Source organism: Emticicia sp. W12TSBA100-4 (assembly GCF_040253585.1).
Lineage (GTDB): Bacteria > Bacteroidota > Bacteroidia > Cytophagales > Spirosomataceae > Emticicia.
Genome location: NZ_JBELAU010000004.1, coordinates 1 through 57671, shown reverse-complemented (window position 1 = coordinate 57671; position 57671 = coordinate 1). Strand labels below are relative to the sequence as shown.

At 38.0% G+C, this 57671-nt stretch carries 43 protein-coding genes and 1 tRNA gene (1 of these 44 running past the window's edge); 20 read left to right on the top strand and 24 right to left on the bottom strand.

What is annotated here, in order from left to right; all coding sequences use genetic code 11:
• A protein-coding gene (locus ABR854_RS06045) for a Gfo/Idh/MocA family protein (RefSeq protein ID WP_350264475.1) crosses the window boundary here: on the top strand, positions 1-516 show its final stretch. The gene continues 600 nt to the left of window position 1, outside the view; 516 of the gene's 1116 nt are visible here — the last part of the coding sequence; its start codon lies off the left edge, out of view; its stop codon occupies positions 514-516.
• A 154-nt stretch (positions 517-670) separates the two neighbouring features.
• The gene (locus ABR854_RS06040; RefSeq protein ID WP_350264474.1) at positions 671-4357 is read left to right on the top strand and encodes a PVC-type heme-binding CxxCH protein; all 3687 of its coding nucleotides are present in this window, start codon (positions 671-673) and stop codon (positions 4355-4357) included.
• 92 nt (positions 4358-4449) lie between these two features.
• On the opposite strand, the gene ABR854_RS06035 is transcribed toward ABR854_RS06040, so the two are convergent.
• Positions 4450-7593: a S41 family peptidase gene (locus tag ABR854_RS06035; RefSeq protein ID WP_350264472.1), complete on the bottom strand. Its 3144-nt coding sequence runs from the start codon at positions 7591-7593 to the stop codon at positions 4450-4452.
• A 425-nt stretch (positions 7594-8018) separates the two neighbouring features.
• On the opposite strand from ABR854_RS06035, the gene ABR854_RS06030 reads away from it, so the two are divergent.
• The 8 genes from ABR854_RS06030 to ABR854_RS05995 all read left to right on the top strand — a co-directional run bounded on the left by ABR854_RS06030 (position 8019) and on the right by ABR854_RS05995 (position 19977).
• Entirely contained in the window at positions 8019-9914 is a 1896-nt protein-coding gene (locus tag ABR854_RS06030; protein WP_350264471.1) for a pectinesterase family protein, read from the top strand.
• A 70-nt stretch (positions 9915-9984) separates the two neighbouring features.
• Positions 9985-10329, top strand: coding sequence for a cupin domain-containing protein (locus tag ABR854_RS06025; protein ID WP_350264470.1), 345 nt, complete (start codon positions 9985-9987; stop codon positions 10327-10329).
• A gap of 41 nt (positions 10330-10370) precedes the next feature.
• Positions 10371-11537 carry an alpha/beta hydrolase family protein gene (locus ABR854_RS06020; protein ID WP_350264469.1) on the top strand — a complete coding sequence of 389 codons (1167 nt, stop codon included), beginning with the start codon at positions 10371-10373 and terminating at the stop codon, positions 11535-11537.
• Between the two features lie 105 nt (positions 11538-11642).
• Positions 11643-12443 (top strand): 2-oxo acid dehydrogenase subunit E2, encoded by an 801-nt coding sequence (locus ABR854_RS06015; RefSeq protein WP_350264468.1) that lies wholly within the window; start codon positions 11643-11645, stop codon positions 12441-12443.
• Between the two features lie 62 nt (positions 12444-12505).
• Positions 12506-13615, top strand: coding sequence for a tetratricopeptide repeat protein (locus ABR854_RS06010; RefSeq protein ID WP_350264467.1), 1110 nt, complete (start codon positions 12506-12508; stop codon positions 13613-13615).
• Between the two features lie 504 nt (positions 13616-14119).
• Positions 14120-17140, top strand: coding sequence for a SusC/RagA family TonB-linked outer membrane protein (locus tag ABR854_RS06005; protein ID WP_350264466.1), 3021 nt, complete (start codon positions 14120-14122; stop codon positions 17138-17140).
• A 19-nt stretch (positions 17141-17159) separates the two neighbouring features.
• Positions 17160-18842 (top strand): RagB/SusD family nutrient uptake outer membrane protein, encoded by a 1683-nt coding sequence (locus tag ABR854_RS06000; RefSeq protein ID WP_350264465.1) that lies wholly within the window; start codon positions 17160-17162, stop codon positions 18840-18842.
• Positions 18843-19098: 256 nt separating this feature from the next.
• On the top strand, positions 19099-19977 hold the full coding sequence (locus tag ABR854_RS05995) for an inositol oxygenase family protein (RefSeq protein WP_350264464.1): 879 nt from the start codon (positions 19099-19101) through the stop codon (positions 19975-19977).
• 72 nt (positions 19978-20049) lie between these two features.
• Here the strand turns inward: ABR854_RS05995 and porN are convergent, their stop codons facing one another.
• The 8 genes from porN to sucD form a co-directional block, all read right to left on the bottom strand.
• Positions 20050-20928: a type IX secretion system ring subunit PorN/GldN gene (gene porN, locus ABR854_RS05990; protein ID WP_350264463.1), complete on the bottom strand. Its 879-nt coding sequence runs from the start codon at positions 20926-20928 to the stop codon at positions 20050-20052.
• Positions 20929-20950: 22 nt separating this feature from the next.
• A complete protein-coding gene (gene porM, locus ABR854_RS05985; RefSeq protein ID WP_350264462.1) occupies positions 20951-22537 on the bottom strand; it encodes a type IX secretion system motor protein PorM/GldM in 1587 nt (528 codons plus the stop codon).
• 116 nt (positions 22538-22653) lie between these two features.
• On the bottom strand, positions 22654-23469 hold the full coding sequence (gene porL, locus ABR854_RS05980) for a type IX secretion system motor protein PorL/GldL (protein WP_350264461.1): 816 nt from the start codon (positions 23467-23469) through the stop codon (positions 22654-22656).
• Positions 23470-23622: 153 nt separating this feature from the next.
• Positions 23623-24717: a T9SS ring complex lipoprotein PorK/GldK gene (gene porK, locus ABR854_RS05975; RefSeq protein ID WP_350264460.1), complete on the bottom strand. Its 1095-nt coding sequence runs from the start codon at positions 24715-24717 to the stop codon at positions 23623-23625.
• A 381-nt stretch (positions 24718-25098) separates the two neighbouring features.
• On the bottom strand, positions 25099-26040 hold the full coding sequence (locus tag ABR854_RS05970) for a PorP/SprF family type IX secretion system membrane protein (RefSeq protein WP_350264459.1): 942 nt from the start codon (positions 26038-26040) through the stop codon (positions 25099-25101).
• Between the two features lie 179 nt (positions 26041-26219).
• Positions 26220-27005, bottom strand: coding sequence for a uroporphyrinogen-III synthase (locus tag ABR854_RS05965; protein ID WP_064198047.1), 786 nt, complete (start codon positions 27003-27005; stop codon positions 26220-26222).
• Between the two features lie 70 nt (positions 27006-27075).
• The gene (locus ABR854_RS05960; RefSeq protein ID WP_156511061.1) at positions 27076-28206 is read right to left on the bottom strand and encodes a DUF4271 domain-containing protein; all 1131 of its coding nucleotides are present in this window, start codon (positions 28204-28206) and stop codon (positions 27076-27078) included.
• Between the two features lie 190 nt (positions 28207-28396).
• Positions 28397-29272, bottom strand: a complete 876-nt coding sequence (sucD, locus tag ABR854_RS05955; protein ID WP_350264458.1) for a succinate--CoA ligase subunit alpha — start codon at positions 29270-29272, stop codon at positions 28397-28399.
• Positions 29273-29691: 419 nt separating this feature from the next.
• On the opposite strand from sucD, the gene ABR854_RS05950 reads away from it, so the two are divergent.
• Complete coding sequence (locus ABR854_RS05950) at positions 29692-31716, top strand: LruC domain-containing protein (RefSeq protein ID WP_350264457.1); 2025 nt, start codon at positions 29692-29694, stop codon at positions 31714-31716.
• Between the two features lie 177 nt (positions 31717-31893).
• Here the strand turns inward: ABR854_RS05950 and ABR854_RS05945 are convergent, their stop codons facing one another.
• A complete protein-coding gene (locus ABR854_RS05945; RefSeq protein ID WP_350264456.1) occupies positions 31894-33033 on the bottom strand; it encodes an endo-1,4-beta-xylanase in 1140 nt (379 codons plus the stop codon).
• 107 nt (positions 33034-33140) lie between these two features.
• On the opposite strand from ABR854_RS05945, the gene ABR854_RS05940 reads away from it, so the two are divergent.
• A complete protein-coding gene (locus ABR854_RS05940; RefSeq protein WP_350264455.1) occupies positions 33141-33374 on the top strand; it encodes a hypothetical protein in 234 nt (77 codons plus the stop codon).
• A gap of 117 nt (positions 33375-33491) precedes the next feature.
• On the opposite strand, the gene ABR854_RS05935 is transcribed toward ABR854_RS05940, so the two are convergent.
• From ABR854_RS05935 to ABR854_RS05915, 5 genes are all read right to left on the bottom strand, one after another.
• Entirely contained in the window at positions 33492-33884 is a 393-nt protein-coding gene (locus ABR854_RS05935; protein WP_350264454.1) for a hypothetical protein, read from the bottom strand.
• Between the two features lie 112 nt (positions 33885-33996).
• Entirely contained in the window at positions 33997-37428 is a 3432-nt protein-coding gene (locus ABR854_RS05930; RefSeq protein WP_350264453.1) for an efflux RND transporter permease subunit, read from the bottom strand.
• Between the two features lie 207 nt (positions 37429-37635).
• Positions 37636-38766, bottom strand: a complete 1131-nt coding sequence (locus tag ABR854_RS05925) for an efflux RND transporter periplasmic adaptor subunit (RefSeq protein ID WP_350264452.1) — start codon at positions 38764-38766, stop codon at positions 37636-37638.
• A 77-nt stretch (positions 38767-38843) separates the two neighbouring features.
• Positions 38844-40226: a TolC family protein gene (locus ABR854_RS05920; protein ID WP_350264451.1), complete on the bottom strand. Its 1383-nt coding sequence runs from the start codon at positions 40224-40226 to the stop codon at positions 38844-38846.
• A gap of 64 nt (positions 40227-40290) precedes the next feature.
• Positions 40291-40902: a TetR/AcrR family transcriptional regulator gene (locus ABR854_RS05915; protein ID WP_350264450.1), complete on the bottom strand. Its 612-nt coding sequence runs from the start codon at positions 40900-40902 to the stop codon at positions 40291-40293.
• A gap of 506 nt (positions 40903-41408) precedes the next feature.
• Between ABR854_RS05915 and ABR854_RS05910 the strand changes: the two genes are divergently transcribed.
• Both ABR854_RS05910 and ABR854_RS05905 read left to right on the top strand, forming a co-directional pair.
• Positions 41409-42458, top strand: a complete 1050-nt coding sequence (locus ABR854_RS05910) for a quinone-dependent dihydroorotate dehydrogenase (protein WP_350264449.1) — start codon at positions 41409-41411, stop codon at positions 42456-42458.
• A gap of 170 nt (positions 42459-42628) precedes the next feature.
• On the top strand, positions 42629-43159 hold the full coding sequence (locus ABR854_RS05905) for a YceI family protein (protein ID WP_350264448.1): 531 nt from the start codon (positions 42629-42631) through the stop codon (positions 43157-43159).
• A gap of 92 nt (positions 43160-43251) precedes the next feature.
• Here the strand turns inward: ABR854_RS05905 and ABR854_RS05900 are convergent, their stop codons facing one another.
• Positions 43252-44040, bottom strand: a complete 789-nt coding sequence (locus ABR854_RS05900) for an SDR family oxidoreductase (protein WP_350264447.1) — start codon at positions 44038-44040, stop codon at positions 43252-43254.
• Positions 44041-44157: 117 nt separating this feature from the next.
• Between ABR854_RS05900 and ABR854_RS05895 the strand changes: the two genes are divergently transcribed.
• Positions 44158-45078 carry a glycosyltransferase family 2 protein gene (locus ABR854_RS05895; protein WP_350264446.1) on the top strand — a complete coding sequence of 307 codons (921 nt, stop codon included), beginning with the start codon at positions 44158-44160 and terminating at the stop codon, positions 45076-45078.
• Positions 45078-45776 carry a GNAT family N-acetyltransferase gene (locus ABR854_RS05890; protein ID WP_350264445.1) on the top strand — a complete coding sequence of 233 codons (699 nt, stop codon included), beginning with the start codon at positions 45078-45080 and terminating at the stop codon, positions 45774-45776. The genes ABR854_RS05895 and ABR854_RS05890 overlap by 1 nt, the downstream gene beginning before the upstream one ends.
• Before the next feature lie 48 nt (positions 45777-45824).
• Here the strand turns inward: ABR854_RS05890 and nusG are convergent, their stop codons facing one another.
• From nusG to ABR854_RS05855, 7 genes are all read right to left on the bottom strand, one after another.
• The gene (nusG, locus tag ABR854_RS05885; RefSeq protein ID WP_350264444.1) at positions 45825-46382 is read right to left on the bottom strand and encodes a transcription termination/antitermination protein NusG; all 558 of its coding nucleotides are present in this window, start codon (positions 46380-46382) and stop codon (positions 45825-45827) included.
• A 23-nt stretch (positions 46383-46405) separates the two neighbouring features.
• The gene (gene secE / locus ABR854_RS05880; protein ID WP_188765738.1) at positions 46406-46588 is read right to left on the bottom strand and encodes a preprotein translocase subunit SecE; all 183 of its coding nucleotides are present in this window, start codon (positions 46586-46588) and stop codon (positions 46406-46408) included.
• Between the two features lie 22 nt (positions 46589-46610).
• Positions 46611-46681 (bottom strand) — tRNA-Trp (locus tag ABR854_RS05875).
• 203 nt (positions 46682-46884) lie between these two features.
• Entirely contained in the window at positions 46885-48207 is a 1323-nt protein-coding gene (tyrS, locus tag ABR854_RS05870) for a tyrosine--tRNA ligase (RefSeq protein ID WP_350264443.1), read from the bottom strand.
• 251 nt (positions 48208-48458) lie between these two features.
• A complete protein-coding gene (locus tag ABR854_RS05865) occupies positions 48459-49118 on the bottom strand; it encodes a porin family protein (protein WP_350264442.1) in 660 nt (219 codons plus the stop codon).
• A gap of 145 nt (positions 49119-49263) precedes the next feature.
• Complete coding sequence (locus ABR854_RS05860) at positions 49264-50475, bottom strand: S-adenosylmethionine:tRNA ribosyltransferase-isomerase (protein WP_350264441.1); 1212 nt, start codon at positions 50473-50475, stop codon at positions 49264-49266.
• A gap of 43 nt (positions 50476-50518) precedes the next feature.
• Positions 50519-51022, bottom strand: a complete 504-nt coding sequence (locus ABR854_RS05855; protein ID WP_350264440.1) for a hypothetical protein — start codon at positions 51020-51022, stop codon at positions 50519-50521.
• Positions 51023-51199: 177 nt separating this feature from the next.
• Between ABR854_RS05855 and ABR854_RS05850 the strand changes: the two genes are divergently transcribed.
• From ABR854_RS05850 to ABR854_RS05840, 3 genes are all read left to right on the top strand, one after another.
• Entirely contained in the window at positions 51200-52213 is a 1014-nt protein-coding gene (locus ABR854_RS05850; RefSeq protein WP_350264439.1) for a hypothetical protein, read from the top strand.
• A complete protein-coding gene (locus ABR854_RS05845; protein ID WP_350264438.1) occupies positions 52176-54647 on the top strand; it encodes a hypothetical protein in 2472 nt (823 codons plus the stop codon). The genes ABR854_RS05850 and ABR854_RS05845 overlap by 38 nt, the downstream gene beginning before the upstream one ends.
• Positions 54648-54738: 91 nt before the next feature.
• Positions 54739-55290, top strand: a complete 552-nt coding sequence (locus ABR854_RS05840) for a cob(I)yrinic acid a,c-diamide adenosyltransferase (RefSeq protein WP_350264437.1) — start codon at positions 54739-54741, stop codon at positions 55288-55290.
• Positions 55291-55428: 138 nt separating this feature from the next.
• On the opposite strand, the gene ABR854_RS05835 is transcribed toward ABR854_RS05840, so the two are convergent.
• Positions 55429-55944: a hypothetical protein gene (locus ABR854_RS05835; RefSeq protein WP_350264436.1), complete on the bottom strand. Its 516-nt coding sequence runs from the start codon at positions 55942-55944 to the stop codon at positions 55429-55431.
• 153 nt (positions 55945-56097) lie between these two features.
• Between ABR854_RS05835 and purH the strand changes: the two genes are divergently transcribed.
• Complete coding sequence (gene purH / locus ABR854_RS05830; RefSeq protein WP_350264435.1) at positions 56098-57618, top strand: bifunctional phosphoribosylaminoimidazolecarboxamide formyltransferase/IMP cyclohydrolase; 1521 nt, start codon at positions 56098-56100, stop codon at positions 57616-57618.
• Positions 57619-57671: the final 53 nt, after the last annotated feature.

The following is a 57671-nucleotide window of genomic DNA, read 5'->3' as shown; positions in this document are numbered from 1 at the left end:
GAAGATTTGATAAAAATACATAATTCACCATTTGCTGTTGAATCCGCACACATAAAATTCAAAAATAGCGATTTGAGTGCTTACGTTTATCGTTCGTTGTTCGATGTAGCACGTCAATACCGTGAGAGTTTCGAGGTTTACGGCTCGAAAAAATCTTTCGAGTGGGCTTTGATTGAAAACGAACCAAACGTTATTCACACTGCCAAAAAGCCAGAGCCAGAAATTCCAGAAAAAGTTGAAACGCCTGATTATGCACACTTGCTTCCGCAGGAGATTCAATCTTTTACAGGAAAAGGTGTCTATGACCACGACGATAACACACACCTAAGTTTTGCACAAGGTGGCGGACACGGTGGCTCGCACCCGCATTTGGCTCATGAGTTTATTTCGGCACTCATCGAAGACCGTGACCCATTCCCGAATGCCGTACAATCGGCCAACTGGACATCGGTTGGAATCTTGGCACACGAATCGGCCATGAAAGGTGGCGAGATTATTTATTTGCCTGAGTTTTGAGAATCACCCCTAACCCCTAAAAGGGGATAAAATATTCGTCGCAATTTTTTCGTCGCAAAGTAGAGACAGGGCAGGCCCTGTCTCTACAAACGGTTTACCAATGTTTTTCAACATTAATGGGTTTCAAAAACCACCCTATCCAATTAAAAATCAAATGAAAAAAATCGTTTTATTTCTAACTCTCATGCTCTCTTTTTCGAGCATATTCGCCCAAACTGGCCGAAGGCTCGAAATCCTTTTCCTCGGCGATAATGGGCATCACAAACCCATTGAAAGAGTTCCAACAATCATGGCGGCATTGGGCAATAAGGGTATCAACTTTACTTATACCGATAAATTGGAGGATATTAATGCCCAAAACTTATCGAAATATGATGCCTTGATGATTTTTGCCAATTGGGACGACATCACGCCCGCCGCCGAAAAGGCTTTGCTCGATTACGTAGCTTCGGGAAAAGGTATTTTACCGATTCACTGTGCTTCTTATTGTTTCCGCAATTCACCTGAGTATGTAAAAATGGTTGGTGGACAGTTTTGGAGACACCGCATGGATACAATTCAGGTAGTAAATGTTCAGCCAAATCATATCATCATGAAAGATTTGGGTACGATTCGAGTATTTGATGAAACCTATTTGCACAGCCAATTACAGCCCGACAATAACGTTTTACAAACTCGTGAAATAAAAGCCGACCAAACAAAAGACCGCCCTGATGCTAAAACTGAGCCTTATACTTGGACTCGCAGCTATGGTAAAGGTCGAGTTTTTTACACTGCTTACGGCCACGATGATAGAACTTGGAGCAATGTAAACTTCCAAAAATTGCTCGAAAACGGTATTCTTTGGGCAGTAAACGATGAAGCACGTGCAGCTCATGCGGCACTGAATCCGAAGCCATTCGAATATCGTGGGGCAAAATTGCCTAACTACGAAAAACGTCCAGGTGAACAACTACAGCAATTGGCTCTTACGCCTGAAGAATCAATGAAGCATATTCAAGTACCTGCTGACTTTGATTTGAGTTTGTTTGCTGCCGAGCCAAACGTCATGCACCCGATTGCAATGAGTTGGGACGAAAAAGGACGTTTGTATGTACTAATCACAAAAGATTATCCGAACGAACGCAAGGAATCGGGCGGTAGCGATTATATTTTGATTTGTGAAGACACCAATAAAGATGGCAAAGCTGATAAATTCACTCGTTTTGCCGAAGGTCTGAGCATTCCGACGGGAATGGTTTTTGCCAATGGCGGCTTGATTGTTTCGCAAGCACCACACATGTTACTTTTAAGAGATACCGATGGCGATGACAAAGCCGACGAAAAGAAAATTTTATTCACGGGTTTCGGCACGGGCGATACACACGCTGGGCCATCGAATTTGCATTATGGTTTCGATAACTGGATTTGGGGTTGTGTAGGTTATTCGGGTTTCAACGGAAAATTGGCCGAAGGTGATTCGTTGAAATTTGGACAAGCATTTTTCCGCTTCAAACCAGATGGCTCGAAAATGGAATGGACGACCAGCACTTCAAATAATACTTGGGGAATGGGCTTCAACGAAGCGGGAGATGTATTCGGCTCAACTGCCAATAACTCGCACGGTTGGTACATGGCTATTCCGCACCAAAACTTCTTGAATCCAGGGTTTAATGGCGATAACGGAAGCCGTGGAACGGATACCCACAAAGACATGAAACCCATCACCGAAAAGGTTCGTCAAGTTGACGTTTTTGGTGGGTTTACGGCGGCAGCTGGACATAATTTCTACACGGCTCGTGCTTTCCCGAAAAACTACTGGAATCAGATTGCGTTTGTTGCCGAGCCAACAGGACATATTTTGCACCAAAACAAAATGGTAAAAAATGGTACAAACTACGAAGACAAAGAATCGTTCAACCTCATGGCAGGTGCTGATGAGTGGTTTTCGCCAGTTTTTGCCGAAGTTGGTCCCGATGGAGCAGTTTGGGTAGCCGATTGGTACAGCTATATCATTCAGCACAATCCAACACCACAAGGTTTTGGCAATGGCAAAGGAAATGCTTACGATACAGATTTGAGAGATTTCACACACGGACGCATTTACCGAGTTGGTTACAAAAATGCTCCTGCTTATCAGCCAATTGCACTCAACAAAAACGACAAAGATGGTTTGCTAAAAGCTCTCAAAAACGACAATATGTTTTGGAGAAATCATGCTCAACGCCTATTGGTAGAGCGTGGAAACACCGACGTTGTGCCTGCTTTGATTGCTCTCGTAAACGACCCATCGGTTGATGAACTTGGCCTAAATCCAGCGGCTATTCATGCTCTTTGGGCATTGAAAGGCTTAGGTGCGATTGATAAAAACCCTGCGGCACTACAAGCGGCCGTTGGAGCATTGAAACACCAATCTTGGGCGGTTCGTAAGAATGCCGTACAGGTTTTACCAACCAATGCAAAGTCGGTTGATGTTATCTTGAAAAACAATTTATTGAACGATAAAGAGCCTTTAGTTATTCTGAATAGTGTTTTGGCACTCAACCAAATGCCACTCACACCAGCAGCCGAAAAAGCAATTTTAACTCGCATCGACCAAGCAACGGAGGCCACCGACCGCTGGCTTCCAGATGCGTTTGCAACTGCTTTAACAAGCCACAAATCGGTACTTTTGAAGAAACATCTACGTAATCTTGCTTCAACTCCTAAACCAGCAACAATGTCGCACGACCATTCGATGATGAATCACGGTGCAGCAATGACTGAAACTAAGACCACAACTGCGACAGAAACAACTTCGCAAGGTGTAGATTTAGTGATTACAAATGTGCGTACCGAACCCGCGTCTCCGTTTGTGCGTGAAGGCATGAGATATTTTGTAGAAGTAAAAAACAACGGAACGGATTCGTTGAAAAAGGGACAAGTTGCTTCTCTCAAAATTGACATTACGGGCGTAGGACAAAAATCAACGGTTTGGAGTAAAGTACATACTTCGGGCATTGCACCAAACGAAACCGTTACGATTAGCAAAAACACCAACGGCCCTTGGTCAGGAGATTTTGGTTACTCAACCGATTTGGCAGGTGAATATACTTTCACGGTGATGGTTGATGAAGAAAATAAAATTGCAGAAGGCAACGAAAGAAATAATACTTTCGTGAAAAAAGTAACCTACCAACAAGCACAAAAACTCAGCACTTTTGCCCTCGAAAGAGCGGCTCGTAGTTATGCTTCGGTTTCTGCACCTGATTCGATTGTTGCTCTTTTGAAATTGTGGGATAAACTGCCAAGCACCGAAAACGCCGCATTATTGAAAGGTTTATCAAGTGGCTGGAATCCTCGTAAAAAAGGAACAGTAAACGCTGCAAATCAAGAGTTTATGGCAAGCCTAAGCAGTAAATTGAGCGATGATAATTTGACAAGAATCAATAAGCTGATGCAGGCTTGGAACTTGAAAAACTCAGCCAGCGAAGCAGAAAAAGACGCCATCGTCATCAACATCAAGACTGTGGTAGAAGCCATGAAGTTTGATAAAAAAGAGTTTTCAGTTCCAGCAGGAAAAACCATCATATTGGTGCTCGAAAACCCCGACGCCATGCAACACAATTTGGTCATTGGTAAACCAAAAAGTCTTGAAATCATCGGAAATGCGGCTAATAAAATGATTACGCAGAAAGATGCAGTTGAGAAAAACTACGTTCCTGCTATTCCGCAAGTGTTGTTTTCAACGCCATTAGTGAATGCAGGTGAAACTTATCGTTTGAAATTTACTGCCCCAACTCAAGTTGGTGATTATCCATTTGTGTGTACGTTCCCAGGCCACTGGAGTATCATGAATGGCATCATGAAAGTTGTGAAATAGTTTTTTACCACGGAGGCACAGATTACATAGATTTACACAGAAAATCTGTGCTAATTCGTGTAATTCGTGCCTCCGTGGTAATTTCATTTATGTTACAAACCTTTCAAAATCTCTTCAATCGCCTTATCCAACTGAGGGTCTCTATCTTCGAGACGGTCTTTGAACGTCTGTTTTACATAAATATCGGGCTTCACACCTTCTGTTTCGATATTCTTACCATCGAGCGTATAGCAGCCCCACGATGGCAAACGATAAAACGAGCCATCAACCAAGCCTTTTCCCGAAGTAAAAATTATCCAACGATACGTTTCTGTACCGATAATCTTCCCGAGTTGCAATTGTTTGAAACCTTGGGCTGTCATTTCAGCATCACTCAAAGATTGTTCGTTGATTAACAACACCAAAGGTTTGGCAGCAGGAGCAAAATTTGGTTGAATTGTGAATTGTCCTTCACGGTATTTCCATTTCAGATACGGTTTTTGGGCCAAGAAATTCAAGACCAAATCGTGTACGTTTCCACCCGTATTATAGCGTAAATCGAAAATCAAACCTTCACGATTATAGGCTTCCGAAGTCATATCAATCAGAAATTTCTCCAATTCTTCATTTCCCATATTTCGCATGTGGGCGTAAGCGATTCGTTTTTTACTTTTGGCATCTACATAATTTTGGTTCCACTGAATCCATTCATCATATAAATTACTCACCAACGAGCCCGAACTTTGTGGATGAATTTTCACCGAAAACGAACTATCTTTTCGAGCAAAAGTGAGTTCAACTTCATCATCCATTGATGGCTTTTGAAAATAAAAATCACGATTTTGCTTCGCCTCAACACTTTCACCATTCACTTTTGTCAGAACATCACCCGCTAAAACGCCCTTCCCTGCTTTATCGGTCGCCGATTTCTTCACGATATATTTTACTTTGTACGGATTTTCTTCTTCAAACATAATTCCCGTTGCCAACGTAGCGGTCTTGAAGAAAGTATTTTCTTCCGAACCAAAACTCGAAAAACCAGTATGCGAAGCATTCAATTCGCCCAACATATCATTGAGCATCGTACGGAAATCGGTTCGAGTATTGATAAACGGCAAAAATGCTTCATACTTTTTCTTCACACTTTCCCAATTCAGATTATTGAGGGCTTCATTGTAGAAATTCTCACCAACATTGGCCCAAGTTTCGTAAAACATTTGCTTAAATTCGGCATCAAAATCCTTGCGAAACGTAAAACTCACATCAACTTTATCAACCTTGTTTCCATCTAAATTGAGCTTACAGATTGTTCCATTTATCAAGGCATAATATTTACCGTCAGCTTGAACGATATTCGTACTTGAGGCATCTGCACCTTCTATTTTTTCGGTTTTATTTGGTGTGAAAGGCTCAATAGTTGTCTTGTAAAGATTATTTTTGCCGTCAACGTGGTCGGATGGATAAATCACAAAAGTTTTGGTGTCTTTTTGAATAACAATCGGCGAATCTGCCGAGCCGTTGCTTGGACTAATGGCTTCCATTCGTTCCATTAAACCTTCAAAATCAATGACCATAGGCTCGATTTTCTTTGTTTTTGTAGTATCTGTTTTTGCTTTATCATCTGCTTTTTTCTCGGCAGGCTTGAATAAATCATTGAATTTATCCGACTTAAAAGGTGCTTCGATTTTGGTCAATGGCAAGCGGTAAATTCGCTCTTTGTCAAGTCCAAATGGATAACTGGCTTTAGTGCGATTAGAAGCAAAATAGAGATATTTTCCATCAGGCGACCAATACGGACTTTCTTCGGTGATACCTGTATTTGTCAAATTAATGGTTTGGTTTTTGAGTAAATTATGCAGGAAAAGTTCGCCCTCGAAGTTCTTTTTTGCCATAAATACCACATATTCGTCATTGGGCGAAATATACGGTTTTGAGTTCTGAAAGCCCCAAATCTCTTCTTTGGCAATAGTTTTAGTGGTAAAAGCCTTCAAATCAATCGTTTTTATTTCATCTCTGCCACTCAAAAACACCCCCAAAGTTCGGTCTTTGTTGAGCGTTAAATCTCGGTTATTTCTTAAATCATTGGTCAATTGTTTTTCTGCCCCTTTACCATCGGCCGCAATCGAAAACCAATTCTGATAACCATTGACGGTCTGATTGAAAACCAACGTTTTGCTATCGGCCAACCATTTCACTTCCAAAACTCTACCATCTGCTCTCGTCTGAAGCTGTTTCACAAACTTACCTTCGAGGTCAGAAACAAATAACTGTCCACGAGAACTGAAAGCCATTTTCTTGCCATCGGGAGCGACATCAAACTCCACGATACTTCCTTTTACATTGAAATCTTGGTCTTTTGGTAGCGTAAGATTTCGGTTGAGGGTTAGCTGCAAAGGCTGCGTTTTTTTGCTCGAAACATCATATAAAAATAGCTGATAATCTTTTTCAAAAATTACCTTTTCGCCATTGGCACTTACTTGCGGTCGTTTGATGGCCTCCTTAAAATTGGTCAACGAAGTCTTTTTCGTTCCATCAAATGTGTAGAGATTATACTCTCCATTGCCTTCATCCGATACGAAATAGACTTTTCCCGAACGGTCAATGGTTGTCCAGAAGTCTTTACCGTTATATTCAGTGTAACGTTTGTAGGCTTTAGTTTTGAGATTATAAGATTGAATATCAGGGTTAAATTCACCTTTGTAGCCTTTTCGGTAAGCCTGATTATCGCTTTCCCAAGTATCATTAAAAAACAATTCTCCCGAACTCGGATGCTCAATCACATTATGCGTTCGATTGAAAAAATGCTTGAAAACTCGCACGGGTGTACCGCCATTGAGTGCAATTTTATACGTTGTACCACCATTATAAGCACTTGAAGTAAGATAAATATGCTGCGAATCCCACGTCCATGATTCAACCAAATCGGCAGCATCATGAAACGTAAGTTGTCGAATCGTTCCACCTTCTAATGGCATCACATACACATCGGCATTGCCATATTGTCCACCCGAAAACGCCACCCATTTTCCATTGGGTGAGATACGTGGGCGAGTTTCGTTGCCCACCATAGCGGTTAATCGAGTAGCTATTTTTGAGAGTAAATCGGCCTTCCAAATATCGCCTTCGTAGCAGAAAACCACAGTTTTAGCATCGGGACTGATACTCGGATAAGAAGCAAAATAGAGGTCGTTGGTTTGAGCAAAGGCATGATACGCCCCCAATGCCCACGCACCCAAAAGTAAAAGAGCTTTTTTCATGTAAAATATTGATTTGTTGATTGAAATTGAAAGTTAAGGAAAAAGATTTTTACGGAAAAGTAGAAAATTTTTAATTGTAGAATTTCCATAAACAGTAACACATTAATTTCAGATTTATCATCAAATAATTATACTAAATTAGACCTAAAATGAATCTTACACGCCGTTTGAAAAATTTGAGTCAGTGATTTCAAAAGTCCTATCCATTTTCCCCAAATTTTTCAAGAGGTGATTGTAAGATTCGTGTTTTTTTGTTACTTTTTTTCAAAAAAAAGTAAGATAGAGTACTAAAAAAGAAGACAAAAAAGGTTGTTAATAAACTATTTATAACGAATAGAATAATAAAAATCACACTACATGAAGGCATATTTCGAGGCGTTTACGATATTTGTAATTTAAGCCTTTTTATCAGCCTACCTCATCAAATGAAACGATTTTCGAGTATTTTCTTAGTTTGTTTATTGCTTTTCAGTATAAAAACCTACCCCCAAGCTCTCAAAGTTCAGCACGATTTAGTCGTAGCAAAAGATGGTAGCGGCGATTTTCGCTACATTCAAGATGCTATCAATGCCGTGCGGGTATATTTGCCAAAACCAATTACGATTAAAATCAAAAAAGGCATTTATAAAGAAAAAATCGAAGTTTATAGCACTCTTACAAACATCACTTTTATGGGCGAAAGCCTCGATAGCACCATTATCAGCTACGATGATTTTTCGGGAAAAGGTAAAATGGAAACTTTCGATTCGTACACCTTAAAAGTCTTGGGAAATGATATTAAATTTAAGAACCTAACCATCGAAAATACCGCAGGAAGAGTTGGGCAGGCTGTTGCTTTGCACGTAGAAGGCGACCGTTGTACGTTTGAAAACTGTAAGTTTCTGGGAAATCAAGATACAATTTTTGCTTCGGGCGAAAATTCAAGACAATATTTCTCGAAATGCTACATCGAAGGCACAGTCGATTTTATTTTCGGTTCGTCAACGGCTTTGTTTGAAAACTGTCATATTCATTCCAAAACCGACGGCTATGTTACGGCCGCTTCTACGCCAAAATGGGTAGTTTATGGCTACGTTTTCAAAGATTGTAAACTTACCGCCGACAAATTGGCTACTAAAGTCTATTTGGGCAGACCGTGGCGAGATTTTGCTAAAACGGTTTTCATTAATTGCGAAATGGACAGCCACATTCTACCCGAAGGCTGGAATAACTGGGGCAGACCAGAAACCGAAAAAACAACTTTCTATGCAGAGTATGGTTCAAAAGGAGAAGGTTCAAAAATGGTAAATAGAGTAAAATGGTCTCATCAACTGAGTGAAAAAGAAGCTCAGCAATACACTAAAGAAGAGATTTTCTCAGGAAAATTACCTACTCAATTTCAAGATTTTTGGAGTAAAACGCCATCCATGAAAGGCATTACGAATGTTCGAGATACTTCATACAGCAATTACAGTGCCTTGAAAAGCAGCCTAAAAACGCACCCAAATGCCACTTTAGTACCCGAAAAAACACCCGAAAACATAATTGAAGAACGAAATATCGTTTTTGCTAATACTGGCACGAGAGATTTACAACTCGATGCTTTTTATCCAAAAACGAAGTCTAAAAAACTGCGTCCAGCCATTCTGATTATTCACGGCGGTGGTTGGCGTACAGGCAATCGTTCGCAGCACATTCCATTAGCTCAACGTTTGGCAGCTTTGGGTTATGCAACTTTTACGGCCGAATATCGCCTTTCAACCGAAGCTCTCTACCCTGCTGGCGTTCATGATTTGAAAGCAGCCGTAAGATGGATGCGAACTAATGCCAAGAAATACGGCATTGATACCAATAAAATTGCCAGCGTAGGTTTTTCGGCGGGTGGTCAACTTTCGGCACTCATTGGAAATACCAATAATTTACCAAAATTTGAAGGAAACATTGGCGATTTGAAACATTCGAGCAAAATAAATGCTATCGTTGATATTGATGGAATCTTGGCATATATTCACCCCGAATCGGGCGAGGGAGATGACCGAAAAAGCACTTCGGCTGCTACTTATTGGTTTGGATTTAGCAAAGACGAAAACACCGAACTTTGGCACGAAGCCTCGGCACTTACGCACGCAGGTAAAAATACGCCCCCAACACTTTTCTTGAATAGCTCAGTTGACAGAATGCACGCTGGCCGTGAAGATTATCGTAAGAAATTAGATGCGTTTGGTATTTACTCAGAGGTGCATACTTTTGAAAATTCTCCGCATTCGTTTTGCTTACTTTCGCCATGGTTTGACCCTACGGTTGAGTATATTGATAATTTTTTAAAGAAAGTTTTAAAGTAGTACAATTCTCCGAATTGTTAATTTCTCAAATAAAAATATAGGCACAATTTAGAAAATTGTGTTACGAAACATGATACAATTCAACAAAACCTTAGTAACTGACGACGAACTTCCGTGGGAAGTGGTTGACCCCAAAATCAAACGTAAAATTATGTCTTACAACGAAGACATCATGCTTGTAAAAGTAGCTTTCGAGAAAGGTGGAATCGGTACGACACACAAGCATCCTCATTTACAAATTAGCTATGTAGCCAGTGGTGCATTTGAAATTACGGTCGATGGTGAAAGTAAAATTCTGAAAGAAGGCGATGTGTATTTTATTCCTTCAAATGTACTTCATGGAGCAGTTTGTTTGGAAGATGGTATTTTGATTGATGTTTTCAACCCGATGCGTGAGGATTTTGTAAAACCATAACACCCCCAGCCCCTGAAGGGGAGTTAAAATAACCAAAAACTATGAAAACATCTATTCAAACCCTTTCATTCTTATTAATAACTCAACTTACTTTTTCTCAATACAATCCCGAAAAGCCCGACCTTTGTCAAGGGAAATTCTTTACGGAAGAAGATGCAAAGACCCTCCACGATGATTTTGCGAAGCGATATTCTGATAAAGTTTCTTGGCAAAAGCACGCTCAAGAAATCAAACAAGGAATCTTAGATGGGGCTGAATTGAGTAATTATGAATTCAAGAAACCTACGAATATTGTTATTCATAGCAAAAAAGATTTGAATGGATATTCGGTAGAAAATGTATCGTTTCAGAGCATTGAGGGAATTTATGTAACAGGAAATTTGTATCGTCCAGCAGAACTCAAAGGTAAAACTGCAGGAATTTTATGTCCGCATGGGCATGGTACTGACCCACGTTTTGCGGCCTATACGCAGCAACGTTGTGCCACGCTCGCCCGCATGGGAGCAGTTGTTTTTGCTTATGATATGATTGGCATGGGCGATTCAAAACAATCTATTCACAAGATAGAAAAAGCTCTCAAACTTCAAATAATTAATGGCAAAGCAGCTCTTGAATTCTTGCTTGGCTTACCCAATATTGATAAAAATCGAATCGGAATGACAGGCGAGTCGGGCGGAGGAACGCAAACGTTTATCCTTTCAGCTATCGACGACCGCATTAAAGTTTCCGTACCTGTGGTAATGGTTTCGGGGTATTTCTTCGGCGGCTGTGTTTGTGAAAGCGGTATGCCGATTCATAAACGCCCAACGCACCAAACAACCAATGTGGAAATTGCCGCAACTTTTGCTCCAAAACCTATGCTTTTGGTGTCAGATGGTGGCGATTGGACAGTGAATACACCTAACATGGAGTATCCATACATCAAAAATGTTTATTCGTTTTTCGGAGCAGCCGATAAAGTAGAAAATGTACATCTCGCCAACGAAAAGCACGATTATGGCCCTTCGAAACGCCAAGCAGCTTATCCATTTTTAGCAAAATATCTGAAGTTAGATTTACAAAAAGTAACAGTTGACGGCAAAGTTGACGAAAGTGCCAATAAGGTTTTAAGCCAAACCGAACTACAAGTTTTTGACGAACAACACCCACGACCAGCTAATGCCGTAATGGGCGATGCGGAAGTAATGGCACTTTTGGAGAAGAAATAAATCTATAAAAATGAGGTTCGGCAATAATAGACGTGCCTCATTTACTTCTATGGCAATGTAAAAGTTATGCTGTATCTTTGCTAAGTATCACTACTTACCTATTGAATGAAAGAAAACAACCCATTGAATAATTCTTGGCGAAAAACTGCCTCAACGATATACAAAAAACCTGTTGACTCAAAAATCTTTGGTTCGGTCGAAATTGATATTACTGATTTAGAAAAATACATTGCCGACAAACGCAAATCTGGCGTAAAAATCACACTTACACACTTTTTTTTGGTAGCTACGGCTCGGGCTATTAAAGAAATTCCAGAACTCAATACTTACGTAAAAAGAGGAAATATTTATTCGCACGAAGCAATCAATGCCACTGTGAGTGTTCTTTTGCAAAGCGGAGAAATGGGTTCGGTAAAAATGCTGAATGCTGATAAACTGACACTTACAGAATCAGCCATAAAACTGAAAGAAGAAATCCAAAAAACTTACAAAGGTGATGAAAACGCCACCATGCAAATGAAAGAAAAGCTGGCAGCTATTCCGTGGCCGTTGCGTGGGTGGGTTTACCAGTCAATCAAATATATTACTACCACACTTGGTATTTCTATTCCTCCGCTGGGGCTTTCGGCAAATAATTTTGGTTCGTTTATTTTATCAAATATCGGTAGTATTGGTCTGGACATTGGATATCCTGCCTTGATGCCTTCGGCAAATATTGCCTTTGTCTTAATTTTGGGCGGAGTTAGTAAAAAACCTTGGGTTGTGAATGACGAAATCGTACCTCGTAGTATTCTGATGCTCGGTGCGGCTCTCGACCATCGGGTTATCGATGCCTCGCACGGTGGCAAATTATTTAAACTACTAAAACGATTTGTTAATAATCCTGAGTTGTTGGAGATGAAATGATTTTTACACCTTAAAGAATTACAAACGAGAAAAATTGCTATTTTTATCAAAAATTCACAACCATGAAAATAGCCACACAAATAATTCTTCTCTTCTTTGTTTGCGAATGTTTTGGTCAGGGTGTATCTAATGTCTATTCGGCAAGGCCCTTAATCAATGATAACCGCTATGCCGAAGCGATACAAGTTATTGGCGATTGTATAGAAGTTCCGTGCCTAATTGAGCTCGGATTCTGCTATCAGAAATTGGGAGACTTCAAAAAATCGAACAATTTTTATCTAAAAGCACTCGAAATTTATCCTAATAACCAAACTACTATTTTTCAGCTTAGCCAGAATTTCGAACGACTGGGAAATTATACCAAAGCCAAGAATTACTACGAAAAGCTTGTTTCTCTCGATTCTACCAATGTGCTTTATTATAAACTTTATGGGAATTTATTGGTCAAATTGGGAATGGATTCTTTAGCCATAAAATCTTACAAACGAACCATTTATCTCAATCCAGCCGACTTAGAGAGTACCACCGAATTAGGCAAATTATATTTTAAGACTAATGCTTTTCAGGAATGTAAACGCTTGATAAACAAAGGATTAAAATCAGACTCTACGTATATACCGTTACTTCAACTCAATGCCAAATTATCTTATCGAGATAATAATTTTAAAGAAACCATTACTCAAATTCAGCAAATGATGAGTGCTGGAGATTCCACACTTTTCTACCAACGCCTTTTGGGTTTCTCCTATTCTCGACTCGACAGCACTCAAAAAGCCATCGAAACTCTCGAAAGATATGCACTAAAAGGTGAATCCAACGAACTTGTGCATTATTATTTGGGACTCTGCTACCTCAAAACTTCGGATACCCAAAAAGCCAAAGAAAATTTAGAAAAAGCTATAAAAGTTGGTGTATCAGAAAACGTGACCGATTATTTCTATATGTTGGGTTATTTAGAAGAAACTGGTAAAAACTACAAAGAAGCCATAGATTTATATCAAAAAGCATATACTTTTGACCCAAGACCTGACTTACTGTTTATGATGGCACGTTCGTATGATTGGAATAATAATAAACCCAAAGCCATCGAACTCTATCAGAAATACATAGCATCTAAATCCAAAACCTTTACTGAGGATGCAAAAAAACGTTTACAGCAGCTAAAGAAATAACTTGACTATTACCAAGAACCTGATTCTTTCCTCTATTCATAAAACAGTAAAACTGCCTATACTTTTCTAAACTTTCGATAGCAATGGGTTTGCAAACTCTTTGTTATCAAAAGTTTTTCATCATACCCTCCCAATTTCAAACGTTTGCATAACTATTTCAAACGTTTGCGTAATAATTTATGAGAAATATCTTATTTTTTATTAGTAAAATGCAGTATCAAATCTTCCTAACCAATTTTTCATCTCTCACGCCTCTGACAATATAATCGTAATACTACGGTAATATTCTCTTAATCAACGGGGCGTAGTTTTGCAGTTGTTTAGCAAGGCAACAGTACCTAAACTCTAAACTTTTCCTTTTTTTTAACAAAAACTTCGCTAACCAATCATTTATGTTTACCTAATTTAACACCAATGTCACGTACTGTTCATCGGATACCTTTTTTCGTATCTGCCTTTCACAAGCTCAACAAGTATTCTTAATCACAAAATCAGTCAACGACAATGAATCAAAAACTACTGCAAAACAGATTGCTTGCTTTGTCATTTCCGAAGCTATCTGTCTTTATCCTATTATTTTCACTCTTAGGGGTCAATGTTGGCTATGCCACAAATCAGCCTAACACTATCGAAGTCACCGTAAAAGGTAAAGTTACCGATGCCGAAACAGGCGATGGACTTCCAGGAGTAAGCGTAACGGCCAAAGGTAGCACAAAAGGTGCAATCACCGACGGCAATGGTGAATATACAATCGCTGTGCCTGATACCAAAGCAGTCTTAGTATTTAGCTATGTAGGCTACACCCCGCAAGAAGTAAACGTAGGCGGACAAACTCAAATCAATGTTCAACTCAAATCTGATAGTAAAACTCTCAGCGAAGTAGTAGTTGTAGGTTACGGTACTGCCAAGAAAACCGACATCACGGGTGCGGTAAAATCGGTTAGAAGCGAAGAGTTCAATAAAGGTATCATCAACTCGCCTGAGCAACTTTTACAAGGTAAAGTAGCGGGTGTAAACGTTACTTCAGCCAGTGGCGAGCCAGGTTCGGCACAAAATATCTCAATCAGAGGGCCAGGTGGTGTTCGCACGGGTAGTACTCCCCTATTTGTTGTAGATGGTTTGGCTCTCGATAATTCAGGAACTGGTGGAGCAATGAACCCTCTCACATTCTTGAACCCACAAGATATTGAAACAATAGATGTATTGAAAGATGCTTCGGCAACTGCCATTTATGGTGCTCGTGGAGCGAATGGCGTAGTTTTGATTACTACTAAAAAGGGAAAAGCTGGAAGTTCTTCGATGAATTATTCGGCAAGTTTAGGTATTTCTGAAATCGCTCGTGCATTACCTGTTTACACGGCTGACGAATACCGCAAAGCTGTACCGAGCGTAGGTGGAGTTTTAGAAGATTTAAAAGGAAACACCGATTGGCAAAAAGAAATCACTCGCACAGCCTATACGCAAAACCATAACCTCACTTTGGGTGGGGGTGCAGGAAAATTGACTTATTATGCGTCGTTTGGAGCTCAAAAACAAGAAGGTATCTTAAAAAATAACGATTTGAATCGCTACACGGGTCGTATCAATGTAAATCAAAAATTCTGGGAAGACCGCCTAAACGTTGATGTAAACCTCAATGCAACTTTCACCAATAACAGTCGCCCTCCAATTGGAAGTATGATTGGAAATGCTATTTCGGTAAACCCAACTTACCCTGCGTATGATGCACAAGGAAATCCTGCGGTTTATCCAAACTTGGTGAATCCATTAGTGAGTTTGAAATTAGAAAAAGATATTACCAAAACGAATCGTTTGATTGGAAATATCTCGCCATCGCTCAAAATCACTAACGATTTGGTTTATAAATTGAATTATGGTATCGACAACTCTAATTCAGTGCGTGATTTGGTTTCTTTGCCAAATGCCGTGCCTTTACAAGATGGCCGCCTCGAATCTATCTATATAACTAATAACAATAGTCTCATCGAAAACTATTTGACTTACACGAAGGATTTTAATAACAATAGTTTTTCGGCATTGGTTGGACATTCATACCAAAAGATTTTCTTACAAGGTCGTTCTTCGAGTATCAATAAATTCCCGATTTCGGATATTGACCCAATCTATAACCCAGGCTTAGGTCAAGAACTCACTTTGGCCAATAATAAACCTTCGGGCTATGCTACCAAGAATGAATTACAATCGTTTTTCTCAAGACTAAATTATAGTTTCAAAGATAAATATTTGCTCACGGCAACAGTTCGTGCCGATGGTTCATCAAAATTTGGTGCAAATAATAAATACGGTATTTTCCCTTCGTTTGCGGCAGGTTGGAGAATTTCAGAAGAAGAATTTATGAAAGGTTCTCGAATCAGCAATTTGAAACTTCGTGCAGGTTGGGGACAAACTGGTAATCAAGAGATTCCATCAAAAATCACCCAAGCCTTGTTTACTTCCACGGTTTCAGCTTCTACGAGTTATCCACTCTTAAACACAGGGCCTTTCCCAGCAGGAACAACTTACAGCCGTTTAGCCAACCCTGACATTCAATGGGAAGTTTCGACACAAACCAATATTGGTCTTGATTTTGGTTTATTCAATGGTGCTTTAACGGGTGCGGTTGATTACTTCAATAAAGTTTCGAGCGATATACTCTTAGAAGTAATTCCTTCTGACCCTGTTCAACCAGCAGGTACATTCTGGACGAACGTAAAAGATATGAATATCACCAACAAAGGTTTAGAAATTGAGCTTGCTTATCGCCAAAAAACTACCAGCGGTATCAACTACGGCATCGGTGGAAACACTACTTTTATGAGAAATAAAGTAACCAACTCTCCGTACTCGGTTATTCCTTCGGGAAGTGCTTCTGGTTCGGGACTTACTTCGGCCACAATCAATGGTTATCTTAGCGGCGAACCAATCGGTACTTTCTTCTTGAAAGATTTCACAGGTTTTGATGATAAAGGTCTTAGCACTTACCGTGATGTAGATGGAGACGGAATCGTGACCGATAAAGACCGTATTGCCGCAGGAAGTGCTTTACCAACGATGCAATATAACTTCTTTGGAAATATCGGATACAAAGGTTTCGACTTAATTCTAAACTTCAATGGTGTTCGTGGCAATAAAATCTATGATAACACGGCCAACTCAAATTTCTATAAATTACGCTTGTCGAAAGGAATCAATACAACGCCAGAGGCCGTACAATATGCCAATGAGTCGGTGAATAACGCAGCCCCAGTATCAACTCGTTTCTTGAAAGATGGAGCATTCCTACGCCTCAATAACATGGCTTTAGGTTATAGTTTCAATACCAAAGCATTGGGCATTGATAAGTATATTCCAGCATTGCGTTTATCGGTTACAGGCCAAAACCTTTTCGTAATTACCAAATACAATGGCTATGACCCAGAAGTAAACACTGACCGAACCATCAATGGTATTTCATCGTATGGTATCGACTATTTAAGCTATCCAAAAGCTAAATCAATCATCTTTGGTCTAAATGTTTCATTCTAAAAGCTCAAAAAATACTCAAATGAAAAAGAAAATATATTCATTATTATTCCTGTGTAGCTTTGCTGTTTTAGAAGGCTGCACCGACCTCAAAGAAGAAGTACTTGACGAAACCCTTTCGGCAGCCAAACTTACTGACAAGCAAGCCGCCGATGGTATCATTGCTCCTGTATATGCACGTCTCCCAGATATTTTCTTGCATACCAACTATTTTGCTATTCAAGAAATCTCGACTGATGAAGCAATTTTGCCCTATCGTGGTGGTACTGACTGGGGCGATAATGGTATCTATTTGGCAATGCACCAACACACTTACCAAAGCACTGACCCGAATCTGAGAAATACTTGGAATTTGATTTTGCAAGGAATGTCACGTGCCATCACGGCTATAAATACCCTTCCAACGCTTAACGATGCCAATGCTAAAGTGTATTTGGCCGAAGCTCGTGGTATGCGTGCCTATTATTCGATGCTTACACTTGATTTATTTGGTCTGGTTTTCGTGAAAGAAGACCTCGGCGAAACTTCAAAAATCTTGCGTGGCGAAGAGGCTTTCCAATACATTAAAAATGAATTTCTGGCAGTTGAGCCTAATTTAGATGCTACTGTTGGCCCAGGACGTTTATCAAAAGGTGCGGTTTGGGGTTTATTGGCTCGTTTGTATCTCAATGCAGCTGTTTATCGTGATGTTTACGGAACGCCCAGTTTCAAAGCTGATGAAATGGATAAAGTGACCGAATATTGCGATAAAATCATCAATGCTGGTACATACAAATTATCTCCAGATTATTTCTCAATTTTCAACTCTGATAATCATTCAAACCCTGAATTAGTTTTTGCAGTTGACCAAAGAGCTGAATTAAACGGGCATAATCGTATGGCATATTTCTCGCTATCGGGTGACCAATTTCCGCTCCCTGCTTACCCAAATGCCAATGGGACTGATGGCCCCGCCATTACACCCGATTTTTATCGTACTTGGGTAAACGAATATGCTCCAAAAGACCCATCGGATGTTGACCCAAGATTTTATAAGCAGAATATTTCAGCATATTCTAACCCTGCTGATACTTGCGTAACAGATGTTAACTTCAATATGAATCGTGGTATTTTGCGTGGGCAGCAATATGGTTTGATTAGAAAAAATGGTGTTTTCTTGAAATGTCCAGACGGTAAATTTAAAGTTGGTAAACTTTTCAACGATACCCGTAACCGCCCAACAGTACCCGTAAACTTTACCGAAAAAGTAGATTTTACAACTGCGGGAAGCGATTATAGTTCGGGATATAGAGTTCTGAAATATGAATTTAGCAAGAAATCAGTAAGTGGACGTAATTTTGGTGATGCTGATATTGTGATTGTTCGTTTGGCCGATGTTTATATGATGCGTGCTGAAGCAAAATTACGCAAAAGTAATGATGCCGCAGGTGCTTTAGCAGATGTCAACATTGTTCGTGCAGCTCGTACTACACCTCCGCCTCCACTTACGTCTATGTCGCTCGATATCCTTTTCAAAGAGCGTGGCTTTGAGTTTTATTGGGAAATGCTTCGCCGTTCGGATATGATTCGTTTCGGAAAATATGAAGGAACTTGGACAGAAAAAACCAATACAGATAAACTGAAACGTATCTTCCCAATTCCACAAACAGCCATTGATGGAGCATCAAACCTTCCTGGTTATTTGAAACAAAATCAAGGATATTGACATAATTAATAATGGTTAATTATTAATTATAAAGCGTTCATTAAAAGGCATTTAAGCGATGATAAATAAAACTTTATCATCGCTTTTTGTTAAATTTTATCTTTGCAACGATTTCAAACGTTTGCGTAAAATTTATTTGAAATGTTATAGATTTTATTACTTTATTGCATAGGATTTATGTAAAGGTCTGTACCGCAGGTCTGACATTGAAGTAAAAAAAAGAAAAATGCATTAGACAATTCAAAAAATAAAAGAAATGAACTTCACGGAAAAAGAAATTTCGCCTCTCGCAAGCATCGAAGAATGGGAAGATGATTTGCTCGAAAGATACCCAGAGCCTAAAAACGCCGAAACAAAAAAAACAAAAGAAGAATACCGTAATTATACCGATTCTGAGCGTGTAAATACCGTTAGAGAATTCTACCGTTTGAACCACACTTATCAAACTTATGATTTTGTTGTTCAGAAAGAAAAAGAGTTCTTGAAATTCGACAAACGTGAAATGTCAGTTTGGGATGCAATCGATTTCTTGAATACTTTGGTTGATGATTCTGACCCAGACACAAACCTCGACCAGTTTCAGCACCTTCTCCAAACTTCGGAAGCTATCAGAGCCGACGGCCATCCAGATTGGTTCGTTCTGATGGGCTTCATGCACGATTTAGGTAAAGTTCTTTGCTTATTCGGCGAACCACAATGGGCAGTTGTTGGTGATACTTTCCCTGTTGGTTGTAAACATTCCGATAAAATTGTGTATCCTGAGTTTTTCGAGGCGAATCCAGATTCAAAAGACGAGCGTTATAACACAAAATATGGTATATATTCACCAAATTGTGGACTTGAAAATGTAAAAATGTCTTGGGGACATGATGAGTATCTTTACCAAATGATGAAAAATTATTTGCCAGAAGAAGCTCTTTACCCAATTCGTTATCATTCATTCTATCCTCAGCACCGTGATGATGCTTATAGTCATTTGATGTCAGCTCACGATTACAAGATGTTTAAATGGGTAGATAAATTCAATCCTTACGATTTGTATTCTAAAGTGCCTGTTCCACCAAATGCAAAAGAGCTTCGCCCTTACTACGAAGATTTAGTTGCTAAATATTTGCCTGCTACTTTGAAATTCTAATCGAAATAAATAGGCAACAAAAAAGGGAAAATCTTTCGATTTTCCCTTTTTTGTTAGATTACTAACTGAATCTTAATATTCCCACAAATTGTGTTCAAACTCCATCAATTCGTGTTCTAATTGCTCAGATTTCAACAAACCTTCACGTGGAGACTTGTAAATATCGTCTAAGAAATTATCCAAAGCATTTGATTTTTTGATAATCTTTCCGTGAAACAAACGCAATTCAAACGCATCTGCTAAGTTTTTGTGTGATGCTACGTTAGCAGCATTATACCAAATACACTTAGGATTGCTACGGAAATAACGCTCCAATTCTTTGTATTTGAATACACAAATCGGACGGTCAAAACCTAAAGTTGTTTGGTCAGCTGGAATGATTAATTTCAACGTAAGAATATCAAAATATTGACGAGAACGTTGTTTGTCAAAAATCCAATCTTCTTTCAACTCTAAGGTTGTCAATTGTGTCGGAAAAATCTCTACACCAGCACCTGGGTCAACTGCTGCCGCAGGAGCAGCACCGCCAGCCGCAGGTTTTGCAGCACCGCCGCTATCTCCACCCCAACCATCGTCTCCGCCTGATGAGAAACCAGCAGCTTTTTCTTCTTCAGATAAACCACCGCCTTCGCCTTTCAGCATCAAACGCTCCATAAATTGGTCGAGTGTAAGCTTTGTTGTCAAAGAATCATTGTCATAGGCTTCAATCAAACCAGCTTTTACGGCATCAATCAAGTGTCTTGTAATTTCACTTCCTTTCGAGAAAAGCGGTTGATTTTGCTTTTCTTTCAAGTCAATTCTTCGCCACAAAGTTGTTTTATACATAACATTTTCCTCATGTATAGGGCGAAGCGATAGCGGATTCAAATAATTATTTGACTTTTCTTGAGCTACTGCAAACTGGCTGATAATCAATGAGATACCAAAAGCCAAGCCTTGTAATTTCTTCATAATTCTGACAATTATTTTGTTATTAATTCAATGGCACAGTGAAAATAATTTCTCCAACATCTACTGTTTCCACTTCTCCTTTAAAATTTCTACGTTCTACACGTTTTACTACTATTACATAACGGTCACCTGCTTGTGCTTGTTGTGCAAGGTTCGAAACATTTGCAGTATTGCCACTAAATGGGCCTCCTCCTACTCTTCTTGAACCACGAGCCAAGTTAACTTCAAATTCTGCTACTCTAAATGCAGCATCTTCTGGGTTAGTTGATTTGAATGATTCGTCAGCTATTGCACCGATATTTATTGTTCTTAAACCAGTTGCCGAAGCTCCTCTACGCTCATCAATTCCAAGTAATTTAATCGTTGGTTTAGGCACACGACGAACTGGGAAGTTAAATGTTTGAAGTGTAATTCCTCCATTCACAACATTCATCGAAGTCTTAGCTGAATTTGGTACAATCGTTACTTTACCACCTTCACCTGGAATAAATTCTGCACCAGAACCACTAAATGATGGGCTATACAATGCACCTAAACCTGGTGAATAGGTAGCTAAACGGTTAGCACACTTAAAGTATAACGCTGGCATTGAGGCTGTTTCGATTTGAACCGATGGCTTCAATACTGTATATGTTTCTTCTTTTTCAACTGACTTCATTGTTCCGTCTGGTGAAGGATAAGAAACAGTAGCTTTGTATGAACGCTTCAACTGTCCATTTTTATCAAAATCGCCACCTGATGCAGTGATTTCGTATAGACCTTTACCGTCTTTCACTGGTAAAGCCGAACCGTTGATACTGATTCTTGGTGTAATTGATTTAGAATACGCTCCGATTGCTACCTCAGCTTTGTATTTCTGACCAGCAACTACCGAACGAGAATCTGGAATAACCACCGCAAAGATTTCATCAAACTTGATTTCTTTGATACCCACTTGGCTGGCCAAATATTCTAAAACTTCACCTTCTAAACGACGAACTTCCGATTGTTTCTGACTTAAAACCGCCAATGCTGCTGGCACAGGAGTTTGGGCAAAATACAATTCTGTAAAGTCTTTACTTTTAGTGATATTATCAGTTTTAGCTAAAGCTGGGTCCTGAGCTGCATCAACTGCTAACTCAGGAAATTTGGTATTGGGTGCCGCAAATTTTTGTAATTGAACAGCAAAATCATTCAATTTCTTTTTCAATTCATATCCTTTACCATTTTTTGCATCACCAACCATCAAGATGGCTACTTTTTCTTCTTCCGAAGGGTTTTTCACACCACCAGTTTCAGCATCAAGTCCACCGCCAGCATTGACGATTTCCTGCTTCAACCCACTGATATAATTATCCATTTCGGTTGTAACTTTTCTTACTTCAACAGCTTTTTGAAGTACATCGGCATATTGAGCTCCACCTGGTTTCTCCCTGATTTCTTTCTCAATTGCCTTTACTGATTTCTCGTTATTGCCATTAGCAGCAGAGTTGGCTCTTTCCAAACTATTATTCAAAAGCTGAAATTTTTGTAAGAGAGCGTTACTTACTTGGAGTGCTAACATTGCCGTCAGAACGAGATACATCATGTTTATCATCTTCTGACGTGGCGACTCTTTTCCACCTGCCATATATTCTATATATTATACAGTTAGTAAATATTTTTTTAATTAAGAATGTAAAATGTAGAATTAAGAATGAATGTATAATATAACTCATCATTCAGAACTCAACACTCTAAACTATTTTAGTTTCCTTTCATTGCCGACAACATACTTCCGTAAACGTTGTTCAACGAAGTAAGGTTGTTTGTCAATTTCGACATTTCAGTTTTGAATTGTTGAGCTTCTTTCGAGGCATCTGACATATCTTGCATTGCAGTTGTCAAATTACCGTAGAAAGCGTTCATTGCTTTCAAATGCTTATTAGTATCTTGTAATTCAAGTTCGTAAACAGCATTCAAAGCACCCATGTTTTGAGTAATCTTTGTAAATTGTGAACGGTATTCTTGAGCATCTTTAGTTGCATCAGCCATGCTATTCATTGCATTTACAGCAGTGCCATAAGCAGCATTCATAGCTGTTACTTGACCCGAAGCGGTTTTTACGTTTTTAGCATAATCGCTTGTTGCTACGGTTGCATCTGTCAAATCTGACATTTTAGCAACTTGGCCAGTAAGACTTTGGATACCTGTTTTCAAACCATCAAAAATATCTGGAGAAATCTTAGCATTAGCAAGCATATCATCCATTTTGGCAGTTAAACCAGCACCTTGCGATGGAGTGGTACTTCTTTTTGGGAGTTCTCCTTGAAAATCCTCAGCTAATTCTGGGTAAACCTTTTCCCACTGATATTCATTATCTGGACGAAGGAATGATTGGAAAGCATAAATTAAGAAAATGGCAGCTTCTGTGCCTAAACCAATAGGTAACATAAAATTTGCCCAGTCGTAGTGCATAATTTTACCTAATGCACCCAAAATTACAACTGATGCTCCTGCTCCATAGAAAAACGGAATAATTTTGTCCCAAAATAAACTTTTACCGTTGTTATTTGCTGCCATGTGTTTAAAAAAGTTAAGAATTAAGCTTTAATTTAAAAGGGAATTTATTTTTTAATTTTGAATCTACTTTCATTTAAACATAATAAATGCGAAGTATAAATCGAAATATTCATGTAGAATACTTCAGCATATACTTCGCAATTATTTTTGATATTATTCTCTTCCTGGAACACTTCCCAAACGGTCCATCACACATCGGAAACCGATATAAGAGCGGCGTTCGTTACGGAACTCATAAGTTCGAGTACCCGTTTCGAGGAAGTAGGCTACGTCTTTCCAAGAACCACCTTTGATAATTTTACGAGGCTCGTTTTCATCGTTATACACAGGGTTCAAATCCCATGTAACTGGCATATATGACTCAGCATAAGCATCTTGACACCATTCGGCCACGTTTCCAGCCATGTTATACAAGCCATAATCGTTTGGGTTGAAAGCATTTGATGGAGCTGTGTAAGGGTATCCATCGGCACGATAATTTCCTCTGTATGGCTTAAAGTTTGCTAAGAAACAGCCTTTACCATTGGCTACATAAGGGTTACCCCAAGGATATTTTGCTCCTTCTTTGCCACCACGTGCTGCCCATTCCCATTCAGCTTCTGAAGGCAAACGATAGCGTGGAGATTTGAATAAATTCTTCTGGGCTCTGTTGTCGTTCAATAATTTTGTACGCCATTTACAGAAATATACTGCGGCATCCCAGCTAATACCCACTACCGGATACATATCAAAAGCAGGTGACGAATAATAATATTCAGTCATTTGGTCGCCATTATGATAAGTAAAATCTTTACTCCAAACCGAAGTATCAGGATAAAGTGTTGACATGATAAATTCTTCACCCAAAACAGAAACCGAGTCAGTCATCATTGAATTCATAAACTGACGGTACTCGTGGTTAGTAACTTCTGTGTCATCCATGTAAAACGGAACGATGGTTACACGCTTATTCATTGAGATACGAGCCGACATTACGTCTTCATCGGCTTGTCCCATCATTAACGACCCAGAGGGTATTAGCACCATTCCATGAGGAGCGGTTTGCTTGTAGCCCTTACGAGAGGTTGCCATGATTTCACCATCACGGATTCCATCCATGCCAATGTCTTTGCCTCCACTTTTACTGCTCTTCTTTCCTCCAATCCCCATTTTACTCAAGGGGCTTTTAGAACCGCAACTCTGCATCATTACGATTGGGGCAATCACTAACAGACTTTTCAAAAAGGTACTTAATATTCTCTTGTTCATAGCTGAAAACAAGTTGGTTATCTATTTTTTTTGGTATTGATACTTTCGATAATATAGAAACGTGACTTCCGAAATTAATATTGCATTAGCCCGCAAAGTTATGAAAAAAAATAAGTTTTTCCGATAGCTATCAAATGATAAAGCAATTATTAAGCCAAATTATCTATTTAAAGGTCTTGGATAGCACTATTCAAGCAATTTCCAATCAGTTAGAGTAAAACCATAACTTTTTGATAATGTTAATAAGATGAGCGGAGAAAATAGCAATTTTATTATTAAGCGGCACAAATTATGCCAAAATCAGATTTTAAGGTATTTTTTGAAATAAAAACGAGCAGTTATTTCAAATTTTCTTTGGTAAATATTTGTCAAAAAGGACTTTTAATATCTATATCTCGGTGTACGAACGATTGACTTTTTTCCTGCTCTTAAAGCCGCTAACGAATAACTTAAGAGTACTTCATGAGATAGCGGACTTTTAGCATTTTTACCTCCAATTATTACATCAACTGCATAACCGATTCTTATACTTCCTCCTAAAATATTTGCTCCTACAAGTCCCGAAACGGCATCGCCTGTACGGTAACTTGCTCCTACCCAATAACGACTATCGTAAGTTGCTATGGCACCCGCTTCGGCCGAAATTGTACTCAAATCTGATTTTATTATTAACATCGGACTCACATCAACTGTATATGAAACCCCAATTAACACGCTACCAGTAAGATATGCACTGCGTTTAAGGGTGTTTGTGGCATTATCAGTTCCGAGTCCAAAAGTTGGTTGATTGATGTGATTCATTGACAAACCAATGTTGTAAGATGGATTGTTTAGGTAAACCCCTGCTCCAACATCAATGGCAGACTGGCTAAAACGCCCAGTTGCCAAAAGCGGGTCGCCATCATCTTTCGGACGCAAACGGCCGTAGTCGATTCCTCTTGCAAAATACCCTCCACTTACACCTATGCCCAGTTGGCTATTGCCAAGTGGCATTTGATAAGCATACGATAATTTAAAATCTTGTTGTGTACTTGCACCTATTTTGTCATTGACAAATGTTATACCTACGCCACCCTTAATCATTTTGAGTGGAATATTCGCCGAAATTACTTGTGTAACTGGAGCTCCTCCGTCATCAAAAGTACTTTGATAACCTTGATATTGTGTGCGATAAATTGCCTGAAAACGAGTGACGTTTTCAGAACCAGCCGTAGCAGGATTCAGAAATAACTGATTGTATATGTAGTGCGTAAACTGTGCATCTTGCTGAGCATGAGCTGTAAAAGATGCTATCAATAAAACTATATAATAAATCTTTCTCATAGTGGGCTAAAATAGTCGATGGTCAATAGACGAGAATTGATCATATTTTGGCTGCAAAAGCAACACATTTTTTATATCGTTCTCTTTCTAAAGGCAATTTAATTAATTATTTGTATTCCTAACACCATAACGAAAAAAAATAGGCTAAACTTGTGGTTTAGCCTATTAACTTATTTTTATTATATATTGTTTGCCTTTTTTATGTAGAGTTCTAAAGCTCCTGTCATTGAAGGTGCATTGGGTAGCGGTGCTTCAATATCAAGAATAAACCCTGCATCTCGGATAGCCTTGGCGGTTGTTGGACCAAAAGCTGCCAAGCGAGTATTATTTTGTTTCCAATCTGGAAAGTTAGAATTCAATGAAGTAATTCCAGATGGGCTATAAAAACATATAATATCGTAGAAGACTTCCGTAAGATCTGATAAATCTGATGGAACAGTTTCATACATGATCGCTTCTGTGAGATGCAGATCATTACGGTTCATCAAATTTGGAATATCATTACTACGAATATTTGAGCATGGGAATAAGAATTTCTCTCCTTTGTGCTTCAAGATCAATGCTTCTAAGTCGGCAGCAGTTTTCTGACCTACAAAAATCTTACGTTTTCTGATAACGATATATTTCTGTAAATAATTAGCCGTTTGCTCTGAAATACAGAAGTATTTCATATCTATCGGAATCTCGATTCTAAGTTCTTTAGCAATACGGAAGAAATTATCTACTGCATTTCGGCTGGTTAGAATAATGGCCGTGTGTGCTAAAATATCAACTTTTTGGCGACGAAAATCACGGTGGTCTAAGCCTTTTACCTCAATAAAAGAACGAAAGTCCACCTTTAAATTAAACTTTTTGGCCAACTCAAAATATGGAGACTTCTCGTCGGTCGGTCTCGCTTGTGTTACCAAAATACTCTCCACTTTACGGAGGCGGTCCTGAGTTATTTTTTCTGTTACTTCACTCATCCAAATTGCGGGTTTTCAAGTACAAAATTTTATTTGGTTTCTTAAAATGATGACAAACAAAAAGACATCATTACATGGCAAACCTTATGCCGAGAATAACAGGCAATATTTCCACGATACAAAGGTACGAAATTAAATAGAGACTTTGTATAGGAATACTACGAATTATGGTAAAATATAGAATGAAAAATCTAATCAAATAAAATGCTACGATTGGTGTAAATAGATACACTTGCCAATTAAAATCATGCGGGAAGTAACCCATAAAGAGTACTAATAGCACTAAAACTAAAGCTGAATAGAAAAGACTTGATGCTTGAATTATCTTGAAATAATGCAAATCGACTACTTTTTCGAGGTTGAATAATTGCCCAACCAACCCAATAAAAAAGTATTTCATAACCATGATTACAAACACCGCCAAACTAATTCGGAAATAGTTTGAAAGTAAAACTCCGAGCGTATCACCTTCTTGCAAAATGGCTCTTCCTCCAAAAACGTGGATTCCTTTGCTTTGCAAAAGCATATAAAATAAGCTGATTATTAAGCTCAAAAGAATGATAAACATCACATTCATTCGATTGAGGGGTTTGTTTATCAGAAACGATTGCTCTCGAACGAAAGTGTTGAACAAATCTTTGAAATTGAAGTACCGCTGAAATGCTCTAATATATGAGTTCGATAAATATGAAAAGAACACCAAAATAAACATCGATACCAGCACTATGTAGTTTCGGTAAGGCGTAGGCGTGCGTGGTTTTGCCGTTATACCTGACTCAGCCAATACGATTGGCTTTTGGTTCAACGAGCGTTTATAGCCCAACATCAGTTTTTTATCTTCGATATTGTTTGAGCCATAAAGCGTAATGTAGATTGTTGGTTGCTCGTAAGCTCTGTAAAGACTATCGACACTCAATACAATCCATTTACCGACTGGAATCTTCTGGCGAAGTGAGCCATTGATAAACAAGAAATTATCAGCTTTTTGGGCGTAAACCAAAATATTATAGCCTCTATTGCTCTGAATATCGCAAAAAACTGTGTGCGAAGGATATCCCAAATGCTGCTCCGAAATATACGGAATGTAAGCTTTCATTCGGTCGCTATACACTTGCCAATCATCGTGGTAATCGTGTACCAAGAAGTATTGATCGTTTGGGCCAACGGTAGTGGCAAACGACTTTGACGATAGGATTAGCAAAAGTATGTAAAGAATCTTCTTCAACGGCCTGCTTTAATTTTTTTGCAAAATTAAGCAAAAAAGGTCAGACTTGTTGAGTCTGACCTTTTGTTTTTATATTTTGACTGAAAAGATTTGTATGATTATTGAGTATGATTACTCAAATTTAAGCTCAATGTTTACTAAATCTTATCGAATCATCAATTTAAAATTAAGCTTTTCCGAGAGCTTTCAACATCGTTGCACCAATGTCGGCTGGAGATGCTACCACAAAGATTCCGCATTCTTGCATGATTTTCATCTTAGCTGCAGCAGTATCATCAGCACCACCGATGATTGCACCTGCGTGACCCATACGGCGACCTTTCGGAGCTGTTTGACCAGCAATGAAACCAACAACTGGTTTTGTGCCATTTTCTTTGATCCAACGAGCGGCTTCAGCTTCCATGCCACCACCAATTTCACCAATCATTACGATACCTTCTGTTTCTGGATCATTCATCAATAACTCAACTGCCTCTTTGGTTGTTGTTCCGATGATTGGGTCACCACCAATACCGATAGCGGTTGTTTGACCAAGACCTACTTTTGATAATTGGTCAACGGCTTCGTAAGTTAAAGTACCTGATTTAGAAACTACACCGATTGTGCCTTTTTTGAAAATAAAGCCTGGCATGATACCTACTTTACACTCTTCAGCTGTAATGATACCTGGACAGTTTGGCCCGATTAAAGTAACGTTTTTACCTTGAATATAAGACTTAGCCGTTACCATGTCTTTTGTCGGAATACCTTCTGTAATACAAACGATTACTTTAATACCCGCATCGGCTGCTTCCATGATTGCATCGGCTGCAAACGCTGGTGGTACGAAAATAATTGAGACATCAGCACCTGTGCTAACTACTGCTTGTTCTACAGTATTGAAAACAGGGCGGTCAAGGTGCAATTGTCCACCTTTTCCTGGCGTTACACCACCAACGACATTTGTGCCGTATTCAATCATTTGACCCGCATGGAAAGTACCTTCCGAGCCAGTAAAACCTTGTACGATTACTTTGGAGTTTTTATTTACAAGAACGCTCATTATTTTCGTGTATTTTGAATTTTACGTAAAAGTAGTTTGAAATGAGAAAAGTACAAAATGAAATTGTTAATTATCAATCATCAATTAGCAATTAATACCATAAATAACTTATAATCAACAATTTACAACAAAATTAATTTTTGCTAAAATTTTATAGTTCTTTGAAAATTTTAAAAGCATAATTATTTTTTTGTGCCAAAATATTCTTCCTTGTGCTATTTATTTATTTTTCTGTCGTGTGCCTAAAATATTTACTGTGCAATTATTGTGTTTTTAGACAATTTTATATCAAAAATGCTCAATAAACTACCCAATAGTTAAATAGTCATACTATTTTTATAATTTTTAGAGAATTATATAAAAAAAACGGAACGGATTTTGCTTGTGTTTTATAGGACAATTTTCCTAATAATTCATTTATGAGAACTAAAAAATACTACATCGGTGTCTCTATGCTCTTAATAGCATCAGGTCTTTCAAGTTGTTTCCCCAAAGTTGAAACAACGAATCCAATAACTGTTACAAAATCAAAAATGGAGGAACTAAATATTTCCGCCACGTTCGATTTTAAAACAACTAAAGAGGTTAAATTTGATATTGGGACTTTTGATAATTTAGATAAACCCATGAAAGGTGTGCTCATTTCGATATATAGCTATCCTGAAGATAAATTATTATTGAAAGGCATTTCTTCGGCATCGGGTTTATTACAAATCAATCAAGCTATTCCGAGTTATGTCAAACAAGTGGCTGTAAGACCAAACCGTATTGGCTTACCAAATGAATTTATAGTTAATGTAAGTAATAATACAGTAAAAGCTATTTTTGGAGGCAAAAATCAAACTACTCCAAACATGCTTAGAGTAGTTAATGACGATGAAGCTGTAGATACAAAAAAACTTAGAGAGACAAATACATTATCCTATAATATAAAAACCTTAGGTACGTGGTCGAAGATGGGTTTACCTAATTATCTTGAGGCTAATCGAGACGACATTTCTGGTGAATTCTTGGCAAATATTGATGCCAGTGTACCAGAAAGGTCGCCCGTTACGATAGAAAACCCTGGCTTTTTGAAATCGACCAATAAAAATACTTTGACCATAACTGAACTGGCTGATGTTTGGATTACCTTCGTGCATGAAGGTGCTGGTTGGACTAACACTCTTGGTTTTTATACTTTTGATTTAAATAAACCACCAACGAAAACCTCTGATATTTCGGCCATAACGATTGTTTTTCCAAATGTTTCGTACAGTGGTAGTGGTGGCAGTCTAACGTCAGGAGACAAAGTAAAAATAGGTCGATTTCCAGCAAATACAGGTATTGGATTTGTATTGTTTGCTAATGGTTTTAATAACTCAACAGGTAATGTTAGTGATGGCAGTTATGCTCATTTTAGTCATGATATTTTAAATATCGAATCGAAAGCCGACCTTAAACGTCATTTAATTGTCCTAAACGACCCTACTACAAACCGCCTACTTTTAGCTTTTGAAGATGTTGACCGTGCAAGTCCAAGTTGTGACCAAGATTTCAACGATGCGATTTTCTTTGCTACATCAAATCCAGTAAGAGCAATTAACAGAGAAGATATTCCAGTGGTTATTAATAACAAAGATAGTGATGGTGACGGGCTAAGTGATAACAATGATGAATATCCAACCGATATCAATAAAGCAGTAAATAACTATACTCCATCAAAAAGTACGTATAGCTCACTTGCTTATGAAGACTTGTGGCCATTCAAAGGAGATTACGACATGAATGATATGGTTGTAAATTATCAATTTCAAGAGGTCCTAAACACAGCGAATCAAGTTGTAGAGATAAATGCTAAAGTATATGTAAAAGTAATATTGGCAAATATTTTGAGCGGTTGGGGTTTTCAGCTACCTATTCCTACTTCTTCGGTTAAAAGTGTTACGGGACAATCGCTTCGTTATAATGTTATTTCTAATGGAAGTAATGGCACGGAAAATGGCCAAGATTTTGCAACAATCATTGCTTTTGATAATGGACCCGATCAATACAATGCGATCAAAACTGATACACTTAATTTGAAAATTGTACTTAACACACCTGTTAATAAATCACTTTTAGGTACTGCTCCTTATAATCCATTTATTTTTCAGAGAAACTCACGTGGCAATGAAGTGCATCTAATGAATCAAGCTCCTACACAAAAAGCCAGTAAAAGTCTTTTAGGCACGGGCGATGACCGCTCAAATTCATCTTCAAGTATTTTTTATAAAAGCGAAGCTCGTTTACCGTGGGCTATAAATATTCCTGAGAACTTTAATCATCCTTTAGAAGGACAACCTATACTTGATGGCTATCTTTTCTTTAAAAATTGGGTTGAAAGTGAAGGAGTTAGTTATCCTGATTGGTACTTAGATAAAACCGGGTACAGAGACCCAAGTAAATTATCGAATATTAAATAATTAACTTGTTCTGTTAAAAATAATTACCAATCCTTAGATTTTTAAAACTGAGGATTGGTAGTTATTATGGATTATTTTCCTGACAATGATTAGCAAACTTCAAGGTTAAACTTCTTGTATTTAGTTGTATAATAGATACAACCATTTTATTGCATTGACAAGCTCGGTTTTTAGAAATTATTTCATTTTTTTTGGCAAACTCAAAACTGCATCAAATGCTGGTTTAGGTTGTTTATTTCTATCCCAAAGTAATGGGTAGTTGGTGCGTCTTGGTATCGGATAATCATTTTTCCATGACATACTATCGTGGATTCCCCACATCGTTACTCTATCTATTTTATCACGTTTTTTGTAGAAAATTTCGAATAATTGAGCATAACGATTGGCCAATTGGGTTTGAACGTCTGCGGGTAAACCTTTACTGTATGGATCAAGAAATTCCTTAAATTCTTCGTTCTGAAATTGTTTTTCACTCATTCCTTGCCCAATTACCTGTCCTTCTTTTGTTAGCGGTAATACGTCAACATCCAACTCAGTAATCATTACTTTTACACCCAAAGCGGCATAAGCTTCAATGGCAGCCTCGATGTATTCGGTTTTTGGATAATTTAGTCCCCAATGGCCTTGAATACCGATTCCATCAACTTTAATACCTTCTTTTTGAAGCATTTTTACCATTCTCACAATTCCGTCACGTTTGGTTGGTCGCCACGCATTAAAATCATTGTAGTATAGTTCGGTATTTGGTGCATATTCAGCTGCATATTTAAAGGCCAATTTTACCAGTTCATCTCCACTTCCTACGCCTTTTACCCACGTGGTTTGGCGATAATTTCCATCATCATCAATTACTTCATTCACCACATCCCACGCATTCACTTTACCTGCATACCTACCTGCAATCGTTTTAATATGTTCACGCAAACGCTCTTTTACTTCTTCTTTTGTTTTAGGTTTTCCATCTTCGTTCTGAAAAAACCATGCAGGCGTTTGGTTGTGCCAGACGAGCGTATGACCAACGATAAACATATTGTTTTTCTTGCCAAACTCTACAAACGCATCAGCAGCTTCATAATTAAAAACACCTGGTTTTGGATTGATACGTTCGGCCTTCATAGAGTTTTCAATCGTAATGGTATTGAATTGTTTTACAACAATATCCTGCAAGGCTTTTTCTCGCCCCGAGACAATACCCTCATTTACTGCAACTCCCATCTTGAAAGCATCTTTATAGGCATCTTTGAGAGTCTGTGCCAAGCAATAATTTGATAGTAAGATTAAAATTGAATAGCGGAATGTACGTTTAATAGAAATCATTAGTATATGGTTGAATTTTGGTTTTAAAGATAAAGCAAAAAGCAGAATTAAACAATTCGAGAGCTTTGATAGTTGAAAATCATATCTCAAACTAAATCTTTAAATCTATGAAAAAGGACTCGTTTGCTATTTATCTCACTACGCTTTTCTTGCTGGTTTATTGCTTATTTATTGTTTTTGAAATGCCTTATCCGTTTATAATGGCAATTTTTCTTGTGCTACATATTATGGTCATTTGGATGGTCTATGCCATACTGAAAAGTAAAGATGAACCCAAAGTTACTTTTGAAGAAAAGTTTTATTTGGATGCTCCTTTTAAGCCAACAATTGTAAAGAAATAAATAAAAAATCCACTCTCTCGTAAGAGTTTGTGGATTTTTTATTGCTGCCTTCGACTTCGCTCAAGCATCACAAATTCGTTTTAACTTAATTGGGATTTGCATATAGTATTTTTATCATTAATCACTGTAAGGTATTTCCCAATTAAAATTTTCAAGCTCTGTAACGCTAAATCTTTGTTTACTTAAACAATTTTTTGTGTCCATAATTAAATCAAATTGCTCTTTTGGGGTTTTATCAAACAATAAATTAGCATCATATATGTAGAAACGTACTTTCTTGTCTGGGCTTGCTTCAAAAATATATTCCCATGTTTGATTCCGAGCCAATAAATTTTTAGATGAATTGGGTAAAATATTTACTCCGTAACTATATTTATTTAACTCATCAGTCTTAGAATAATACACAACAATTTCCTTTGAAGAATTATTCTTGACTTTCAGCTTATTATCAGAACAAGTAAAGCAGAAAAAGCAAAGCAGAAGCCAAAGATATGAGGGTCGAAATTTCATCTTTTTGAATATTTAGGAGAGCAAAATAACAAAAAACCCCCAAACTCTTACGAGAATGGGGATTTTCTTTTGCTGCCTTCGACTTCGCTCAAGCAACACGACTTGACAATAATTAGGCTGGTTCTTCAACCAATTCTACTGTTTTTTTCTTGCGGAACCATTTGTCACGTACACGCTCATTGATGTAGTACAAACACGGCACGATAACCAATGTAAGTACGGTTGAGAAACTCAACCCAAAAATGATTGTCCATGCCAAAATTCCCCAGAAAACGGCACTATCTCCGCCAAAAAACAAGTGTGGATTTAGTTCGGTAAACATCGTCACGAAATCGAGACTCACGCCAAATGCTAAAGGCACAAGACCCAAGATAGCCGCCGATGCGGTCAATAATACAGGAGTCAGACGTACACCACCTGCTTCTACAATCGCTTCTTTGAGGGCGTATCCCCTACTACGTAATTCGTCGGTGAACTCAATGAGCAAAATACCGTTTTTCACCACAATACCTGCCAATGCAATAATACCAACACCCGACATAATTACTGAGAAGGTCATTCCGAAGGCCATAAAGCCCAAGAATACCCCAATAAATGAAAGGAGAATTGTAACAAAAATGATAACTGGCTTAATAACCGAGTTGAATTGAGTAGCCAAAATCAAGTAAATCAATAAAACGGCTGCACCTAAAGCACCTGCCAAGAACATTCCTGTTTCGGCTTGTTCTTCTTGCTCTCCACCCATTTTCACGATGTAGCCACTCGGAATCTCCATTCTATCAATTACTTTGTCTTGAATCTCAGCAACGATTTCGTTCGCATTATAGCCATTCAAAACCTCCGAACCAAGTGTAATGATACGCTGTTGGTTTTTGCGGTTGATTTGACTAAAAGTGGTCGAATAACTCACTTTTGCTACCGAATTTAATGGTACTTGACGCAAAATTCCGCCCAAATTCATATCTCGATAGGTAATATTCAAGCTCAATAATTTTTCAATCTGATTGCGGTCATCGGCTTTTAATCTTAGTTGAATCGGATATTCGTCTTTATCATCTCTGTATTTCGAGATTTCTGCTCCAAACAAGGCCGTACGAATCGCCAAAGCAATTTGTGAGGTACTAATTCCCTCACGTTGAGCTTTTACTTTATCTACATCAATAATGATTTCGGGTTTATTCGTAATCAAATCCGATTTTAACTCTTCAATTCCTTGAATTCCAGCGGCCGAGATACGCTTACGCACATCTTTTTCTATTGAAATCAATTTATCAAAATCATCACCCGAAATTTCTACTGAAATTGGTTTTCCAGTTGGAGGACCGTTGTTTTCTCTTTGTACCGAAATTTCACTTCCTGGAATTCCTTGAATTTCATTTCTCATTTCTTCCAAAAGTTTGGCTGATGAAGTTTCACCACGGAATTCTTTTTTCACAAACGCAACCGTAACTTTCGATTTCTGAGGCGTTGCAGAGCGGTCAGGATTGAATGGATCACCTGCGTTTTTACCCACGTTTGAAATAACTGAGTTTATGGCACCTTCAGCTTTATTTCTTTTGATTACTGCAAAAACCTTGCTTTCGATAACCTTTGTCACTGAGTCAGTCACACGGGCGTCTGTTCCAACTGGCATTACGTTATACACATAAATATAGTCAGGCTCGCCACTTGGGAAGAAAATAACTTTTGGTTTTACGATTCCCAATAATACGAATGTAAGAATTAATAAAACGAACATACTCAGCACCGCAAAAACTGGACGATAGCCCGTAATTACCCAAGAAATCAGGTTGCGATACGCTTGCTTGAAACGAGGTAAAGCTCCATCTTGGAAAGGCAAGATAATCTTCGGCGTAAGAATAAAGTGGTTGAAAGCATACAATATAGCTGCCAATAGAACCAAGTTTCCAAGACCTACATTTATTAGATATGCAGGAAGAGCGATAACTCCCATGATAATCATTGGGCGACGAATGGCCTTGAAACTTGTATCCTCATGGTCACCTTCTTCGTGGCGTTTCATGAATGAAATCGCAAAAACTGGGTTGATTACATAAGCGACAATCAACGAAGCCAAAAGCGTATAAATCAAGGTGATTGGCAAGTATTTCATAAACTCACCAACAATTCCTGGCCAAAATAATAGCGGGAAAAACGGAGCAATGGTAGTGAGTGTTCCTGATAACACAGGCAAGAAAACCTCCGATGCTGCCAAAGCAACCGCTTCTTTAATGCTAAGATTTTTGAATCTATTAAACAAACGGTGGGCATTTTCGATAACCACAATGGCATCATCAACCACGATACCGAGGCCAAGCAAGAAAGCAAAAAGTACGATTGTGTTGAGCGTAAAGCCAGAGAACCAAAGCGGGATAAAAGCGATTAGAGCCGAAAGTGGCACCGAAAGACCCACAAAAATGGCATCACGTACACCCATAAAAAACATCAAAACGATTACCACAAAGATAAAACCTAAGACAACTGTATTTACTAAGTCCGCAATTTCGCTCTTTACACGCTCTGAAGTATCGGCGGTTACTCTTACTTCTAAACCTTGTGGAAAACGGTCTTCACGATATTTTTCGAGTAATAGTTCGATACGTTCCGAAACCGCAATTACGTTTGCACCTGCACGCTTCACAACGTTAAGCGTAACGGCCGATTTTCCATCTAAACGAGCAAAATCTTGTTGTTCTTCGTTGCTATCTCGCACATCAGCCACATCTCCTAAGCGAACCGTTGCACCTGTCGAGCTACGAATTTGTAAGTCTTGAATTTGTTGAACACCACTAAATTCTCCCTTCACACGAATTGTACGACGTACGTTATCAACGTTCAATTCTCCACCCGAAATATTGATATTTTCACCTTGAACCGCACTCTGCACATCATAAAAACTCAAACCTGCCGCTTGCATTTTATACAAATCAAGGTTTATCTGAATCTCACGTTTCAAAGTACCCACAATATCAACCTTCGTAATTTCTGGATAGGATTCAATCTCATCTTGTAGTTGTTCGGCGTATCCTTTAAGTTTTTCGAGTGGGAAATTTCCAACTAAGTTGATATTCATAATCGGAAACTCCGAGAAGTTTACATCTTGGGCAGTTGGGCCGCTATCGAGTTTTTGTGGTAAATCACGCTTGGCTTTATCAACCGCATCACGCACTTTTTGAAGAGCCGCCTCAACTTTTACATCTGGGTTAAACTCTACCAAAATCACCGAAACGTCTTGCAAAGCATTCGATTTAATGCGTTTTACGCCTGAAATTGTCTTTAATTGTTTCTCGATTGGTTTATTGATTACATTCTCGATGTCGGAAGGTGTAGTTCCGAAATAAATCGTTTGAACGTAAATTTGTGGTACTTTAATATCAGGAAACTGCTCTTTTGGAAGGTTGAAATAAATTCCTAAACCTGCCATAAAAATCATGACCGTAAAAATATAGACCGTCGTTTGGTTATTGCCTAACCAGCGAACGAGGTTGTAGATTGACCCACTTCCGTGAGGTAAATCTTGTTCATGTAAATTATCTTTTTCCATTTAGTGTAATGTTTTTAGATTCCAATATTTTCCGCCGTGCGACGGCGGCCGACTCTCGGTCGCTCCTTTTCAATTTAATTGAAGGTTAACAATTGCAGATTGGCGATTTTTAATTTTAAAATACAATCTAAAATCTTCAATTATTAATCTTCAATTTCTATGACTAATACGGTCTTTACTTAAATAAAGGAGGTAAGATGGCTTTTTTTAATAATTAACAGCCTGTCCGTCAACTAAATCTTGGTAACCTTGCGTAATGAGCATATCGCCCGACTGCAAGCCCGATGTAATTTCGATGTCACCGTTATAAGTTACGCCCGTTGTTACTTTACGGCTACGTGCTACTTTCTTTGCACCTTCGGTTACGGCTACGTAAACAATATCGCCCAGCTCAGTGTGCTGAATATAGTTTTGGTTAATGATAATCGCATTACCTTTCGCTTGGTCATTGATATTCATTACGGCCGTCATGTTTGGTTTTAATTTAGGGTCGATTTTTGAAATCGAAGCCTCTACTGCAAATGTTCTTGAAGCAGGATTTACAGTTTGACCAACAAATGTCAATCTGGCGGTAGTTTCTTTACCTAAATCTGGAAATTTGATAGTTACAACATCACCTTGTTTGATTGTACTGGCATACGTATCAGCCACTTGAGCTACAACTTTGAGGTTTTCAGAGTTTACAATTCTCACGATTCCGAGACCTGGAGCAGCCATTTCGCCCGCTCTCATACGAACCTCGTCAACAAAACCACTCAACGGAGCAATTACTTTGGTCATGGCTGTTTGTGTTTGGAGCGTAGCCAAACGTTTTTCGAGAGCCTCAACATTAGCTTTTGCTTGAATGTATTGAATCTCTGTACCAATTTTTTGGTCCCAAAGCGATTTTTGTTTTTCGTAGAAAACCTTTGCTGTACCCAATTGCACATCAATTTCTTGAATTGATTGTTTCAAAACTGAATTATCAATTGTAGCAATTACTTGACCTTGTTTTACAAAATCTCCTTCTTTTACATAAAGATTTGTGATAGCTCCACCCATTTGTGGAGAAACAAAAAGATTGTTTTTTGCATCAACACGACCCTGAATCTCTACAAAGTGTTTGAAAGTCTGCGTTGCAATCGGTGAAACAGTTACAGAAATCACCTTCTCAACTTCTTTCTTTGGGTCAAGAATATCAAGTTCGGCTTGAAGTTTTTTGATACTTGCAGCAATTGATTTTTCGTCTGCTTGAAGTTTAGCGAGTTCTGCTCTTTTTTCTGATACTTTATCTCCGCCTCCTTTCGAGCAAGAAGCCAAAATAATAACTGTCGATAAGATATATAATGTATTTTTCATATTAAAATTAATGAATGAGTGAATGAATGTTAGAATGAGAGAATGTATAAAATCAATTCTACAATTTTCTCACTGGTTTACTCCGCCAATAGTTTACCCATCGCTTTGTCTAAATCTACTTTTGCAATCAATAAATCATATAGTGCCGCAAAATAGTTGGTTTGTGCTTCTTTCAAAGATGATTCTGCATTAACAACCTCAATATTTGTTCCTGCTCCAGCTTGATATTTGATTTTTGAAACTCGCACTACTTCGGTAGCTAAATCCATGTTTGCTTTTTGAGATTTAAGCGTTTCTAAACCATTTTTCAAACTGATAATGCCTTGAGAAGCCTGTAATTCAAACGATTCACGTAATAACAAAGCACTTTGGTCGATTTTCGTCAAATTGATGTTTTGTTGTTGAATCTGAATCTTACGAAGACCACTATCGTAAATCGGAATCTGCACACCTAAACTCAACGCCGACGAACCAAACCAACGCTCGAAAGGATTGAAACGTGGGTTACTATGCCCAGCACCCAACGATCCACTAAAAAATACTTTTGGCAAAGCACCTTTCTGAATACGTTCAATATCAAGGGTTGTGAGTTTACGTTGCGTCATCAATGTTGAATATTCGATACGATTTCCGTAGTCAACTCCTTGATATTCTGGCAATTGCAAAAGATTTACATCGGTTTCTGAAAGCTTATCTTTCAACGAAATCGACTCTTGTTGCTTAATTCCCATCTGGAATTTCAACAAGCCATAAGATAACTGAATCAAATTCTGAACTTTAATTGTTTCTGTCACCAAATTATTGCGTTGCACTTGTAGGCGGTCAACGTCTAATTTTTCTACGAAACCTTTTTCGTTCATAATCTTGATTTCACGAAGAAGTGTATCTAAGCGGCTAATATTCAAGCCCAGAATTTTGCTTCTTTCTTCGGCCACTAAAACCGAATAATAGGCCTTCATTACATTTTCGGCAACTGCTACTTTCGAGCTTGTAACGGTGCGTTGAGCCAACTCACGATAAACTGGTGCTGCTTTTAAGCCAACCAACCAAGTTGCATCAAAAATCAATTGATTGACACCAACGCCTGCTTGTCCGCCCCATGGCACACCAAACTTAAATTTTACAACCTCACCTTCGGCAGCTTGTGGATTAAAGTTTTTTGCATCAACTAATTGTGTCGGAACAATCACATTGGCAGTGTACTGAAACTGACCGCTAACTTGTGGCATACCAGCAGCTTTTACCTGCTTGATGGTGTTTTCAGCTGAGTAGATTTCTAATTCGGCATTCTTTACAGTAAGGTGATTCTTTAAAGCATATTGAACGGCCTCTTTTAGTGTGAACGATTGCTGACTATACGCATTCGTCCCCACAATCAGAAAAAGTAATCCAAATGCCCTTCGGAGGAGTGTCGTTGCTCCCGTCCAGCGGAATGCCGCCCGTAGGTATTTTATTTTCATATTTGTGTATTGTTTTTAATGTAAGACTTTGGTTTGGTAGGTATTCTGTGTTTAAAATGGATGTTTAGTTATTGTCAGTATTTATATATTGTTCGTAAATTTTTAGGCCTTTTTCGGTCAAAACTCCTCGTAAAAAATGGTCGATAAAAGTTTTATGGATGTCAAACTGATTAAACTTATTATTCGGAAAAACACTTTGGTCGAAAGCAAAATCAATCTCTTCCATGCGAAGCTTCGACAAAATCTCAATATTAATTTCTGATCGGTAAAGCCCTTGTTTTACCCCTTCTTGCAGATTACGTCGGGTTATATCCAAAAAAATTGTTTGCTTGTGTTGCTGAAAAACCGCCCATGTTTTCGGATGATACTTTTTTAAGTCATAAATAATTACTGGATTAAAGGTAGCAGCATCCTTTTTTAAGACTTCAATCTCTTTCACTACTTCATGAATCGGATTTTCAGATTCTTCATAAATCCGCTCACAAACTCCTTGTTCATGATTCATTCTATTGGTAGCAACTTCATGCACGATTGCATCTTTATCTTCAAAGTGCATATAGATTGTCTTCTTCGAAATCCCAAGTTCAGAAGCAATCTCGTCCATCGTCACACTGCGAATCCCAAACTTCAAGAAAAGTTCTTCGGCAGCTTTTAATATACGTTCTTTAACTTCCATTCTTTCTCCTTAAAAATTACTTAGCTTCATTGGTATAAATGTTTTTATACTCTAAAAAACTTAGGAAACTTTCAAAAGGTTCAAAGTTTTTATAATTTTTTTTAGAAGACTTCTTTACTGATACAAATTTTAAAAATCAAACTAATATTCAGAAAACAAAGATGATGAAGCATTAAAATATGGGTATAAACCATTAAAATATAGGGATGAACATATTTATAAACCTAAAATAGTACCACTATTAATTGAAATAAGTTGATAAAAAATTGTACTTTTCAAATTCAGCATTTTGTCAATAAAATGTTATCCTTGATTTTGCGGAAATTTTGTCGATAAATTGTACTTTTGTAAACCTATCTATTCGTTCTGCTTTGCTGTACATTTTTAATACTCAAAAAGTCTTATTTAAAATTAGAGATATAGTTTTAGTACTATCCGAAATTTAAAAATGAGTACTAAAAAATTTACAAAAAACACTTACAAAAACCTAAATTTTTTAAGTCTAAATGAGTTTCTACAAAAAGTTTGTATTTCCATACCTCACTCGCTACGATGCCGAGAAAATTCATTATGTAGCGATGAACGCCCTCAAGACCGCCTGTGCGATTCCGCTCATGTCCAGTATTTTGAGATTATTTTTTGAAAAAAAAGACACTCGCCTCGAAAGAAAAGTTTTCGGTTTACGCTTCAAAAATCCAGTAGGTTTGGCAGCGGGTTTCGATAAAAATGGCGTTTGGACTGACCAACTTTCAAATCTCGGTTTTGGTTTTATTGAAATCGGAACAGTTACACCAAAGCCTCAGGCTGGCAATGACAAACCTCGTCTTTTCAGACTAAAACCAGACGAAGCACTCATCAACCGAATGGGTTTCAATAACGAAGGTTCAATCGAAGCAGCTAACAATCTACGAAAACGCAAATCAAAGGTGATTATCGGCGGAAACATTGGCAAAAATAAAGTCACCGAAAACGATGATGCCGTTTATGACTATCTCAAGGCCTTTAACGATTTATATCCTTATGTTGATTATTTTGTGGTAAACGTAAGCTCACCAAATACCCCAGGGCTGAGAGATTTACAGGAAAAAGAGCCACTGAAATATATTTTGAAAGTTTTAGAAAGAGATAACGGCCGAAAATCAAAACCAAAGCCAATTCTCTTGAAAATTGCCCCGGATTTGACCAACGAACAACTTGATGATGTGATAGAAATCGTCAAAGAAACTCGCACAGCGGGCGTAATTGCAACCAACACAACCATCAGCAGAGAAGGATTAGTATCTGATAAAGAGACAGTTAGCGAAATTGGAGCGGGTGGATTAAGTGGAAAACCATTGACAGACCGCTCAACTGAAGTAATCAGATATTTGTCAGAAAAATCGAATAAAGCATTTCCAATAATCGGAGTTGGCGGAATTTACACCGCCCAAGATGCTATTGATAAACTGAATGCGGGTGCATCGCTCGTACAGGTCTATTCGGGCTTTGTTTACGAAGGACCAAGCATTGCTAAAGAAATTTGCGAAGGAATTTTGAAAGAAATGCAAAAAAAATAATCAACTGATAATCAAGTATTTAGCTATCAAAAAGTGTTATTCTGAAAAAAGAATAACACTTTTTTTTATTTCTGTGAAACCTTTTATTATTTTTAATTGTATTATATGTATATACATACAATGTAAAAACATTATTAAAAATATTCATAAAATTTAAACTTTACAAAACAATGGCAACTTGGATTATTGACCCAACGCACTCAGAAGTAAACTTCAAAGTAAAACACTTAATGATTTCGACAGTAACGGGTAACTTCGGAACTTACGAAGGAAGCGTAGAAACAGCCAATGATGAAGATTTTGCAGGTGCAAAAGTAAGTTTCTCGGCTGACATCGACAGTATCTCGACTGGACAAGAACAGAGAGATGGTCACTTGAAATCAGCGGATTTCTTTGATGCTGCAAACTTCCCAAAATTGACATTCGTTTCAACTTCAATGGACAAAGTTGACGATGAAAATTATACACTAACTGGTGATTTGACAATCAGAGGAACAACTAAACAAGTAACTTTAAAAGCCGAATTCGGTGGTATTATGGGTGATTTCTACGGAAATACAAAAGCCGGTTTTGATATTTCTGGAAAAATCAACCGTCAAGATTTTGGTCTGACTTGGGGAGCAGTTACCGAGGCTGGTGGCGTAGTAGTGAGCGATGAAGTAAGATTAGCTTTCAACATTCAGGTAGCTAAACAAGCGTAATTTTTTTAAGGTGATAAACGCAAAAGGCTCTTTGAAATGAATCAAAGAGCCTTTTTATTACCAACACTTTGGACTATCGACCGTGGACTTACTTACAAACTACTTGTTTTTCCGCCATCAACAGGAATACTTACGCCATTGACCGAAGCAGCTGCTGGTGAACATAAAAATGCAATTACAGAAGCCGTTTCTTGTGAAGTTGTAAATCGCCCAATTGGAATATCTTTGATTAATTCTTGCTCTACTTCGGCAATTGCTTTGCCAGTTGAAGTTGCTTTCATTTCATTTACTTTCTGCAAACGAGCAGTTGTGGTGTAACCTGGTAAAACATTATTAGTCGTGATACCATATTTTCCCAACTCATTGGCCATTGATTTTGCCCAATTTCCCATCGCCCCACGAACTGTATTTGATACTCCTAAACCAACAATTGGTTGTTTCATTCCTATCGAAGTCACATTAATGATTCGTCCAAAACCTGCTTTTATCATGCACGGGGCTATCGCTTGTGTTAAGATTTGAGCCGAAACTACGTGTTCGTTAAAGGTTTGTGTAAATAATTCTGCACTTGCTTCAAGTATAGGCCCCCCCACTGGTCCACCCGTATTATTGACTAAAATATGTGCTTCGGGGTATTTTGATAAATGACGCTCGATACGAGATTTAATTTGATTGGTTTTTGAGAAGTCTATCAAAAGATAGCGGTGCTTTTGACCTTTTTTGCGTGGCAATTCGTCTAAGACGGCTTTTAATTTTTCTTCGTTTCGAGCGACAAGTGTAATACTTGCCCCCAAAAGAGCCAACTCAATGGCTGTGGCTTTTCCAATACCTTGTGTGCTACCGCATACGAAGGCCATTTTTCCTGTTAAATCAAGATTCATAGCTATTTTTTATTTGTGTGTAAAGTTACGGTTTTATTGATATATTTTAAAATCATAGACAAATCATTTGGCACTCTAACTGTAAGTACCGAATATTGCAATAAAAACTCTTTCCAAATGTACTTATCTATTATTTCGCCCGTTTATAGAGCCGAAGAAATTGTTGAACAATTAGTTTCAGAAATCCATCAAGCAGTCAGACCGATAACTGATTCTTATGAAATTTTATTAGTAGAAGATGGTAGCCCTGACAAATCTTGGGAGGCAATTTTGCGTGTATGCGAGCGAGATAAAATAGTAAAAGGTGTAAAACTTAGCCGCAATTTCGGCCAACACGCTGCTATAACGGCTGGTTTATCAACTTCAAAAGGAGAGTGGGTTGTAGTGATGGACTGCGACCTTCAAGACCGACCCGATGAAATACCTTACCTGCTCGCCAAAGCACAAGAAGGCTATGAATTAGTTTTTGCTCAACGTCAAGTTCGCCAAGATGGCTTTTTTAAGAAACTCTCCTCTAAACTATTTTATAAAACTTTCAGTTATTTGACTGATACTGTGCAAGATAGTAGTGTGGCTAACTTTGGTATTTATCATCGAAAAGTAGTTGATGCAGTGGTTAGCTTAGGCGACCGCATTCGATTCTTTCCTACCATGACCCAATGGGTGGGCTTCAGAAAAGCATATTTACCTGTGAAACATGATGAACGAGCGTCTGGAAAGTCTTCCTACTCTTGGTCGAAACTTATCGAACTGGCTTTCAATAATATTATTTCTTTTTCTGACAAACCACTTCGACTAACCATTCGCTTGGGGCTAATGATGTCACTTTTTGCGATTTTATTGGGTATTGTATATTTATATCAATATTTTACAAATAAAATTACCCAACTGGGCTTTGCAAGCATTATTATCTCAATCACCTTTTTTTCGGGTTTAATTATTTTTATTCTTGGCATTATTGGTATCTACTTAGGTAAGACTTTTGAACAAGTAAAAGGCCGCCCAACTCACATTATCGACCAAAAACTTAATTTCTGATGATAGAGCTAACGTGGGATAGTGATTTTTTTAATAAGAAAATCGGAAGAATTGATATTACAGACGATTATACCTTTTTAGTCGAAAACCTTGAAAAAGCATTTCAACAAGGGTATAATTTAATTTATGTTTTTGGAAATAAAAACACTAATATTCCGAGCGAAATTCTTGAAGAATTTAATGGGAAAATAGTCGATAATAAGATAACATATTCTGCTAAAATCGAAGATTTACGAACCAAAACTACTATCGAAATCAAAGAGTTTAAAGAACAAAACGGCAATAAATTATATGAATTAGCCTATTTAAGTGGTACACACTCAAGGTTTAGATTAGATGAAGATTTAAGTATCGAAAACTTTAAGCGTTTATACCGAGAATGGATTGACAAATCGGTAAGTCATCAAATTGCTGAAAAAGTGTTTGTTTATGAAGAAAATAAACAAATTAAGGCAATGGTCACTTTAGGTATAAAGGAAAAAACTGCCAATATTGGCCTAATAGCCGTAGATAAAACTTTGCAAGGAAAAGGCATAGGGATGTCGTTGATTGATGCTTGTGTACAATGTTGCAAGATTGAAGGCATTATCTCACTTGATGTACCAACCCAACTTGAGAATACCCAAGCTTGTAGATTTTACGAAAAGTGTGGTTTTACCGAAAAGTCAGTTCAAAATATTTATCATTTCTGGGCATAAAAAAAGCCCTTCTTTTCAGAAAGGCTTTCTTCAATATTCTTTGAATGATTATTGCATTTTTTCAACTTGCATATATCCCAACTCAACTGGTGTACTACGACCGAAGATTTTAACGCTTACACTCAATTTCTTCTTATCTTCATTCACCTCTTCAACTGCACCATCGAAACCACTGAATGGTCCGTCGATTACCTTTACGTTTTCGCCTTTTACGAATGTAAGCGTTGGAGAAATATTTTCGCCAATTATTACCTCTTCTTGTACGCCTAAAATACGATTGATTTCAGACTGACGTAAAGGTTCTGGTGTCATTGATGTGCCGTTGTTACGACCCAAAAAACCAATTACACCTGGCATACTTTTAATTAAGTGAAGCACTTCACCATTATTTAAGTCAGCATTGACAAGGATGTATCCAGGGAAAAAACTTTTTTCACGAACACGTTTTTTGCCATTACGAACTTCTGTGATTTTCTCGGTTGGAATTAATATTGTTGGTATTAACTCATCCAACTTGCGTCGAATTGCTTCGTTTTCGATGTAGGTTTTAATTTTCTTCTCCTGTCCCGAAACTGCCCGCACAACGTACCAATTGATTTCGCTCATTGTATAGGAAATTTATAGGAAACTTAGATTGACTGGTAGAATAAACGCAGACCGTTTTCGATTAAAAAATCGATAACACCTACTACTAAAGCAAAAATTAATGATGCTACCAATACAAGCGTTGCACTTGATTGTAGTTCACTCCATTTGGGCCATGTTACCTCTTTGGTTACTTCTTCCCAAGAGTTCTTAAAAAATTCTTGCATAATTTCTTTATTAATAAAATTGCACGGGCACTAAGATTCGAACTCAGATCAAAGGTTTTGGAGACCCGTATGCTACCATTGCACCATGCCCGTGTATATTTCCCTTTTTGTTTGGGACTGCAAAGATAAGTGTATTTTTTTTCTTTGCAAATTAGAAATACCAAAATTATGCCAAAAAATATTCGAGAATTAAGAATTAAGAATTGAGAATTGAGAATTATTCTTTACAAATTACTGATTATTAAGCCTTTACAGTAAAACTTGCAATTCTTAATTCTCAATTCCTAATTCTCAATTTATTCTACTATTTTCACAATATGGTTTTTCTTGCCTTTTCCTATCAATAAATATTTCCCTTGTAATAGTTGTAGCTCGGAAACTGGTAGTTTTTCGTCAGTGATTTTTACTTTATTGATGCTTACGGCGTTGCCCTGCATGGCACGGCGAGCTTCACCTTTTGATGCGTAAACTTCGTTATTGGTCGTAACCGAAATCAAATCTAATACGCTTGCACAAGCAGCCCACACTTCTTGCGAGATTTCGGTCGTTGGAACACCATCAAATACACTCGTAAAAGTGGCTTCATCTAAACTTTGTAGGGTTTCGAGTGTTCCTTTTCCAAATAAAACCTCTGAGGCTTTTACTGCCAATTCATATTGTTCTCCGCCGTGTACACGAGAAGTTACGTCTTTTGCCAATGCTTTTTGGGCAATTCGCAAATGTGGAGCTTCAGCGTGTTGAGCTTCGATTGTTTCGATTTCATCTTTCGAGAATAATGTAAAGACTCTCAATAATTTCGGCACATCTCTATCGTCTTGGCCTAACCAAAATTGATAAAATTGGTAAGGTGAAGTTAGATTTGCATCGAGCCAGATGGTTTCGCCACCTGCTGTTTTACCCATTTTCTGACCATCAGCTTTTGTCATCAATGGTGTAGTGAGAGCAAATGCCTTGTGCGTTACGTTTTCATCTTCAACATCTCCAACTATTGCCGCTTCTTTTCTACGAATTAATTCTGTACCTGTAGTGATATTTCCCCACTGGTCAGAACCACCCATTTGTAGGCGAACGTTTTTGTTTTTATATAACCAGTAGAAATCATAACCTTGTAGCAATTGGTACGAAAACTCGGTGAATGAAATACCAGTTGTCAGACGATTTTTTACCGAATCTTTCGACATCATGTAGTTTACGGTCAAGTATTTACCTACTTCACGCAAAAACTCTAAGAAGCCTATTTCTTTGAACCAATCGTAGTTATTGACCATTTCGGCCGAATTTGCACCACAATCAAAATCCAAAAACTTTACCAATTGGTTTCTGATACCATCTTGGTTGGCTTTCAAGACTTCTTCTGACAAAAACTGACGCTCGGCCGATTTTCCCGAAGGGTCGCCCACCATACCCGTTGCACCACCCACGAGAGCATAAGGTTTATGGCCTGCCAATTGGAAGTGTTTGAGCAACATAATGGTTGCCAAATTACCGATATGCAATGATTTTGCAGTTGGGTCGAAACCGATGTACCCAGCCGTCATTTCTTTATTGAGTTGTTCTTCGGTGCCTGGCATGGCATCTTGCAACATTCCTCTCCAACGTAATTCTTCGATGAAATTCATAATATATACCCCCCCGCCCCTAAAGGGGAGCTTAAAAAGTTACGTAATCTTCTCCCCTTTAGGGACGAGGAGAACTATAAAAAAATCCTCTTAGCTTGCACCAAGAGGATTAATTATATATCAAAAATGTACATAGTTATCTTGCTTGATGCGGATTTTATCCGAAACAATAATACAATACACTATATGACACTTGTTTTTTCATACGGCAAAATTAAAGTAATTATTTGTATTTGAAAAAAATACCTGCCTTATTTTTTCTGTTTAGCTTTGTCTTTTTTTGCCCAACGATAATAATCGCTGAAATTGAAACTTGCTGATACTTGCAAAGTACGGTTTTGGAAATTGAGTGGGATCACCGATTTATCTTCGAGTGTGTAAGTTTTGTTGGTTGTGTTTGTCAGACCATGAATATAACGAATATTCAAACTAAATAAGTGAGCAGCATCGAGCATATCTATACGCACACCACCCGCAAGGCTGAAATCATAGTTAGTATATGGTCCACGTTTTGAACCCGCATTGAGTGAATAACCGTATTCTGGCCCAGCCACTAAGTGTATATTCTTGGCAATTTCGTATCCAACAACAAATGAACCTGTGAGATACTGATAGTTATTACGTAAAATTGTATTTCCAGTTTCAGCAAAATTGGTGGTTGCTTTGAAACTTCCCCCTTTTGTTTGGTAGTATAATTCTGGTTGAAGGCTAATTTTTTTTAGATTCCAACGATAAAAACCTCCTGCATTGAAATCATTTCTTAGTTTAGGAGTAATGTTTGTTCGATTATTGATGATGGCAGTCATTGAGTTGCTAATACCCACCTTAAATCCGTATTGAGTATCAGGTCTGATTTGGGCAAAACTAAGAATGCTTACAAAAACTAAAATAGTGGTTAGTGCTTTTTTCATTGAAATGTTTTGTAGGACAGATATTCAACCTGTCGCTTTTTGGTTTTAGTGACCTATATGTTCACCATTTATGAGAAATAAATCTTTGATATAATTAGCGAACAGGATGTTCGCTCCACAGATTAACGAAATTTGAGTCGCAAAATTACGGAATCAAAAGCGAAGAATCACCATAACTTAGAAAACGAAAATTATTTTCGAGGGCATAATCATAAATTTTCTTCCAATTTTCGCCTACCAATGCAGCTACGAGTAAGATTAATGTAGAATCTGGTTGGTGAAAATTAGTGATAATTCCTTTACAAATTTTGAATTCGTAACTCGGAAAAATGAAAATTTCGGTTTCTCCGACGAGTTGTGAAAGGTTATTTTCGGTCATATAATCAATGACAGCTTTCAGCGATTGTTCGGCGGTGAAGCTTTCAGTTTGATTATAGGGCAAAAGTTTTTCGATAAAGAAATCTTGTTTTCCTAACAATAATTTTACGCCAAACCAATAGAGACTTTCGAGCGAACGCATGGAGGTTGTTCCGACTGGAATTACGAATGAAACGTTTTCTAATAAATTGATAATAAACGATTTATCAAAAACAATTTGCTCGCAGTGCATCTTGTGTTCGACTACATTCTGGACTTTTATTGGCTGAAAAGTTCCCGCTCCCACGTGCAGCGTAACGAAATCGTGCTTGATACCTTTTTGGGCTAAATCGGCAAAAACTTGTTCGGTAAAATGAAGTCCTGCGGTTGGAGCGGCTACTGCTCCATCATTTTTTGAATAGACGGTTTGGTAGGTATCGTAGTCTTTTTGTTCGGTTTCTCTTTTGAGATAAGGCGGCAACGGAATTTGTCCGAAATACCTAACGATTTCGGCAAAAGTCAAATCTGAATTATTCCACGAAAATTTTACGTGATTTTTTTCAGAATCGACTAATTCTGCCGTCAATTCTACGTTTTCTGGACGTATGCGATACTCCCCCACCTCTATATTATATGTTCCTACTATTTTTTCCTTGAAACGCTTCTTATTGCCAATCATACAAGCCCACGTGCAAGTTTCAGTGGTTTCCATTACTTGCGAAACTACATTTGATGGCTCAACAGGATTCAACAAAAAAACTTCGATAACTACGCCGTTTGCTTTCTGAAAAAACAAACGAGCTGGTATTACTTTGGTATTGTTGAAAACTAAGAAAGTGTTATCGGGAAGATGATTTTTTACGTTATAAAAAATATCTTCTGAAATCTGAAAATCCTTGTATAACAACAATTTAGATGAATCACGTGGTTCTACTGGAAAACGTGCGATTCGTTCATCGGGAAGTTCGTAGTTATATTTTTCTAAGTTTATCTCAATCATTTTCTTCAACGATTTATGCCATTGTCTGTGTACTTACAAACAATTAATCTTCGCTTGGATTTGAGAAAAGTAATCGGAGTGGCAAGAAGAAAATCAGGATAATCAACAATGCGAAACCTACAATCAACACCCAATTATAATCAAAATCAAGTTTTTGGCCTTCGGTGCTATTGATTCGGCGTAAACCGATTAGTACAAATGCAATAAAAGTATTGGTGATTGCCACAAAAGCATTGAACCAACCTTCAATCAAGGTACTCAATTTTTGAGGACTTTTAGCCCAAGTGCTGAGTGGGTTCACTTTCGCAAAATCAATTTTCAATACTTGTGCTTTCAGCAAATTCAATAGAAAATTAAAAACAATAACTACTGCAAATGTGGTATAAAAGAAGTTTTGCTTATCAATAAAACCATCTGGATTGCCTTTTTCGTCGTGGTGAATGGCGGCATTATCGGGCATTGTGAAATAACATAACATAAGAGCCACCACCAAAAGTGGCATTGAGGCTTTACGCCAAAAATTAAAGAATACGTTTGATATTGACATTTTATCAATGTAGAATTAAGAATTAAGAATGTAGAATGTTTTTTTCTACTTTACGAACCCAATGTTTTAGATGATTGTTTTCGGGTACAAAGTTAGGGCAGAGATTTGAGAGAATTAGATTTTTATTGAAAAAACTAATTTATTGTATCTTTACGGCTTCATTCCGAAACCCAAACCATGCGTTTTTTCTTGTTTTTTGCTTTTGTTTTTTGCCTTTCTTGCCAAACAGGAAGCACTCCTAAAGATGTTTCGAGAGGTATTTATTACTGGAAGTCAACTTTCAAACTTAGCGAAGTCGAACGCCAAACGCTTGACTCGTGCAAAATAAAAAAACTCTATTTCAAGGCTTTTGATGTGGATTGGGACTTCACAAAAAAACGAGCGATTCCGAAGGCTACAATCAGATTTGAAGAGGAAATTCCGACAAATTTCGCTATTATTCCGACGGTCTTTATCACAAACAATGTTCTAAAACAAACCACTGTCCAGCAATTAGATACAACGATTTCGTTTATCAATAAACACCTCCGAACGGTACTGAAAAACAAGAATTTTGAAGAAATTCAGTTCGACTGCGATTGGACGATTTCGACCCGTGAACGCTATTTTTATTTACTCAGAGCATTCAAAAAACTTTTGCCCGAAAAACGCCTTTCGGCCACCATCAGGCTGCATCAGATAAAATTTGCTCATAAAACGGGGATTCCGCCCGTTGAGCGTGGAATGTTGATGTTTTATAATATGTCGAACTGGAAAAAGCCACAAATTCGGAATTCGATTTATGACCTCGATGCAGCTTCGCAATATCTGGCTACACTCGATAAATACCCGCTCACACTTGATGTGGTCATGCCAATTTTTAGATGGGCAATTATTTACCGCAATAATGTTTTTTTGACAGTTATTAATAATATTGATAATCAAGCACTTAGTGAGAAGGAATTCTTAGAAAAAAACGATAATAAATTTACTGTTTTAGCCGATACTTCGGCGTTCGGGATTTCGTTAAGAAAAGGTGATATGATTCGGGTCGAGGAAGTAAATGCCGAAGAAATTATCAAAGGCTCCAAGACCTTGCATGAAAAAATATCAAGCCAAAAACTTACCTTTGCTCTGTATCATTTAGACCAACAGAATATTACTTTTTATGGCAATGAAAAACTCGCTGAAATCTATGCTTCGTTTGAGTAATCGAACAAAATCATTCATTATTTTATTCCTGATTGCCTGCGGCCCCATGCCATTTGATTATGATGAGTTTAAGAGTTTTTTCTCGCCCGAAAGTGCGGCCAATGAGGCAAAATTCCGACCTTACAACTTCACTACTCAATTTACCTACGGCGATAATTATTGGTCAGACGAAGTAAAAACCGACCCTGCCCAAGAAGCAAACGTAAAAGCTTGGGCCGAGTATGCGGGTGTTTCGGAAAAAATAGTGAGCGAAGAACTGTATCCAAGTGGAGAATATTCTACTGGTTTGCGTGACGCTTTAAGAAAAAAAGGAAGAAACGATGCAGTTGAATACCTCGAACTGGCAAAAGAAGTTGAGGCTAACGATTTAGGAAATTTTGATGATGCTGCCATTGATACAAATCAACAAGTGGTAAAGCCCGATTATGATACTTTGTTGATGGATGCGTTGGCAAAATATAATCAAACGAATGATGTTTTTTTAAAAGAACGATTGGCATATCAAGCGGTAAAACTGGCAAGTATTCAGGAAAACTATAAAAAAAGCATTGATTTATACGAAAAGCTGGTAAAACCCCTAAAAACCAAAACATTTATCAGTGATTGGGCGGCTTCTCGCATGGCGGGTGCGTATATGCACGCTGGCGACTCGACGAATGCTTATTATCTCTTTTCTCAACTTCTGGTCAACGCTCCTACTCGCCAATCGGCAGCTTATTTGAGTTTACGATACGCTTCAAAGTTTAGCGAAGATGCTGTAAAACTCTGCAAAAACGACACCGAAAAGGCAAATTTATATGCCGCTACGGCCGTTTTGCCACTACAAGATGGCTTACCTTTTCTTGAGAAAATCAAAAGTTTAGATACAAAAAATCAGTTATTGGAGTTTGTAATGGCTCGTGAAATCAATAAAAACGAGTATTATTTTTTCAATAATCAAGAAACGCTTCAATACGGTTTTTGGGCGGTAGATTCCTTAAAAAAAGTCGAATGGAAAAACAATGCAAAAAATTATTTCGAGCAATTATTGGCCTTTAACCTCGATGCTGCAGAAAGTGAAGGCTCGAAAAATTCGCCATTTTGGTACACCGCCGCTTCGTATCTAACATTCATTGGCAAAGACTTCAAGAAAGCCAACGAATTATTACAAAAAGCCAAGGCAATTCCGACCGAAAATCAGGGTTTAAAAGACCAAATTGCGATGCAAGAAATGATGCTGGCTATCTACGAAACACCCGAAGTAACGCCAAAAATGGAGGCAACTGTCATGCCATTGCTCGAAAGATTTGCTCGTTCTGATAAATTCCGAACGGCCAATAATTTTAATGCTGCGTGCAAAATTCTGGCAGCTAAATATGAAGGTTTACCTGTAATCGATGAATTTTCTGAAAATTTAGGAGAAAAAACGACACTTTCTGCAACCAAAAGCACAAAATCACTCGGTTGGTTTTCGGGATGTTTCGGCAAAAAAGATGCCGCAGAAAAAGGTGGTTCTTCGTCTAATGCTTCACCAGAAAATCAAGCCAAGGCTTTTATTATGAAGGTTTTAGCTTCATATCAGCAAGCGAAACAAACCGAATACGGTGGAACGGCTTCGTTTATGAGCAATACAGACCAATACAAAATCGAAGATTCGACTTCATCAAAAACCATTGCTTATGTGATTGATTATTTCTCAAAAAAATCTACCAATGATTTTGATAAACGCTTGCAGAAATTGGCTGGATTTGACAACGACTATCTTTACATGGTTTTGGGTCGTAGGGCTTTGTCTGAGCATCAATACGTACAGGCAGCAGAGGCGTGGAAACATATCTCGCCAAAAACTTGGCAAGCTGAACCTTTCCAAACATATTTAGATGTAAATCCGTTTAGCTTAAACGGGCAAGGCGATGTAAATGCAAAACAGAGAGTAACGCCACTCTCGTTTGCCACTCGAATGGCCGAACTAAGTGAAAAAGTAAAGCAAAATCCGAACGATTATGAGAGTTGGCTACTTTTGGGTTGTGGCAGCTACAACATGAGTTATTATGGCAATAGCTGGATTTTGCTACGTCGAGGTTGGAGTAGTATGGATGTCATTAACGAACAAGACGATTATTATTCTTACGAAAAAACACTCTTTTATTTCGATAAGGCCATGCAAACCGCTCCTAAACCCGAACTTGCCGCTAAGGCTTGTTATTTGGCAGCGGCTTGTCAGCAAATTAAATACAATGCCATTGCTCTGAAGCTCAATGATGGCATTTACTTGCTCCCAGACGATGAAATGAAGAAAAAAGAAGCCGAAAACAAGCAAGTTTTGGCCAATTTGAAAAAAGATAAATACTCTACTTACTTCAATCTCTTAAAAACAAAATTCGGCAGCACTGCCTACGAAGACCAACTGATTGAAGAATGTAGCACTTACAAAGATTATTTAGCAGGGAAATAGCCTTTCACTTCGACTTCGCTCAGGGAACAAAATTTTTAAAGTAACTGTGGCACACTTTTGAAGTGTGCCACAGCTTTTCTAAAGTAAAACAATGAAAATATACACAAAAACAGGTGATGCTGGCACGACTTCATTGGTTGGTGGTACTCGAATCAGCAAAGCAGATTTGAAAATCGAAACTTACGGTACGGTTGATGAACTCAATTCGTGGATTGGGTTGGTACGTGACCAAGCAATCAACGAATCGAGAAAAGAAATTTTAAAGGAAGTTCAAGACCGTTTATTTACGATTGGTTCTGATTTAGCATCCGAGCCCGAACAAGTGCGTAGAAAGAAAATTCCTGACCTTTTGGATGAAGATATTGAGCTGCTCGAAAAACAAATGGATTTGATGGATGCTGAAATTCCTCCGCTCAGAGCGTTTGTGCTGCCAGGCGGGCATCAGTCCGTTTCTTACACGCACATTGCTCGCACGGTTTGTCGTCGAGCCGAGCGTTTAAGTATCCGACTTTCACACGAAGAAGAAGTTAATCCGTTGATTATAAAATATTTAAACCGTCTTTCTGATTACCTCTTTGTACTTTCTCGAAAAATGACTCAAGAATTGGGCAGCGAAGAAGTAGCGTGGAAACCACGTGTTTAATGTATAATTGATAATGGAAAATGAATAATTTTCTTTCTTCTTGACATAAAAAAGATGCAAGCCACCTTTCGGACAACCTGCACCTCGTATAGAAACGCTCAGTAGCGAGGAGAAAACTCCTCCGCTACTTTGCTATGATTACTCACTTACTAATGCCAATTGGCTATGATTAATACACTTCACACCCAAACTCGTATAATCTAAAATCTTACCCGTAGGCTTATCGAGCTTCCAAACCTTCACGATTTTTGTAAGATACTTTTCTGGCTCAATGACAGCCAATGCAAAAAGCGTTGGGTCGTTTTTACCATTCTGCGAGCATCCTTTCACCGATACACAGTGATAAAACTCATTGAATTTCGGAATCTCTTTGATGTCAATCACCTTTAATTGAAAATCATCGGAATGGTTTTCGGAGTTTTCAAATCTTGATAAAAAAAGAAAATGTTTATCCTCTTTCTTCATTAAAGCGATTCCATAATGAAGGTTAATCATATTGCTATTTACCTTCGTAAGCTCTCGCAACTCTCGATAATCTTTATATCTAACTCCCAAATATTGATTTCTCAAATTTGTATTATTTTGAGATTGTGCAGAAATCTCATTCACCAAAAACAGCATAGAAATACCCAACAGTACACACTTTTTAATCATTTCTTGCTATTTTTTTAATGTTTTGGGAGCAATTATTATCTTATCAAGAAAAAGCATTAAATTTGCACTTTCAAAATTTACAGCTCGTTGCTCAAAACTTGGCACGGGCATCAAAAATATCTGTATTAGTAATACTGCAAAAATCATTCCAAAATGACCAAGAAAATCAAATCGGCACTTATTTCGGTTTATTACAAAGACGGTTTAGATAAAATCGTACAGTTGCTTCACGAACACAATGTTCAAATTTTTTCGACTGGTGGAACACAAAAATTCGTTGAAGATTTGGGCATTCCAGTAACGGCTGTTGAAGACCTTACAAGCTACCCTTCCATTTTTGGTGGACGTGTAAAAACGCTTCATCCGAAAGTATTTGGTGGAATTCTTTACCGTCGTGACAACGAAGGCGACGTACAAACTGCCGCTCAATTTGAGATTCCGTCAATCGACTTGGTGATTGTTGATTTGTATCCTTTTACAGAAACGGTTGCTTCGGGAGCAGACGAAGAAGATATTATTGAAAAAATCGACATCGGTGGTATTTCATTGATTCGTGGAGCGGCCAAAAACTTCAATGATGTTTTGATAGTTTCGTCTCGTGAGCAATACGATGATGTTTTTGAGATTTTGAAAGAAAAAGGCTGTGCAACTGACCTTTCTGACCGTCGTCGTTACGCAAAGGAAGGTTTTCAGATGAGTTCGAGCTACGATACGGCTATTCATAATTACTTTGCTGATGATGTTTATACTTCAACTCAGAGTTTTGATTTATTGCCAAAAAAAGTCCTTCGCTACGGCGAAAACCCGCACCAAGCGGCTACTTTCTACGGTGATTTAGATGCGATGTTTGAGCAGATTCATGGGAAAGAATTATCGTACAACAACCTCATGGACGTAGAATCGTGCGTGCGTTTGATGGATGAATTTACCGAAACATCATTCGTAATTGTAAAACATAATAATGCGTGTGGTGTAGCAACAGCCCCAACGGCTAAGGAAGCCTACGTAAATGCCTTGGCTTGCGACCCAATTTCGGCTTTTGGTGGTGTAATCATCACGAATGCAAATGTTGATTTGGCAACTGCCGAAGAACTACACAAACTTTTCTTTGAGATTTTGATAGCTCCAAGTTTTGATGCCGATGCTTTGGAAATTTTAACAAAGAAAAAAGACCGTCGTTTGTTAATCAGAAAGCCAGTTGAAGTTAGCAAAAAACAATTCAAAACACTTTTGAATGGAGTTTTGGAACAAGATAAAGACAATTCGATTGAAACTGCGAAAGATTTTACGGTAGCAACCGAAAAAGCCCCAAGCGAAAGCGAAGTTAAAGCTTTAGAATTTGCCTTGAAGATTTGTAAGCACTTGAAATCTAATAATGTAGTGTTGGCAAAAGATGGCCAAATGTTGGCTTGTGGAGTTGGTCAAACTTCACGTGTAGATGCTTTGAAACAAGCAATCGACAAAGCAAAAACCTTTGGTTTCGACCTTAACGGAGCAGCAATGGCTTCGGAAGCGTTCTTCCCATTTGCTGACTGTGTAGAGATTGCCCACCAAGCTGGTATCACAACGGTTGTTCAACCAGGTGGCTCAATCCGTGATAAAGATTCGATTGATTATTGTAATGCAAATGGTCTTTCGATGGTTATGACTGGCGTAAGACATTTCTTGCACTAAGAGATATTTTTATTAGTAGAAAGCGAACTGCTCGGAGAATGGTTCGCTTTTTT

Excerpts from the sequence above, each read along its gene's own strand:
- ABR854_RS06040 (WP_350264474.1), top strand. The coding sequence starts at position 671 with ATGAAAAAAATCGTTTTATTTCTAACTCTCATGCTCTCTTTTTCGAGC.
- ABR854_RS06035 (WP_350264472.1), bottom strand. The coding sequence starts at position 7,593 with ATGAAAAAAGCTCTTTTACTTTTGGGTGCGTGGGCATTGGGGGCGTAT.
- ABR854_RS06030 (WP_350264471.1), top strand. The coding sequence starts at position 8,019 with ATGAAACGATTTTCGAGTATTTTCTTAGTTTGTTTATTGCTTTTCAGT.
- ABR854_RS06025 (WP_350264470.1), top strand. The coding sequence starts at position 9,985 with ATGATACAATTCAACAAAACCTTAGTAACTGACGACGAACTTCCGTGG.
- ABR854_RS06020 (WP_350264469.1), top strand. The coding sequence starts at position 10,371 with ATGAAAACATCTATTCAAACCCTTTCATTCTTATTAATAACTCAACTT.
- ABR854_RS06015 (WP_350264468.1), top strand. The coding sequence starts at position 11,643 with ATGAAAGAAAACAACCCATTGAATAATTCTTGGCGAAAAACTGCCTCA.
- ABR854_RS06010 (WP_350264467.1), top strand. The coding sequence starts at position 12,506 with ATGAAAATAGCCACACAAATAATTCTTCTCTTCTTTGTTTGCGAATGT.
- ABR854_RS06005 (WP_350264466.1), top strand. The coding sequence starts at position 14,120 with ATGAATCAAAAACTACTGCAAAACAGATTGCTTGCTTTGTCATTTCCG.
- ABR854_RS06000 (WP_350264465.1), top strand. The coding sequence starts at position 17,160 with ATGAAAAAGAAAATATATTCATTATTATTCCTGTGTAGCTTTGCTGTT.
- ABR854_RS05995 (WP_350264464.1), top strand. The coding sequence starts at position 19,099 with ATGAACTTCACGGAAAAAGAAATTTCGCCTCTCGCAAGCATCGAAGAA.
- porN (WP_350264463.1), bottom strand. The coding sequence starts at position 20,928 with ATGAAGAAATTACAAGGCTTGGCTTTTGGTATCTCATTGATTATCAGC.
- porM (WP_350264462.1), bottom strand. The coding sequence starts at position 22,537 with ATGGCAGGTGGAAAAGAGTCGCCACGTCAGAAGATGATAAACATGATG.
- porL (WP_350264461.1), bottom strand. The coding sequence starts at position 23,469 with ATGGCAGCAAATAACAACGGTAAAAGTTTATTTTGGGACAAAATTATT.
- porK (WP_350264460.1), bottom strand. The coding sequence starts at position 24,717 with ATGAACAAGAGAATATTAAGTACCTTTTTGAAAAGTCTGTTAGTGATT.
- ABR854_RS05970 (WP_350264459.1), bottom strand. The coding sequence starts at position 26,040 with ATGAGAAAGATTTATTATATAGTTTTATTGATAGCATCTTTTACAGCT.
- ABR854_RS05965 (WP_064198047.1), bottom strand. The coding sequence starts at position 27,005 with ATGAGTGAAGTAACAGAAAAAATAACTCAGGACCGCCTCCGTAAAGTG.
- sucD (WP_350264458.1), bottom strand. The coding sequence starts at position 29,272 with ATGAGCGTTCTTGTAAATAAAAACTCCAAAGTAATCGTACAAGGTTTT.
- ABR854_RS05950 (WP_350264457.1), top strand. The coding sequence starts at position 29,692 with ATGAGAACTAAAAAATACTACATCGGTGTCTCTATGCTCTTAATAGCA.
- ABR854_RS05945 (WP_350264456.1), bottom strand. The coding sequence starts at position 33,033 with ATGATTTCTATTAAACGTACATTCCGCTATTCAATTTTAATCTTACTA.
- ABR854_RS05940 (WP_350264455.1), top strand. The coding sequence starts at position 33,141 with ATGAAAAAGGACTCGTTTGCTATTTATCTCACTACGCTTTTCTTGCTG.
- ABR854_RS05935 (WP_350264454.1), bottom strand. The coding sequence starts at position 33,884 with ATGAAATTTCGACCCTCATATCTTTGGCTTCTGCTTTGCTTTTTCTGC.
- ABR854_RS05930 (WP_350264453.1), bottom strand. The coding sequence starts at position 37,428 with ATGGAAAAAGATAATTTACATGAACAAGATTTACCTCACGGAAGTGGG.
- ABR854_RS05925 (WP_350264452.1), bottom strand. The coding sequence starts at position 38,766 with ATGAAAAATACATTATATATCTTATCGACAGTTATTATTTTGGCTTCT.
- ABR854_RS05920 (WP_350264451.1), bottom strand. The coding sequence starts at position 40,226 with ATGAAAATAAAATACCTACGGGCGGCATTCCGCTGGACGGGAGCAACG.
- ABR854_RS05915 (WP_350264450.1), bottom strand. The coding sequence starts at position 40,902 with ATGGAAGTTAAAGAACGTATATTAAAAGCTGCCGAAGAACTTTTCTTG.
- ABR854_RS05910 (WP_350264449.1), top strand. The coding sequence starts at position 41,409 with ATGAGTTTCTACAAAAAGTTTGTATTTCCATACCTCACTCGCTACGAT.
- ABR854_RS05905 (WP_350264448.1), top strand. The coding sequence starts at position 42,629 with ATGGCAACTTGGATTATTGACCCAACGCACTCAGAAGTAAACTTCAAA.
- ABR854_RS05900 (WP_350264447.1), bottom strand. The coding sequence starts at position 44,040 with ATGAATCTTGATTTAACAGGAAAAATGGCCTTCGTATGCGGTAGCACA.
- ABR854_RS05895 (WP_350264446.1), top strand. The coding sequence starts at position 44,158 with ATGTACTTATCTATTATTTCGCCCGTTTATAGAGCCGAAGAAATTGTT.
- ABR854_RS05890 (WP_350264445.1), top strand. The coding sequence starts at position 45,078 with ATGATAGAGCTAACGTGGGATAGTGATTTTTTTAATAAGAAAATCGGA.
- nusG (WP_350264444.1), bottom strand. The coding sequence starts at position 46,382 with ATGAGCGAAATCAATTGGTACGTTGTGCGGGCAGTTTCGGGACAGGAG.
- secE (WP_188765738.1), bottom strand. The coding sequence starts at position 46,588 with ATGCAAGAATTTTTTAAGAACTCTTGGGAAGAAGTAACCAAAGAGGTA.
- tyrS (WP_350264443.1), bottom strand. The coding sequence starts at position 48,207 with ATGAATTTCATCGAAGAATTACGTTGGAGAGGAATGTTGCAAGATGCC.
- ABR854_RS05865 (WP_350264442.1), bottom strand. The coding sequence starts at position 49,118 with ATGAAAAAAGCACTAACCACTATTTTAGTTTTTGTAAGCATTCTTAGT.
- ABR854_RS05860 (WP_350264441.1), bottom strand. The coding sequence starts at position 50,475 with ATGATTGAGATAAACTTAGAAAAATATAACTACGAACTTCCCGATGAA.
- ABR854_RS05855 (WP_350264440.1), bottom strand. The coding sequence starts at position 51,022 with ATGTCAATATCAAACGTATTCTTTAATTTTTGGCGTAAAGCCTCAATG.
- ABR854_RS05850 (WP_350264439.1), top strand. The coding sequence starts at position 51,200 with ATGCGTTTTTTCTTGTTTTTTGCTTTTGTTTTTTGCCTTTCTTGCCAA.
- ABR854_RS05845 (WP_350264438.1), top strand. The coding sequence starts at position 52,176 with ATGAAAAACTCGCTGAAATCTATGCTTCGTTTGAGTAATCGAACAAAA.
- ABR854_RS05840 (WP_350264437.1), top strand. The coding sequence starts at position 54,739 with ATGAAAATATACACAAAAACAGGTGATGCTGGCACGACTTCATTGGTT.
- ABR854_RS05835 (WP_350264436.1), bottom strand. The coding sequence starts at position 55,944 with ATGATTAAAAAGTGTGTACTGTTGGGTATTTCTATGCTGTTTTTGGTG.
- purH (WP_350264435.1), top strand. The coding sequence starts at position 56,098 with ATGACCAAGAAAATCAAATCGGCACTTATTTCGGTTTATTACAAAGAC.